The 57,182-nt window shown below is 69.3% G+C and carries 51 protein-coding genes and 4 tRNA genes (1 of these 55 running past the window's edge); 30 read left to right on the plus strand and 25 right to left on the minus strand.

Going from position 1 to position 57,182, the window contains the following annotated elements:
- Positions 1–537 precede the first annotated feature (537 nt).
- Positions 538–981 carry a GntR family transcriptional regulator gene (locus tag ACFU6I_RS15285; protein WP_384365912.1) on the minus strand — a complete coding sequence of 148 codons (444 nt, stop codon included), beginning with the start codon at positions 979–981 and terminating at the stop codon, positions 538–540.
- A gap of 166 nt (positions 982–1,147) precedes the next feature.
- Between ACFU6I_RS15285 and ACFU6I_RS15290 the strand changes: the two genes are divergently transcribed.
- The 6 genes from ACFU6I_RS15290 (at position 1,148) to xerC (ending at position 6,833) form a co-directional block, all read left to right on the plus strand.
- Positions 1,148–1,522, plus strand: a complete 375-nt coding sequence (locus ACFU6I_RS15290; protein ID WP_384365915.1) for a hypothetical protein — start codon at positions 1,148–1,150, stop codon at positions 1,520–1,522.
- A gap of 106 nt (positions 1,523–1,628) precedes the next feature.
- Complete coding sequence (locus ACFU6I_RS15295) at positions 1,629–3,023, plus strand: cell division protein FtsK (protein ID WP_384365918.1); 1,395 nt, start codon at positions 1,629–1,631, stop codon at positions 3,021–3,023.
- A gap of 41 nt (positions 3,024–3,064) precedes the next feature.
- Positions 3,065–3,778, plus strand: coding sequence for a DUF2637 domain-containing protein (locus tag ACFU6I_RS15300; RefSeq protein ID WP_384365921.1), 714 nt, complete (start codon positions 3,065–3,067; stop codon positions 3,776–3,778).
- Between the two features lie 129 nt (positions 3,779–3,907).
- Complete coding sequence (locus ACFU6I_RS15305; RefSeq protein WP_384365924.1) at positions 3,908–5,371, plus strand: replication initiator; 1,464 nt, start codon at positions 3,908–3,910, stop codon at positions 5,369–5,371.
- Positions 5,368–5,550: a helix-turn-helix domain-containing protein gene (locus ACFU6I_RS15310; RefSeq protein WP_384365927.1), complete on the plus strand. Its 183-nt coding sequence runs from the start codon at positions 5,368–5,370 to the stop codon at positions 5,548–5,550. The genes ACFU6I_RS15305 and ACFU6I_RS15310 overlap by 4 nt, the downstream gene beginning before the upstream one ends.
- Positions 5,550–6,833, plus strand: a complete 1,284-nt coding sequence (xerC, locus tag ACFU6I_RS15315; protein ID WP_384365930.1) for a tyrosine recombinase XerC — start codon at positions 5,550–5,552, stop codon at positions 6,831–6,833. The genes ACFU6I_RS15310 and xerC overlap by 1 nt, the downstream gene beginning before the upstream one ends.
- Before the next feature lie 91 nt (positions 6,834–6,924).
- Here the strand turns inward: xerC and ACFU6I_RS15320 are convergent.
- Both ACFU6I_RS15320 and ACFU6I_RS15325 read right to left on the minus strand, forming a co-directional pair.
- Positions 6,925–6,997 (minus strand) — tRNA-Arg (locus ACFU6I_RS15320).
- Positions 6,998–7,202: 205 nt separating this feature from the next.
- Positions 7,203–7,293, minus strand: a tRNA-Ser gene (locus tag ACFU6I_RS15325).
- A gap of 196 nt (positions 7,294–7,489) precedes the next feature.
- On the opposite strand from ACFU6I_RS15325, the gene ACFU6I_RS15330 reads away from it, so the two are divergent.
- Positions 7,490–7,969, plus strand: coding sequence for an SSI family serine proteinase inhibitor (locus tag ACFU6I_RS15330; RefSeq protein WP_384366107.1), 480 nt, complete (start codon positions 7,490–7,492; stop codon positions 7,967–7,969).
- 204 nt (positions 7,970–8,173) lie between these two features.
- Positions 8,174–12,154, plus strand: a complete 3,981-nt coding sequence (locus ACFU6I_RS15335) for a PAS domain-containing protein (RefSeq protein ID WP_384365933.1) — start codon at positions 8,174–8,176, stop codon at positions 12,152–12,154.
- 73 nt (positions 12,155–12,227) lie between these two features.
- Here ACFU6I_RS15335 and ACFU6I_RS15340 read toward each other — a convergent pair whose 3' ends face one another.
- The 8 genes from ACFU6I_RS15340 to ACFU6I_RS15375 form a co-directional block, all read right to left on the minus strand.
- Positions 12,228–13,877 carry a long-chain fatty acid--CoA ligase gene (locus ACFU6I_RS15340; protein ID WP_384365936.1) on the minus strand — a complete coding sequence of 550 codons (1,650 nt, stop codon included), beginning with the start codon at positions 13,875–13,877 and terminating at the stop codon, positions 12,228–12,230.
- A gap of 242 nt (positions 13,878–14,119) precedes the next feature.
- Positions 14,120–14,764, minus strand: a complete 645-nt coding sequence (locus ACFU6I_RS15345; RefSeq protein WP_384365939.1) for a SigE family RNA polymerase sigma factor — start codon at positions 14,762–14,764, stop codon at positions 14,120–14,122.
- A 181-nt stretch (positions 14,765–14,945) separates the two neighbouring features.
- Positions 14,946–16,112, minus strand: coding sequence for a lipid-transfer protein (locus tag ACFU6I_RS15350; protein ID WP_384365942.1), 1,167 nt, complete (start codon positions 16,110–16,112; stop codon positions 14,946–14,948).
- Positions 16,109–16,504, minus strand: coding sequence for a MaoC family dehydratase (locus tag ACFU6I_RS15355; protein WP_384366110.1), 396 nt, complete (start codon positions 16,502–16,504; stop codon positions 16,109–16,111). The genes ACFU6I_RS15350 and ACFU6I_RS15355 overlap by 4 nt, the downstream gene beginning before the upstream one ends.
- A complete protein-coding gene (locus ACFU6I_RS15360; protein ID WP_384365945.1) occupies positions 16,501–17,637 on the minus strand; it encodes an acyl-CoA dehydrogenase family protein in 1,137 nt (378 codons plus the stop codon). Before ACFU6I_RS15360 ends, ACFU6I_RS15355 begins: the two co-directional genes overlap by 4 nt.
- A gap of 1 nt (position 17,638) precedes the next feature.
- Positions 17,639–18,592: a bifunctional MaoC family dehydratase N-terminal/OB-fold nucleic acid binding domain-containing protein gene (locus ACFU6I_RS15365; protein ID WP_384365948.1), complete on the minus strand. Its 954-nt coding sequence runs from the start codon at positions 18,590–18,592 to the stop codon at positions 17,639–17,641.
- On the minus strand, positions 18,589–19,824 hold the full coding sequence (locus ACFU6I_RS15370) for an acyl-CoA dehydrogenase family protein (protein WP_384365952.1): 1,236 nt from the start codon (positions 19,822–19,824) through the stop codon (positions 18,589–18,591). The genes ACFU6I_RS15365 and ACFU6I_RS15370 overlap by 4 nt, the downstream gene beginning before the upstream one ends.
- A gap of 212 nt (positions 19,825–20,036) precedes the next feature.
- Positions 20,037–20,348: a hypothetical protein gene (locus ACFU6I_RS15375; RefSeq protein ID WP_384365955.1), complete on the minus strand. Its 312-nt coding sequence runs from the start codon at positions 20,346–20,348 to the stop codon at positions 20,037–20,039.
- A gap of 365 nt (positions 20,349–20,713) precedes the next feature.
- Here ACFU6I_RS15375 and ACFU6I_RS15380 point away from each other — a divergent pair, with 365 nt between their 5' ends.
- Entirely contained in the window at positions 20,714–21,613 is a 900-nt protein-coding gene (locus tag ACFU6I_RS15380) for a bifunctional DNA primase/polymerase (protein WP_384365958.1), read from the plus strand.
- A 203-nt stretch (positions 21,614–21,816) separates the two neighbouring features.
- On the opposite strand, the gene ACFU6I_RS15385 is transcribed toward ACFU6I_RS15380, so the two are convergent.
- The 3 genes from ACFU6I_RS15385 to ACFU6I_RS15395 form a co-directional block, all read right to left on the minus strand.
- Positions 21,817–22,083 (minus strand): hypothetical protein, encoded by a 267-nt coding sequence (locus ACFU6I_RS15385; RefSeq protein WP_384365961.1) that lies wholly within the window; start codon positions 22,081–22,083, stop codon positions 21,817–21,819.
- A 111-nt stretch (positions 22,084–22,194) separates the two neighbouring features.
- On the minus strand, positions 22,195–22,638 hold the full coding sequence (locus ACFU6I_RS15390; RefSeq protein ID WP_384365964.1) for a hypothetical protein: 444 nt from the start codon (positions 22,636–22,638) through the stop codon (positions 22,195–22,197).
- A 182-nt stretch (positions 22,639–22,820) separates the two neighbouring features.
- On the minus strand, positions 22,821–23,192 hold the full coding sequence (locus ACFU6I_RS15395) for a winged helix-turn-helix transcriptional regulator (RefSeq protein WP_384365967.1): 372 nt from the start codon (positions 23,190–23,192) through the stop codon (positions 22,821–22,823).
- Positions 23,193–23,269: 77 nt separating this feature from the next.
- Between ACFU6I_RS15395 and ACFU6I_RS15400 the strand changes: the two genes are divergently transcribed.
- Positions 23,270–23,680 (plus strand): RidA family protein, encoded by a 411-nt coding sequence (locus ACFU6I_RS15400; protein ID WP_384365970.1) that lies wholly within the window; start codon positions 23,270–23,272, stop codon positions 23,678–23,680.
- A gap of 227 nt (positions 23,681–23,907) precedes the next feature.
- On the opposite strand, the gene ACFU6I_RS15405 is transcribed toward ACFU6I_RS15400, so the two are convergent.
- Positions 23,908–23,992, minus strand: a tRNA-Ser gene (locus tag ACFU6I_RS15405).
- Between the two features lie 620 nt (positions 23,993–24,612).
- Positions 24,613–26,079 carry a S1C family serine protease gene (locus tag ACFU6I_RS15410; protein WP_384365973.1) on the minus strand — a complete coding sequence of 489 codons (1,467 nt, stop codon included), beginning with the start codon at positions 26,077–26,079 and terminating at the stop codon, positions 24,613–24,615.
- A 197-nt stretch (positions 26,080–26,276) separates the two neighbouring features.
- Between ACFU6I_RS15410 and ACFU6I_RS15415 the strand changes: the two genes are divergently transcribed.
- The 3 genes from ACFU6I_RS15415 (at position 26,277) to ACFU6I_RS15425 (ending at position 28,961) form a co-directional block, all read left to right on the plus strand.
- Positions 26,277–27,104 (plus strand): glycerophosphodiester phosphodiesterase, encoded by an 828-nt coding sequence (locus ACFU6I_RS15415; RefSeq protein ID WP_384365976.1) that lies wholly within the window; start codon positions 26,277–26,279, stop codon positions 27,102–27,104.
- Between the two features lie 53 nt (positions 27,105–27,157).
- Complete coding sequence (locus ACFU6I_RS15420; protein WP_384365979.1) at positions 27,158–27,757, plus strand: ATP-binding protein; 600 nt, start codon at positions 27,158–27,160, stop codon at positions 27,755–27,757.
- 238 nt (positions 27,758–27,995) lie between these two features.
- Complete coding sequence (locus tag ACFU6I_RS15425) at positions 27,996–28,961, plus strand: DUF5926 family protein (protein WP_384365982.1); 966 nt, start codon at positions 27,996–27,998, stop codon at positions 28,959–28,961.
- A 1,116-nt stretch (positions 28,962–30,077) separates the two neighbouring features.
- Here ACFU6I_RS15425 and ACFU6I_RS15430 read toward each other — a convergent pair.
- Positions 30,078–30,761, minus strand: coding sequence for a bifunctional DNA primase/polymerase (locus ACFU6I_RS15430; protein WP_384365985.1), 684 nt, complete (start codon positions 30,759–30,761; stop codon positions 30,078–30,080).
- Between the two features lie 475 nt (positions 30,762–31,236).
- On the opposite strand from ACFU6I_RS15430, the gene ACFU6I_RS15435 reads away from it, so the two are divergent.
- On the plus strand, positions 31,237–32,724 hold the full coding sequence (locus ACFU6I_RS15435; protein ID WP_384365988.1) for a PP2C family protein-serine/threonine phosphatase: 1,488 nt from the start codon (positions 31,237–31,239) through the stop codon (positions 32,722–32,724).
- A 123-nt stretch (positions 32,725–32,847) separates the two neighbouring features.
- Positions 32,848–34,320, plus strand: a complete 1,473-nt coding sequence (locus ACFU6I_RS15440; RefSeq protein WP_384365991.1) for an aminopeptidase P family protein — start codon at positions 32,848–32,850, stop codon at positions 34,318–34,320.
- Positions 34,321–34,360: 40 nt separating this feature from the next.
- On the opposite strand, the gene ACFU6I_RS15445 is transcribed toward ACFU6I_RS15440, so the two are convergent.
- Positions 34,361–34,900 carry an ATP-binding protein gene (locus tag ACFU6I_RS15445; RefSeq protein ID WP_384365994.1) on the minus strand — a complete coding sequence of 180 codons (540 nt, stop codon included), beginning with the start codon at positions 34,898–34,900 and terminating at the stop codon, positions 34,361–34,363.
- Positions 34,901–35,127: 227 nt separating this feature from the next.
- Between ACFU6I_RS15445 and ACFU6I_RS15450 the strand changes: the two genes are divergently transcribed.
- The 9 genes from ACFU6I_RS15450 to ACFU6I_RS15490 all read left to right on the plus strand — a co-directional run bounded on the left by ACFU6I_RS15450 (position 35,128) and on the right by ACFU6I_RS15490 (position 45,105).
- The gene (locus ACFU6I_RS15450; RefSeq protein WP_384365997.1) at positions 35,128–35,946 is read left to right on the plus strand and encodes a hypothetical protein; all 819 of its coding nucleotides are present in this window, start codon (positions 35,128–35,130) and stop codon (positions 35,944–35,946) included.
- A gap of 182 nt (positions 35,947–36,128) precedes the next feature.
- Positions 36,129–36,875 (plus strand): YcnI family protein, encoded by a 747-nt coding sequence (locus ACFU6I_RS15455; RefSeq protein WP_384366000.1) that lies wholly within the window; start codon positions 36,129–36,131, stop codon positions 36,873–36,875.
- Positions 36,876–37,015: 140 nt separating this feature from the next.
- The gene (locus ACFU6I_RS15460; RefSeq protein ID WP_384366003.1) at positions 37,016–37,669 is read left to right on the plus strand and encodes an SCO family protein; all 654 of its coding nucleotides are present in this window, start codon (positions 37,016–37,018) and stop codon (positions 37,667–37,669) included.
- Complete coding sequence (locus ACFU6I_RS15465) at positions 37,666–38,115, plus strand: copper chaperone PCu(A)C (protein ID WP_384366006.1); 450 nt, start codon at positions 37,666–37,668, stop codon at positions 38,113–38,115. Before ACFU6I_RS15460 ends, ACFU6I_RS15465 begins: the two co-directional genes overlap by 4 nt.
- A gap of 14 nt (positions 38,116–38,129) precedes the next feature.
- On the plus strand, positions 38,130–40,076 hold the full coding sequence (locus ACFU6I_RS15470; RefSeq protein ID WP_384366009.1) for a copper resistance protein CopC: 1,947 nt from the start codon (positions 38,130–38,132) through the stop codon (positions 40,074–40,076).
- Between the two features lie 8 nt (positions 40,077–40,084).
- Entirely contained in the window at positions 40,085–41,395 is a 1,311-nt protein-coding gene (efeB, locus tag ACFU6I_RS15475; protein ID WP_384366012.1) for an iron uptake transporter deferrochelatase/peroxidase subunit, read from the plus strand.
- A 27-nt stretch (positions 41,396–41,422) separates the two neighbouring features.
- The gene (gene pheA / locus ACFU6I_RS15480; protein ID WP_327245342.1) at positions 41,423–42,358 is read left to right on the plus strand and encodes a prephenate dehydratase; all 936 of its coding nucleotides are present in this window, start codon (positions 41,423–41,425) and stop codon (positions 42,356–42,358) included.
- A 663-nt stretch (positions 42,359–43,021) separates the two neighbouring features.
- A complete protein-coding gene (gene serS / locus ACFU6I_RS15485; RefSeq protein ID WP_266983610.1) occupies positions 43,022–44,311 on the plus strand; it encodes a serine--tRNA ligase in 1,290 nt (429 codons plus the stop codon).
- Positions 44,308–45,105 (plus strand): HAD family hydrolase, encoded by a 798-nt coding sequence (locus tag ACFU6I_RS15490; protein WP_384366015.1) that lies wholly within the window; start codon positions 44,308–44,310, stop codon positions 45,103–45,105. The genes serS and ACFU6I_RS15490 overlap by 4 nt, the downstream gene beginning before the upstream one ends.
- A gap of 112 nt (positions 45,106–45,217) precedes the next feature.
- On the opposite strand, the gene ACFU6I_RS15495 is transcribed toward ACFU6I_RS15490, so the two are convergent.
- The 6 genes from ACFU6I_RS15495 to ACFU6I_RS15520 form a co-directional block, all read right to left on the minus strand.
- Positions 45,218–45,305: transfer RNA gene (locus ACFU6I_RS15495), tRNA-Ser, on the minus strand.
- 323 nt (positions 45,306–45,628) lie between these two features.
- On the minus strand, positions 45,629–46,324 hold the full coding sequence (locus ACFU6I_RS15500; protein ID WP_384366018.1) for a hypothetical protein: 696 nt from the start codon (positions 46,322–46,324) through the stop codon (positions 45,629–45,631).
- Positions 46,325–46,625: 301 nt separating this feature from the next.
- Complete coding sequence (locus ACFU6I_RS15505) at positions 46,626–47,345, minus strand: ABC transporter permease (protein WP_266983614.1); 720 nt, start codon at positions 47,343–47,345, stop codon at positions 46,626–46,628.
- Between the two features lie 30 nt (positions 47,346–47,375).
- On the minus strand, positions 47,376–48,287 hold the full coding sequence (locus ACFU6I_RS15510; protein WP_327245346.1) for an ABC transporter ATP-binding protein: 912 nt from the start codon (positions 48,285–48,287) through the stop codon (positions 47,376–47,378).
- Positions 48,284–49,192, minus strand: a complete 909-nt coding sequence (locus ACFU6I_RS15515) for an ABC transporter permease (RefSeq protein ID WP_384366022.1) — start codon at positions 49,190–49,192, stop codon at positions 48,284–48,286. Before ACFU6I_RS15515 ends, ACFU6I_RS15510 begins: the two co-directional genes overlap by 4 nt.
- Positions 49,182–50,201: an ABC transporter ATP-binding protein gene (locus ACFU6I_RS15520; RefSeq protein WP_384366025.1), complete on the minus strand. Its 1,020-nt coding sequence runs from the start codon at positions 50,199–50,201 to the stop codon at positions 49,182–49,184. The genes ACFU6I_RS15515 and ACFU6I_RS15520 overlap by 11 nt, the downstream gene beginning before the upstream one ends.
- 269 nt (positions 50,202–50,470) lie before the next feature.
- On the opposite strand from ACFU6I_RS15520, the gene ACFU6I_RS15525 reads away from it, so the two are divergent.
- The 6 genes from ACFU6I_RS15525 to ACFU6I_RS15550 all read left to right on the plus strand — a co-directional run bounded on the left by ACFU6I_RS15525 (position 50,471) and on the right by ACFU6I_RS15550 (position 56,901).
- Positions 50,471–51,322: a M24 family metallopeptidase gene (locus tag ACFU6I_RS15525; RefSeq protein WP_384366028.1), complete on the plus strand. Its 852-nt coding sequence runs from the start codon at positions 50,471–50,473 to the stop codon at positions 51,320–51,322.
- Positions 51,319–53,100 (plus strand): SDR family oxidoreductase, encoded by a 1,782-nt coding sequence (locus tag ACFU6I_RS15530; RefSeq protein WP_384366031.1) that lies wholly within the window; start codon positions 51,319–51,321, stop codon positions 53,098–53,100. Before ACFU6I_RS15525 ends, ACFU6I_RS15530 begins: the two co-directional genes overlap by 4 nt.
- Complete coding sequence (locus ACFU6I_RS15535) at positions 53,097–54,077, plus strand: MerR family transcriptional regulator (protein WP_384366034.1); 981 nt, start codon at positions 53,097–53,099, stop codon at positions 54,075–54,077. The genes ACFU6I_RS15530 and ACFU6I_RS15535 overlap by 4 nt, the downstream gene beginning before the upstream one ends.
- A 147-nt stretch (positions 54,078–54,224) precedes the next feature.
- Positions 54,225–54,767: an RNA 2'-phosphotransferase gene (locus ACFU6I_RS15540; protein WP_384366037.1), complete on the plus strand. Its 543-nt coding sequence runs from the start codon at positions 54,225–54,227 to the stop codon at positions 54,765–54,767.
- Between the two features lie 228 nt (positions 54,768–54,995).
- Entirely contained in the window at positions 54,996–55,892 is an 897-nt protein-coding gene (locus tag ACFU6I_RS15545; RefSeq protein ID WP_384366039.1) for an LLM class flavin-dependent oxidoreductase, read from the plus strand.
- A gap of 142 nt (positions 55,893–56,034) precedes the next feature.
- Positions 56,035–56,901, plus strand: coding sequence for a Cof-type HAD-IIB family hydrolase (locus tag ACFU6I_RS15550; RefSeq protein WP_384366042.1), 867 nt, complete (start codon positions 56,035–56,037; stop codon positions 56,899–56,901).
- Positions 56,902–56,931: 30 nt separating this feature from the next.
- Here ACFU6I_RS15550 and ACFU6I_RS15555 read toward each other — a convergent pair whose 3' ends face one another.
- Positions 56,932–57,182, minus strand: partial view of a GAF domain-containing sensor histidine kinase gene (locus ACFU6I_RS15555; protein WP_384366044.1) — the final stretch only. 1,456 nt of this gene lie beyond the right edge of the window; only the last 251 of its 1,707 coding nucleotides appear in the window; its start codon lies off the right edge, out of view; the stop codon is at positions 56,932–56,934.

A 57,182-nucleotide genomic window follows, 5' to 3' on the forward strand; every position in this document is an offset into this window, starting at 1 on the left:
GCCGTAGGCGGGCCGCCTTGATCAAGTAAAGAAACTTTGGACAGCTCGGCTCTCTGGGCCGCCTCTCGCCGACCGCTTCACGGCACTTCGTCACGCTTGGGGCGTTCTGTGTTCCGGATCGCCAGAACTTATCCACAGGCGTTCCGGGTTTTCCTGAACTCGTCGAGGTCGGCATGTCACACGGACGTCCTTGGCCACACCTCTATGAGTGCGCTCCGGCATTGGGCTGGTCCGCGTTTCGAGGGGGTGTCCGCTGTGGCGTGTTGGCTGAGCGAAGAGAGGCGAGGGCGCGTCAGACAGGACGCGTGAGCAAGTCGCATCACCACGGTGCGGGAGGGCGTGAAGCCCTTGACCGTCCTGCGGGACAGGGCGACGCACGAGCTAGTGACTCGTGCTGGTGTGAACAGGTAGATCAGCGCAATGGAGGGCGGGGCCTGGTGGACGAGACAGGGATAGCGGCACTGGACGCTGAGGTGACGCGTCTCGCCGTGGAGGTGGCCGAGGTGGCATCGCTGTTGGAGCAAGTACGAGAAGAGGCTAGGAGCCTTCTTCTTCACCTTCGCCCTTCAGTTGCTGCATCAGCTCCAACATCCCCATCAGCGTCTCGCGCATCTCGCTGATCTGGTCACGCAGGTCAGCAACCTCGGCGGAGAGGGAGGAGACGCGAGACCGCAAGCCGTCGACATCGCCCTGGGTGTCGGACGGTTCTGCGTTCTCGGTCGCGCCCGCGGACTCGGCGCCGGCGGCTGGACGCCGGATGAAACTGCCTCGGCCCTGGACGCTGTAGATCAGGTCTTCGTTCTTCAGCAGCCGGAACGCGTTCTGGATGGTCGCGCTGGCCAACCCGAACTTCTCCTGGAGCTCCCGGGAGGACGGGACCTTGTCCCCAGGACTCAGCTCGCCACTCTGAATCTGGCGGCGGAGGTACTCGGCCACCTGCACATAGGGCGGTCGCGAGTCGTCTTCGAGGGGCAGCGTCATGGCCTCAGAATACGGCGGCTACGCCTGCCTCAGCTATGGAACGTACGGGTAGCAGAGAACATCCAACACGCAGGTGTTGCAGTACACCTAGCTGTCGTGGTTACCTCTTGGTGCGGCCGAAACCCCGGACCGCGAAACACACCGAAGGGCTCTACCTGTCATGCCTATGACCTTCATTCGCGTCGGCCTGCTCGACTCCACGAACTTCATGGTCGGCACTCCGCCGGTACCGAAGTGGAAGGACCAGGAGAACGGCGTGCGCGCCGTAGACCGAGAGACCGGCGAGCCGATGTTCGTGGTGACGCTCTTCCTGATGGAGGACGACCGCGCCGAGGCAATGAAGATCACCGTTCCGGCGGGAGGTCTGCCGAACGGTCTTCACCCCGGCCGCTTCGTGAAGCCGGTGGAGCTGTTCGCGATTCCGTGGGCCCGGATCTTCAACGACTCCCTTCAGGAGGGTGTCGCCTTCCGCTGCGCATCCCTGGAGCTGGTCGCTGGCCCGACGGTCCCGCAGGACGCTGCCGAGTCCGCGGCGGCGTAAGTCCTGCACCCGCGACATCCCAGGGTGGCGGCCCCCTGCCTTTCGTCACCGTGCGGGCAGTGCGCCGCCGCCCTGGCGGCCGACTCCTAGACAGAAGGACGCAGTAATGAACGGAACCAACGAAGCCTTCGGCTGGGTCAGCGGCGCTGTCTGGCTGGGGCTCCTAATGATCGCCCTGTGGGCGGTGGTGTGGGTGGTCCGCTACCTGCGAGCGACGCCCATGGAACGCCGCAGCATCCGTCTGGCTGTACGCATCCGGTGGGGCTGGAAGCGGCTGGCGCCGTTGGTCGGACTGTCCGTCACCGACAAGATGCCAACCGCCGTGGCCTCCCTCACCAGCGGTGACAAGGTCATGAAGCCCCGCGTCCTGGTCCCGACCCTCAAGGTCGTCCCGGATGAGTTCGGGGTCATCGTGCGGGCGAGCTGCCTGCCGCAAGTGGGCCTGAAGGAATTCCAGAAAGCAGCCCCGTATCTGGCCGACGCATGGCGCATGACCCGGGTCTCGGTCCTGCCGGACAATCCGGGTCAGGTCCTCATCCGTGGGGTCCGAGTCGACCCGCTCACAACCTCGACCACGCACACCCCTACGGGGCAACCGCCACAGAAAGTGGCCCTGTGGGATCTGGGGCTGGACGAGTTCGGCATGCTCGTCAGCGTGCCGTTGTCGGAAGTTCCCGGCGTCACGATGGCGGGACTGCCCGGCTTCGGAAAGACGTCTGCGGTGAACCGTCTGATCTGCGACTGGGCCCCCTCACCGACCGTTCAGTTCAACGTGTTCGACGGCAAGGTGTCGCACGCCTACGAGGGCGACTACGCCGATCTCGTGGAGAGGCTGTTCGCCTTCGTCGGTGACGACCTGGAGGCGGCGAACAAGGAGCTGAAGCGTCTGGTCGAGCTTCGCCGTGCCCGCTCGGCATCTCAGAAGCAGATCCGGGGCGTCAAGAACTTCTGGCACGCCGGCCCTACGGAGGACTGGCCGCTGATCGTGACCATCATCGACGAAGCACACACCTACTTCCGCGACTACAAGGGCTCTGACCAGCAGACGAAGCGGCTGGCCGCACTGGCTGCCGAAAATGCCCGCCTGGTGGAAGACCTCACCAAGAAGGGGCGGGCGCTTGGCTTCCTGACCCTGATCATCACGCAGAAGACGACCGGCGACGCGATCCCCACCTTCATCCGCGACGTGTGCCCGGTCGGCCTGTCCTTCGCCCAGAAGACTGCCGACGCCGCCGTTGCCGCGCTCGGGGACGACATCCGTCAGTGGCCCGAAGCCAACCCGGTCACACTCCAGGACGCTGCCTATGTGGGGGTGGCGGTCATGAACGCCCACGGTCGCCCCGGCTTCGTCCGCATTCGCACTCCGTTCGTGGCCGACGAGCACGCCGCCCGCATAGCTGCCGAGACAGCACACCTCACCCGTGACCCCGGACAGCTCCTCGAACGCCTCACCGGTCAGGGCCTCGTGGACCTGGCCAAGGCTCTGCCAGAAGCAGCCTGAGCTGCCTTGTTCCCTGCGACCTCGAAAGGAGGTGAAACCTCATGTCGGAAGACCGGATCACGCAACGCACGGTGACCGTGGTCATGGCTGTCATCGCCCTGCTGGCCTTCGTGTTCTCCTTCGGCAACGTCTGGAGCCTCGCCCTGCGCCTCGGCATTCCCGGCTCCGTCGCCCCGCTCATCGCCCCGATGGTGGACCTGTCGGTGGTCGGCCTTCTAGTCGCCCTGCGGTACCTGTCCCTGCGTGGAGTCCCGGCGAGTGAACTCACGGCGGCCACTCGCCTCATGCACGTCTCCGGCTTCTTCACCCTCGCCCTGAACGTGGCCGAACCCATCATCGCCGGGCACTACGGCCGCGCCTGCGTGGACGCCGTAGCTCCCCTGCTCCTCCTCGGCTGGGGCTCGGTCGGCCCTGCCCTCCTGCGCCACTTCCACGCGGTCGCCATTCTCGCCGCCGCGCCGACCGAATCCCCCGCACTGCTGATCGATACAGCACAGGTCCCGGACCAACCGGTACTGTCCGCGCCCGCCGAAGCTGTCCAACCTGCGGCCCCCGCGGTGGCTCCCGCCCCGCTGCCCGCCACTGACCCGGCCCCGGCCGCTCCGGTGCCCCCGGGCCTCCTGGAAGCCGCGCGCGAGATCGCGGCCGACCACACCGCCACTCACGGCCAGCCCATCACCGCCACGCAACTCAAGGCCCGGCTCGGCGTCGGCCTCCCCCTGGCCAAGGCTGCTCACGCCGCTCTGACGGCCTGACTTCCCGGCACTTCTACTCCGCTTCCCGCCCCTGCCCTACCGGGCCCAGTTCGTCATGCCTCCGGGCAGCAAACCCTCTCCGTTGCTGCCCGGAGGCCTCAGCCCCGCCAGAAGGGATATCTGCACCCCATGGCCCGCGAAATCGGCCTGCACCACGTGATCAGCCCCGCCGTCCGAGACCTTCTCGCCCTCGCGAACGGCAACGGCTTAGACCGTGTCACCGAACAGGTCCGCAACCTGCGCGGCTGCACCAACCCCGTGAACCTGCACGGCTGGACGGCCACCACCGACCCGACCACCAAGCAAGTGGTCCGCTCGTACCGCTCCGAGGACGAACCCACCGGACGCCTGCTGACCACCTGCGGCAACCGCCGCTCCTCCCGCTGCCCTGCCTGCTCTCGGGTGTACGCCGCCGACACCTACCACCTCATCAAGGCCGGACTGTCCGGCGGCAAGAGCGTCGCCGAAACCGTCCGCGACCACCCCCGCGCCTTCGTCACCCTCACCGCCCCGTCCTTCGGTCCCGTGCACAACCGCCCTACGACCAACGCGGGCGAGCCCCGCCCCTGCGCGTGCGGCGTAAGCCACCCACAGGACGCTCCCGAACTCGGTACGCCACTTCGCCCAGCAAGCTACGACTACACCGGCGCTGTCCTGTGGAACGCCCACGCCGGGGCTCTCTGGGCCCGCTTCACCACCTACCTGCGACGCGCCCTCGCCAAGCACCTCGGCATGACACAGAAAGCACTGAACGCTGCTCTCCGGGTCTCCTTCGCCAAAGTCGCCGAGTACCAGCAACGCGGCCTGGTCCACTTCCACGCGGTCGTCCGCTTCGACGGTCCCGACGGCCACACCACCTCGCCCCCAGCCTGGGCCACCTTCGACGCCCTTCAGGAAGCCGTCGGCCTGGCGGTAGAGCGTTCCAGTCTCCTCGTCGAATCGGACGCGGTCGGCGAACGTGTCATCAAGTGGGGTGACCGCTTCAAGGTGGACCAGATCTCCGCCCTGGGCGACGGCGAACTCACCGATGCCAAGGTCGCCGGATACGTCGCGAAGTACGCCACAAAGAACGCCGAGGGCGCGGGCACCGTTGACCGCACCCTGATGTGTCGCCCCTGCGCGGGACGCGGCTACGTACGCGGCCCTGACGGCTTTCGGGACCTCTGCGCCGACTGCGACGGCACCGGCCAGGCCGAGCCCCTCACCAGCCTCCCTGTACAGCAGCACGCCCGGCAGATGATCCGCACGGCTTGGGCGCTGGGACACCTCCCGGAGTTCTCCGACCTCAAGCTCTGGAAGTGGGCCCACATGCTCGGCTTCCGCGGCCACTTCTCCAGCAAATCCCGGGCTTACTCCACCACCCTCGGCGCACTCCGTGACGTACGCCGCGCCTGGCGCCTGGCCCAAGCAGAAGTCGCCCGCGCCCGCGCCGGCCTCCCGGTCAGCGACGAGAACACCACCCTCGTCACGGCCTCCTCGTGGACCTACCTCAGCAGTGGCTACCGGCCCGGTGAAGAACTCCTCGCCGCCCAGGTCCGCCACGACAGAGCCCGCATCGAACGCCTCAAGCAAGAAGGGTTGCTGCCCGCATGACGACGGCCGTGCTCACCGTGGACCAGGTCGCCGAGCGGCTCGGCATCAGCCGCTGGAAGGTCCACGACCTGATCCGCTCCCGCGAACTCACCTCCTTCAAGATCGGCCGCTGCCGTCGTATCAGCGAGGCCGCCGTGGCCGCGTACGTATCCCTCCGCACCGAACAGGAAGCTGCCTGATGGCCAAGCCGAAGAGGAACGCCAACAACGAGGGCACCATCTACCAGCGCAAAGACGGGCGCTGGGAGGGCAGCGCGTACGTACTCACGACTGACGGCACGTACAAGCGGCGCAGCGTCTACGGCAAGACCTGGGACGACGCACACGAGAAGCTGACCAGACTCAAGGCCGACTCACTCAACGGTCTGCCGGTGGCCACCAGCAAAATGACGGTCTCCGAGTACTTGGGGTACTGGCTGTTGAACGTCGCCAGGGGCAAGGTCCGGCGGACGACCTACGTCAACTACGAGTCCCTCGTCCGCAACTACGTCACCCCAGAGTTCGGCAGGAAGAAGCTGGTCCGGCTCACTGCCCGCGACATACGGGCATTCCTCATGAAGACGGCCGCCACCTGTCAGTGCTGTGCCCAGGGCAAGGACAAGAAGCGGCCCGAGCACAAGCGGCGCTGCTGCGCCCTCGGCAAGTGCTGCACGAAGCTCCCGTCCGATCGGACCGTGCGCTTCCTTCTCGTGATCCTGCGTGCCGCTCTCCAGCACGCCGTACGCGAGGACGAGCTGCCGCGCAACGTGGCCCGGAACGTGGAGTTGAGCATGGGCACGAAGCGCGAGATCGAACCCCTCACGGTCAGGGAGGGGCGGCTGCTCCTGGCGGCGGCGCGGGAGAACCGGCTGTGGGCCGCTTACGAGCTGGCGGTTCGGATCGGCCTGCGCCGCGGTGAGCTGCTCGGGCTGCGCTGGTCGGACGTGGACCTCCACGAAGGTGTCCTCACGGTCCGGCAGGCTCTTCAGCGAGTCGGCGGCGAGCTGCTGATCGTCGCGCCGAAGACACAGCGCTCGGCCCGTCGCGTGGCCCTGCCGGCAGAGTGCGTGACGGCTCTCCGCGCTCAGCGCGCCCAGCAGATCGCCGACAGGAAGGCCGCGGGCGACACCTGGAAGGACACCGGCCATGGCCTGGTCTTCACCACCAGGAACGGAACGCCCATCGAGCCGCGCAATCTGAACCGTTCCTTCGAGGCTCTGTGCGTCCGGGCCAGCGTTCGGAAGGTCCGTTTCCACGACCTGCGCCACACCTGCGCGTCGCTCCTTCATGAGCAGGGAGCCGACGCCCGCATGATCATGGAAGTCCTCGGCCACAGCTCGATCCGCGTGACTATGGACATCTACACGTTCGTCCGGCTCGACTCGCAGCGCTCGGCGTTCGATCGTGTTGGGGATGCCCTGAGGGGTGACGGCAGTGACTCGGACGACAACGGCAGCGCGGGCGGTAGCCCTGTAGCCATCTGACCCGCCCCGGCATGCGGTTGCCGTCAACCACTGCCGTCAAGACATAAGCCAGAGGCCCCGTGGATTGCTCCGCGGGGCCTCTGGTCTGCTGTGCACTCGGCAGGATTCGAACCTGCAACCTTCTGATCCGTAGTCAGATGCTCTATCCGTTAAGCTACGAGTGCTTGGCGTTCCGGGCTTTTCTGCCTGGTCGGCGTTACGGGAACAACATTACATGACCTGCGCCGTCACGCGAAATCCATTACCCAAACCGCCTCTGACCTGCGAAAACTCCATGTCGGGTCCTGTCTGCACGCGCCTTCGCGAACGCGGGCCGCACCCGGATACGACTGAAGCCCCGGCCAGTGGCACGGGGCTTCAGTGATCAAGCGGAGGCGGAGGGATTTGAACCCTCGATGGGCTTTAAGACCCAAACCGCATTAGCAGTGCGGCGCCATAGACCGGACTAGGCGACGCCTCCAGCACACCCCGCGCGAACGCGAGTGGTGCGTGCAGATGATGACACAGCTGAGCACTGCCTCACCAATCGCCGCCTACGGTACTAGGCCGTCGGCCGCCAGGGCAAAGCCTTCGGGTTGCGCAACGCCGGAGCATGCGGAGCGTTAGTGATGACGGGGTACCGCCTCTCCGTCTTCCGCACGCCCACAGGAGCCCGCATGCTGCGCCGCCTCGCCCTCACCGCTGTCACGTCCTTCGCCGTGCTGTCCGCCGCCGCACCGGCCGCGACCGCTGCCACCGGCCACCTTCCGCTGCCCCTCCCGCTGCCGGTACCGGCGCTCCAGGGCGACGACGACGCCCGGAAGACCGAGCTGACGGTCACGGTCTCGAATTCCGGGGACCGCGCCGCCGACGGTGTGTACGAACTGAAGTGCTCCCCCGCCGGCGGCAGCCACCCGGTGGCGCAGCACGCGTGCGACCGGCTCACGAAGCTGGGGGAGCCCGCGGGTGACGGCAAGGACCCCTTCCGTCCGGTGCCCACCGGCGCCATGTGCACCCAGCAGTTCGGCGGATCGGCCACGGCCCGGGTCACCGGAACCTGGCACGGGCAGCGTGTCGACGCCGCCTTCGACCGGACCGACGGATGCGAGATCGCACGCTGGAACAACCTGCGGCCGGTGCTCCCGAATGTCCGGTGACCCGACGCGGACGGGGCCGTCACGGGACACGCCAGGGGCAAGGTTCGTACACGGTATGCACAGAACCTTGGTGAGAGCTCCCCCCATCCGCCGCCGGATGCCCCTCCCCTGCCTTTAGACTCCTCCAGTGACAGCCTGCGGCCCGAGGGGCAAGCTTGGGGCCCGCTGTCGGCAAGGTGCGGTAACCAGGGAGGAAGCGTCGTCGTGAGCAGCAGGCCATCCCGAGGCGCTGCTCGCCTCGCAGCCATACTCGACGCCCTCCCCGACGGGCTCCTGCTCGTCAACTGCAACGGCACGGTCGTCAACGCCAACACCATCGCCCTCGAAATGTTCGAGACGCCGGGCACCGCGCTCGTCGGTCGCGGACTCCTCGATCTGCTTCCGGAGTTCGACTCCAAGTTGATCCCGGGGTCGATGCGCAGGCCCGAGGCAGCGGACGCGCGGGGCCGGACGAAGCCGACGCGGATGATCGCGCGGCGGACCGACGGCAACGAGTACCCGGTCGAGGTCACCAGCGCCAGCCTGGAGGACGGGCAGGCCGCGTACAACGACTTCCAGTCCACCTACAACGGCAGCTACACGGGCGACGAGCTGCTGATGCTCGTCGTACGGGATCTGTCGGGCACCGTCGACACCGAGGCCGAGCTGGCCCGTTCGCAGCGGCAGACCGAGATGATCCTGCGTGCCGCGGCCGAGGGGGTCGTCGGCACGGACACCGACGGCCGGGTCGTCCTGGTCAACCCCGCCGCCGCGCAGATCCTCGGCTTCCGTGCCAGCGACCTGGGCGGCCAGGAGCTGCATCCGCTGATCCTGCACTCGCGTGCGGCGGGCGAGCCGTTCCCGTACGAGGAGTCGCCGCTCGCCGACACGCTCAAGTCCGGTCGCAAGCACCGGGTGCGCGGGCAGGTGCTGTGGTCCAAGAGCGGCGCGCAGGTGCCCGTCGATCTGACGACCGCGCCCGTCCGGGACGGGGACCAGCTGGTCGGTGCGGTGATGACGTTCACCGACCGTCGGCCGTACGAGGAACTCACCAACGAGCACACGGCGCGGCTGACCGAACTGACCGAGGGCCACACCGCCGAGGTCACCCGGCTGACCGAGCAGCACACCGCCGAGGTCACCGGGCTGACCGAACGGCATGCCGCCGAGGTGGCCGACCGGACCGAGCGGTCCGCGGCCGAGTCGGAGGAGCTGACCGAGCGGCTCGCACAACTGACCGCCCGGCACGCACAGCTGACCGCCGTCCTCGGCGAGTCGCTGCGCGGGCCACTGGAGGAGCTGCGCGGCGAGCTCTCGACGCTCGCCTCCGACCCGGCGGGCCAGCTGTGGCCCGAGGCCAACCAGATCCTGCACCACCTGGCCGCCGGCTACGCCCGGATGACGACGCTCGTCGACAACGTGCTCGGCTACCAGCGTCTCGACAGCGGGGCGGAGGCGCTGGTCAAACAGAAGGTGCTGCTCGACTCGGTCGTGACGGCCGGGATCGACGCCGCTGTGGAACTGATCGGTCCGGGGCGCGCGCAGTTCGCGGTGCACGCGCCGCCGATCGAGGCCGAGGTGGACGCGGGACGACTGGTGACGGCGCTCGCCCACCTGGTCGCGGACGTCGCCGGGATCGACTCGACCGGCAAGGCGAGGGTGGTGCCGGGCGTCGGCTACGTCGACTCGACGGTGGTCGTGGCGGCGGCGCAGCGCGGTGAGGTCGTACGGATCGAGGTGCGCGGACCGTTTGCCGGGGGCGACCCGGTGCACGAGCCGATCGTGCGCGGGATCGTACGGGCGCACGGTGGCGTGCTGCAGACGCACGAGATGCCGGGGATGAGCGGCAGCGCGTACGTCCTCGAAGTGCCGCTGGGTGCGGGTGAGGGGACCGTACTGCCGCCTCAGACGCCTCCCGTCCCGGCTGCGTCCGAGGAGACCGGACAGCCGCAGGGGACGTCGGGCGGCGGACGGCGCAGGGCGCGCCGCGCATCGACGGACGCCTTCCTGGAGAGCCCGGTGGGCGGCGGGACGGCCGCTGCGGGGGCCGAGTCCGGTGACACCGCTGCGGCGGAGCCGACGGGGCGGCGCAGGGCGCGTCGTGAAGCGGCGGCGCAGGACGAGCGCGGCGGACAGCAGCCTCAGCAGCCGTCCGCCCAGCAGTCGCCTCACGAACTCATCCCGGCCCAGCAGGGCGAGGGATCCGGTCGCAGGCGGGGACGGCCCAGCCCGGCCGAGACGGGCGCGGGTCAGCCCGCGGAGCAGCCGGGGCAGGCGTTGGCGCTGCCCGCGGCCGCGGAGCCGTCCGAGGGGGCGGTGGTGACGGCGGCCGAGGGCGCTCAGGGCATGGGCGGCCGTCCGCAGCGCGGGCAGACCGTGCCGCCGCAGGGCGTACCCGCCGAGGCGCCCGTACCGGTGCCCGCGGGCGGTGGACGGGCACGCCAGGGCAGCGAGAACCAGCTGGCCCTCCCGGCCCTCGCGTCTGCCCCGGGGCCGGACCGGACTCAGCATCAGGCGCAGCAGCAGCCGACCGGGCGACGGGCCCGCCGGGCGCTGGCCGCCGCGCAGGACCGAGCCGCCGCAGCCGAACCGGTGGGGCCGCGTACCGCGTTCGCCCTCCCGCCCGCCGATGCCGACCGGATCCCGCCCACGGCCGGTGAGGCGGACGCCTCGCTGCCCGGACGCCACGACGCCGTGGGAACGCCGCAGGACAACCACCACACGCCGCCGCAGGAACACCCCGCACCGACCGGGCGCCGCCGTGCCCGTCACGCCCCGGAGACGCCCCAGCAGCAGCCCGGACAGCCGGAACCCGCGCAGGAGCCCCTGCAGCCCGGCAGCCGGCCGGAGAACGACACCTCGGGACAGGGCCTGGCCGCGCTGAACACCCCCGGGGACCTGTCCCGGCCCGTAACGGGGTCCACCGCGGGCACCACGGCCAGCACCGCTCCCGCCGGCCCGGCGGAAAGCCGTCCGGACGCCATCGCGCCCGAGCCCGCTCCCATGGCCGAGCCCGCGGCGGACCCGCGGCGACAGCCGCTGCCCGCCGAGGCACCGATGCCCGCGCCGACAGCGGGGTCCGCCGCCGCGCCCGTCTCCACCGACTCGACGCAGGGGCGCGCGTTCAGCGTGCGGACCCTCGGGCAGGGCGTGCCGTTCGCCCAGCACCTCGCACACCAGCAGAACCACACGCTCGGCGGTGCCGGGCGTCGGCGCAAGCTCGCCGCGCCGCCCGAGGACGAGCGCGCCCCGGAGCCCACCCCGCCGCAGCCGGCCACCGCACCGGCCACCGCCCCCCAGCCCGGCAACGCGCCCACCACCAGTGCCTCCGGGCAGTTGCTCTCAGCCCCGGCCGCCGAGGGGCGCGCGTACGCCATAGGGGCACCCGACGAGGGCGCCGAGGGGCCGGAGCCGCTGGACGGCCCGGGCGGCGCGGTCGAGGTCGCCAACCGTCCCTCACCGCAGCCGGTCGACGACGAGCTTCCCCCGGAACCGCTGGACAACCCGCGCCGGCTGCTCGTCTGGCCCGCGCCCGACGTCTCCACCCAGCAGGCGCTGAGCGACCGCGGCTACCGGCCGGTGATCGTGCACTCCCGCGAGGAGGTGGACGCCCAGATCGCGGCGTTCCCCGCCGCCCTCTTCGTGGACCCGCTGACCGGGCCGATCACGCGTACGGCGCTGCAGTCGCTGCGCCAGGCGGCCGTGGCGGCCGAGGTTCCGGTGCTGGTGACGGCCGGTCTGGGACAGGCATCGCGGGAAGCCGCGTACGGCGCCGACCCCGCGGTGCTCCTCAAGGCGCTCGCGCCCCGCGACAGCGAGCAGCACCCGCCACGGGTGCTGCTGATCGAGGAGCACGAGGAAATCGCGGTGGCGCTGACGGCGACGCTGGAACGCCGCGGCATGCAGGTCTCGTGCGCCGCGACCGACAGCGAAGCGGTCTCCCTCGCCACCCGGATGCGGCCGAATCTGGTGGTGATGGACCTGATGCAGGTACGCCGCCGCCGAGCCGGGATCGTCGACTGGCTGCGCGCGAACGGCCAGCTCAACCGGACCCCGCTGGTCGTCTACACCTCGGCCGACATCAACCGGACGGAGCTGCCGAGGCTCAGCTCCGGCGAGACCGTGCTCTTCCTGGCGGAACGCTCGACGAGCGAAGAGGTCCAGTCCCGCATCGTCGACCTGCTGGCGAAGATCGGCACGAACTGAGGCAGTCGTCGTCACGACGACGGACAGGGGCGGTACGGGACTTCCCGTACCGCCCTCGCCGTCACCGCACCGATCAGAGCTGCGTGACGTCCAGCTCGCCCGCCGCGTACTGCCTGCGGATCACCTTCTTGTCGAACTTGCCGACGCTGGTCTTCGGCACCGCCGGAATGATCGACCAGCGCTCCGGCAGCTGCCACTTGGCTATGCCGGACTCGGCGAGGAACGCCTTAAGCGCCTCGTATTCCGCGATCGCGCCGTCCTTGAGCACGACGGTCGCCAGCGGACGCTCGCCCCACTTCTCGTCCGGGACCGCGACGACGGCGGCCTCGGCCACATCCGGGTGCGCCATCAGGGCATTCTCCAGCTCGACGCTGGAGATCCACTCGCCGCCGGACTTGATGACGTCCTTGGCGCGGTCGGTGAGGGTGAGGAAGCCGTCCTCGCTGATGACGCCGACGTCACCGGTCTTCAGCCAGCCGTCCTCGCTGAACTTGTCCTCGGGGCGCAGCGCCTCGCCGTCCGCGCCGCCGTAGTACGCACCGGCGATCCAGGGACCGCGGACCTCCAGCTCACCGGCCGACGCACCGTCCCAGGGCAGATGCTCGCCGCCGGGGCCGACCAGTCGCGCCTCGACTCCGGCCGGGAATCGTCCCTGGGTGATGCGGTACGGCCACTCCTGTTCCACGGTCAGCCCTGCGGGCGGGTTGGCCATCGTGCCGAGCGGCGACGTCTCGGTCATGCCCCAGGCGTGGCAGAGACGGACGCCCAGCTTGTCGTACGCCTCCATGAGGGAGGGCGGACAGGCGGCGCCGCCGATGGTGACGCGGGCCATCGAGGTCAGATCGCGCGGGTTGGCGGTGACCTCGGCGAGCAGACCCTGCCAGATGGTCGGAACGGCGGCGGCGTGACTCGGCTTCTCGCGCTCGATCATGTCCGCGAGCGGGGCGGGCTGCAGGAACCGGTCCGGCATCAGCATGTTGACGCCGGACATGAACGTCGCGTGCGGCAGGCCCCACGCGTTGACGTGGAACTGGGGGACGACCACCAGCGTGGTGTCCTTGTCCGTCAGCCCCATCGACTCCGACATGTTGACCTGCATGGAGTGAAGGTAGACGGAGCGGTGGGAGTAGACGACGCCCTTGGGGTCGCCGGTGGTGCCGGAGGTGTAGCACATGGCTGCGGCCTGGCGTTCGTCCAGCTCCGGCCAGTCGTAGCTGGTCGGGCGGCCGGTGATCAGCTCCTCGTAGTCGTGCACCCGCGGCGCGGCACCGTCGAGCACGGAACGGTCACCGGGCCCGGCGACGACCACATGCTCGATCGACGGCAGGTGCGGGAGGAGCGGCGCGAGGAGCGGCAGCAGCGAGCCGTTGACGATGACGACCTTGTCGTCGGCGTGCTTGACGATCCAGATCAGCTGCTCGGCGGGGAGCCGCAGGTTGAGCGTGTGGAGCACGGCACCCATGGAGGGGATCGCCAGGTACGCCTCGACATGCTCGGCGTTGTTCCACATGAGGGTCGCGACCCTCTGGTCGCCGACGACACCGAGCTCGTCGCGCAGGGCGTGGGCGAGCTGCGTGGCACGGCGTCCCACCTCGGCGAAGCTTCGCCGCTGCGGCTCGGGCTCGCCGGTCCAGGTCGTGACCTGCGACTTCCCGTGGATCGTCATCCCGTGCGTCAGGATGCGGGTGACAGTCAGCGGTACGTCCTGCATGGTGCTCAGCACGGCGTCCTCCCGGTGGGCGCTACGCGGCAGTAAGGTTCCGCTGATTCTGCGCACATACCAAGCGGTATGTCACTACTCCCGGGCAAACGAATCGGTGCCTGTCGACTTCCTCTGCACGCATCGGCGGAGCGCCCGGGGCACGAAAACCCGGCATTGAGGTCCGGAATCCGCCGGTGACCTCGATGTCTTCCATGCACTCGTCAACTTGGACGGCCTGGTCGCAGGCGGGCGGGCTCGCGGGGTCAGCGTACGGAGGTCAGCTCCGGGTCTTCGCGCAGCTTGCCGAGCGCCCGTGACACCGCGCTCTTGACCGTGCCGATGGACACCCCGAGCACCTCGGCCGTCTGCGCCTCGCTGAGATCCTCGTAGTAGCGCAGGACGACCATCGCCCGCTGCCGGTCCGGGAGCTTCAGCACGGCTCGCCACATCGCATCGCGCAACGACTGCTGCTCGGCAGGATCGGGCGCCGGAGCTGCCTCCTGCTCGGGCAGCTCGTCGCAGGCGAATTCGTCCACCTTCCGCTTGCGCCACTGCGAGGTGCGGGTGTTCACCAGGGCCCGGCGGACATAGCCGTCGAGCGCCCGGTGATCCTCGATCCGTTCCCACGCGACGTACGTCTTGGTGAGCGCGGTCTGCAGCAGATCCTCGGCATCGCTCGGATTCGCGGTCAGCGAGCGCGCGGTACGCAGCAGCACGGGCCCCCGCGCCCGTACGAACGACGAGAACGACGGGTAGGGAGCGTAGGGCGCCCGCCCCACATACGAACCGTGCGATCCCGGTGAACCGTGCGACGCATGCTGTGTGTGCGACGCCGGCGAGGTGAGCGGCGCGTGTCCGGTGGCGGCAGTGGCTCCCCTGGAGGCGCCCGTGCAGACTGGCGTGGTCATAGGTCCACGCTAGGAGCGGGTGCTACCCGGGGGATCGGCCACAGGTCCCGAAGCCACGTCCGCCTCAGGTTGTAGGGGTGGGGCCGGCCCCACCTCCTGGAGGAGTAGAGCCCGTCACCGGGACTCAGGGTCGCCACCTGAGACAGCAACCTGAGACAACGGGCCCGCTCCTGCCCCACGGTCAGTCGCCGGTGCCCAGAATCAGTCCGGAGGTAGGCACCCCCGTGCCCGCTGTGACCAGGGTTCTGGCCGCCCCGGATATCTGGTTCACCGATGTGCCCCGGATCTGCCGGACCGCCTCCGCGATGCCGTTCATCCCGTGCAGATACGCCTCCCCCAGCTGACCTCCATGCGTGTTCAGGGGCAGCGCGTCGTCCGCCACGAAGTCGGCGGCCTCGCCCGGCCCGCAGAAGCCGAACTCCTCCAGTTGCATCAGCACGAAGGGGGTGAAGTGGTCGTAGAGAATGCCCACGTCGATGTCGGAAGGGGCGAGTCCGGAGGTACGCCAGAGCTGCCTGGCGACAACGTCCATCTCCGGCAGCCCGGTCAGCCCGTCACGGTAGAAGCTGGTCATCTGCTCCTGCGCCCGCCCTGCGCCCTGTGCGGCGGCAACGATCACCGCAGGCGGCTGCGGAAGGTCCCTGGCCCGCTCGGCGCTGGTCACGACGATCGCCTGTCCGCCGTCGGTCTCCTGGCAGCAGTCGAGCAGCCGCAGCGGTTCGACGATCCAGCGCGACGCGGCGTGGTCGGCGAGGGTGATCGGCTTCTCGTAGAAGTACGCCGCCGGGTTGCGCGCCGCATGGCGCCGGTCGGTGACCGCCACATGGCCGAAGGCCTCCGGGGTCAGGTTGTAGGTGTGCAGATAACGCTGGGCGGCCATGGCCACCCAGGAGGCGGGAGTGAGGAGCCCGAAGGGGAGGTTCCAGCCGAGCGCCGTTCCCTCGGCGGTGGGTTCCCGGTGCTGCACCCCGGATCCGAAGCGCCGCCCCGAACGTTCGTTGAAGGCGCGGTAGCAGACCACGACATCGGCAACCCCGCTCGCCACGGCGAGCGCCGCCTGCTGCACGGTCGCGCAGGCCGCACCGCCGCCGTAGTGGATGCGGGAGAAGAACGACAGCTCTCCGATGCCGGCCGCCTGGGCGACCGTGATCTCGGGGCTGGTGTCCATGGTGAAGGTGACCAGACCGTCGACATCGGCAGGTGTCAACCCGGCGTCGTCGAGGGCGGTTCGCACCGCCTCGACGGCCAGTTTGAGTTCACTGCGCCCGGAATCCTTCGAGAACTCGGTCGCCCCGATCCCGACGACTGCCGCCCGGCCGCCGAGCGAGTCGGCCCTGCGCACGCTCATGCCGATCCCTCCGGGACGCTGACGGTCACCGTGCCGGTGACATGCCTGCCGAGACCGTTGGCGCCGACGACCCTCACCTCGGCCGTCCCTGTTTCGCCGATGGCCGTGATGGTGCCGCTCAACACCATGGTGTCTCCTGGGTAGTTGGGAGCCCCCAGCCTGATGGCGACCTTGCGGAGCACCGCAGACGGCCCGAAGTGGTCGGTGACGTACCGCCCCACCAGGCCATTGGTCGTCAGGATGTTCATGAAGATGTCCGGGGAACCCTTCCGCTGCGCGAGCTCCACGTCATGGTGCACGTCCTGGTAGTCGCGGGAGGCTACGGCGCCCGCGACGATCAGGGTGCGGGTCACCGCGATCTCCAGCGGTGCCAGCTCCTCACCGACCTTCACCACGATCCCTCCTTCACCAACAACTCACCCAGTTCCCCGAGCACTTCACTGCCACATCCCAGATAGGAGTCGAGGTGACGCCCCCAGAGGAAGTGACGGTGGACCGGGTGGTCGAGATCGGCGCCCGTACCGCCGTGCAGATGCTGTCCGGCGTGTACGACTCTCCTGCCGGCCTCCGAGGCCCACCAGGCCGCAGTCAGCGCCTGGGCGCCGTAGGCCAGACCCTGGTCGTGGCGCCATGCCGCCTCGTACGCCGTGACCCGTATCGCCTCGGTGTCCATATGGGCGTCGGCTGCGCGCAGCAGCACCCCCTGGTTGGTGGAGAGCGGGCGCCCGAACTGCTCCCGGGTGGTGGTGTGGGCGACCGCTCGGGCCAGCGACCCGGCGCACACCCCGGCCTGCAATCCCGCGAACGCCGTCCGGCTCGCGGCCAGCACCGCCCCGTACATCCCTGCTCCCGCTGCCTCTCCCCTCTCCGCTTCCGCTTCCGGTTCCCGACCCGTTCCCGCTTCTGCTTCCGGGTCCGGGCTCGGCTCGGGGCTCAGCTCCGGCCCCGGCCCGCCGAGCCGCTCGCCGGGAGCCCCGTCCAGGACGAGCCGCGCCGCCGACCACGGCGCCGTCGTCTCAACCGGCAGGACCGCCACGCCCGGATCGGCGGTCCGCACGACCCACAGCACCCGGTCCGCATCCGCCACGAGCACCAGGGTCGCGTCCCGCAGCCAGGGCACATAGGGCACGACGCCGCTCAGCCGCCCTTCCCCGTCGGTCCGTAGACCGGAGCGTGCCGGAAACGCCCCGGTGGCCACGGCCGTGCCGTCCCGCAGGGGTGGCAGCAGTCGCTCCCGCTGTTCGCCCGTACCGTGGTCGGCGACGGCGAGCAGCCCGTACACACAGCTCGCCGCGAACGGCACCTGCGCGGTCGTCCTGCCCTGTTCCTCCAACAGCAGCACCAGACCCAGCAGCCCGATCTCCTCGACGGCGGCCGTGAGCCCGGCTGTGCACAGCTCCTTCCACAGCTCGGCATCCGTCCCCGACCCTGCGGCGGCCAGTCGCTCGTGCGTGGCCAGGTCACCGAAGATCTGCGCAGCGAGCCCCTGTGCCGCGCCCTGCTCCTCCGTGGGCGTGAAGTCCATGTCAGCCCTCGCTCCCACGGAAGACCGGCAGCTCCAACTCGGGGTCCGTACGAAGGAATTCCAGCTTCACCGACATCCCCGTCCGCACCTTGTCGCAGGGCACACCGACCACGTTGCTGACCATCCGCACGCCCTCCACCAGCTCGATCAGCGCCACCGCGTACGGCCCGGCTACGTCGGAGGCGCTGAAGGCGGGGAAGGGCGGGTGATGCATCACGACGTGACTGAAGACCGTGCCCTCACCGCTCGCCTCGACCGTGTCCCACTCCTGGCAGCCGCACGCATTGCATCCCGGGAGCCAGGGAAAACGCAGGGTCTCGCACTCCCGGCACCGCTGGATGAGAAGTCTGTGCTCGGCGACGCCCTGCCAGAAACCGGCGTTGTCCCGGTTGATCACCGGTCTCGGCCGCAGACTCCGGCCGCCCTGCCTCAGCCCTCGCCCTCCACCCCGCTGCCCCTCTTCACCCCCTGCGGGCGCGTACTTCAGGATCCGGAAGCGATGCGTACCGGCCGGTTCACCGGCCGCTCGGACGTCCATCCGCGTCGTGATGAAATAGCCCGTCCCCAGCTTGGTCGTCTTCCGCGCCGACACCGACTCGATCACCGCATCGAAAGTGATCCGGTCCCCGGGCCGCAGCGGACGCAGGTACTCCTGCTCACAGTCGGTCGCGACCACCGAGGTGTATCCGGCACCGTCGAGCAGGCCGAACAGCTCGTCGTACGCCCCGGACCGGTCGGTGTGCCCCGACAGACCGCCCATCGTCCACGCCTGCAGCATCGTCGGCGGCGCAATCGCCCCCGGCCCCACGTACGCGGGATTCCCGTCCCCCATCGCCTCGCACCAATGCCTGATCATCGGCTCGTTGACCAGGTCCTTGCCGACACCGGCCGTGGCGGACGCGCGCCCTTCGTACGCCCTGAGCCTCCCGTACAGCTGGTCCGCTGTGTCCGTCACCGCTTCCCCCTCCTCATGCCGAGCCGCATCGTCGCGACGATCTCCCGCTGCACCTCGCTCACCCCGCCCCCGAAGGTGTTGATCTGCGCCGCCCTGTTCATCCGCTCCAGCTCCCCGTCCCCGAAGGAGCCGGGCGATCCGCCCCTGACCATCCCGGCCTCGCCCGTGATTTCCTGGCACATTCGATACACCTCGACGGCCGATTCGGTTCCCACGAATTTCACGCCGCTCGCGTCCCCGGGGGCCACCGAGCCCGCCCCGACGTCCCCCACCAGACGCCAGTTGAGCAGGCGGGTTGCCGCCAGTCGGGCATACGCCTCGGCCAGCCGGGACCGCACCCACGGCTCGTCAACCGGACGCCGCCCCGTCACCGGATCGGGGGTCCGGGCGAAGGCAAGCGCCGCCTCGTAGAAATCCTCGGCCTGCATCCCGATCGCCGCGAGCGCCACCCGCTCGTGGTTCAGCTGGTTGGTGATCAGGCCCCAGCCACCGTTCTCCTCACCGACCAGGTTCGTGGCGGGGACCCGAATCCCGTCGTAATAGGTGGCCGTCGTGGTCAGTCCGCCCACGGTCTCGATCGGGGTCCAGGCAAAGCCCGGCGCGTCCGTCGGAACCAGGACGATCGAGATGCCCCTGTGCTTGGGCGCGTCCGGATCCGTACGGCAGGCGAGCCAGATCCAGTCCGCGTTCTGCGCATTGCTGGTGAAGATCTTCTGCCCGTCGATCACCCAGTGGTCGCCGTCCCGCACCGCCCTCGTCCGCAGCGCGGCGAGGTCCGTGCCCGCCTCGGGCTCGCTGTAGCCGATCGCGAAAACGAGGTCCCCGCTCAGGATCCGCGGGAGGAAATACTCCTTCTGCGCCTCGGTCCCGTACCTCATCAGCGTCGGGCCGACGGTGTTGAGCGTGACCATGGACACGGGTGCGCCCGCCCGGTACGCCTCGTCGAAGAAGACGAACTGCTCGTCGGGTCCTCGGCCCTGCCCTCCGTACTCGACGGGCCAGCCGAGCCCGAGCATCCCGTCGGCACCGATGCGCCGCAACAGCCGGCGCTGTTCGACCGGGTCCTCGGGCGCCGCCGGGAGCCTGGACTCCCCGTCCGCCCCAGGAGTTCCGTCCGCCCCTGGGGCCCCGTCGGCCCGAGCGGTCGGATCCGCCCCGGAGATCACATCGCGGAAATACGTGCGGAGTTCGGCGCGCAGCTGCTGCTGACGTTCCGTCGGGGCGAGGTGCACGGCGGCGGCCTCCCGGACACGGGGGTACGGATCAGGGTTTCTGACTGTCCGTCAGATACCTGATCGCTGTCAAGGCAGGCGGCGACCGAACACTCCCGCCCCACCCTCCGGAACGCGTACGGCCTGCGCAAGTAAACCGAAGTGTCCTTGCACAGGCCGCTGTTCACCCCGTCGCACACCGGCCCCCCGACCGGCCCGCGGTGGCCCCCGGCTCACCAGAGTTTGGTGAAGTTCACCGTAACGCTCCTGGTGGACTGATCGATCACGGTGAAGGCCGACCCGTTCACCTGCGCCGAGTTGCTCCGGTTCGACGCCCCGGAGCCGGTGGCCTGCTGCTGCGACGTGGACGAATTGCCGAAGTTGTCCCCACCGACTCCGCTGCCGCTGATCGTCGCAACACCCGCGTTCGACCCATCGGTCGCGAACGAGCCGTTGTCGGCCTGGGCCACGCCGCCGAAGAGAGCGGCGGCGAGAGGCAGTGCGGCAACAGCGGCGAGGGCACGAGCGGTACGGATGCTTGCCATGTCAATTCCTCCAGGAACCGGAAGTGCAGCTTGTTCCAAGGCGGTTGGCCGACAGCCTCGGTTTTGGTCACGACGTCGCGAGACCAAAGTTGCCCACCGAGTACCCGACGAACCACTCATGATCCGCTATTCCCCCGCAAGCATGAGGAAGCCGCGATAAACCTCCCGCACACCCTCAAAGCCCCGGTTCACACCCCCACACCTGGACCGCACCACGCGATCCCGCGCACCCCCGGAGGCAAAGCGTTCCGGCACACTTTCCGCCGATCCGCCCCATCGACCCCCAGCACTCCAAGCCCACCCATCGACACGCCGCCCCACCCCATCCCTCTTCCCTTTCTCGAACACCTGTACGAAAATGAAGTATGGCCATCACCGACCGGCAGACCGCCACCCTGGCCCTCGCCCACGCACTCTCCGCCGCCGAGCACGGGCTCCCCGTCATCCCGCTGTCCGCCACCAAGCTCCCCGCCCTGCGCTCCCCCCACCGCGGCGACGACCGGTCGGTCGGCTGCCGGGGAGCCTGCGGCCTTCCCGGACACGGGGTCCACGACGCCACCACAAACCCCGCCGCCGTACGAGCCCTGTTCGCCGCCGCTCCGTGGGCCACCGGATACGGCATCGCCTGCGGCCGGGCCCCGCACCACCTCATCGGCATCGATCTCGACATCGACGCCTCTGGCCGCAACGACTCCGCGGCGGCCCTCCAGCAGCTGGCCCTGCACCATCTGTTCACCATCCCGCCGACCGTCACGGTCATCACACCGAGCGGCGGACGGCACATCTGGCTCACCGGTCCGCCCGGGGTGCCCGTACCGAACTCCGCCAGCCGCCTCGCCCCCGGCATCGACATCCGCGGCGCCGGCGGCTACCTGGTCGGCCCCGGCTCGGTCACCACCGGCGGCACCTACCGACTCGCCCCTGGCGCCGCCGATCTCTCCCCGGCCTCCTGCCCCCGCGCACTCCTGCGGCTGCTCACACCCCCGGCGCGCCCTCACCACCCCTCACCACGCCCCCACCACGGCCGGGGCCTGGTCCAGTTCGTCCTCGCGGCACACGAAGGACAGCGCAACACCCGCCTCTTCTGGGCGGCTTGCCGTGCGTACGAACACGGCTTCGGCGACGCCCTCGCGGATGCCCTCACCAGGGCCGCCATCCATACCGGCCTCACCGAGCACGAAGCCCGCGCCACCATCGCCTCGGCCGCTCGCCTCACCTCCGGCCGCCCCGCCGGCCCGGACGGCAGCCCCGACCGGTCGCCCTGACCGGGCGTGCCGGGCAGGCACACGGAAGGCGCGCCCGCTCGGACGGAGATCGCACAGCAACTCGGTGACGCGCCCGGGGAACAGGACCTTCACCACCGGGTGCCTTGCGTACGGGACGGGCCGGAGAGCCACAGGGCGGGGCCGTCGCTCTCGCGGCAGCGCAGTCGTCCTCCGACCACGTTGGCCGGTCGGGCGCCGATTCCTCACTCCTGGGTCAGGATGCAGAGCGAACGGCTGTCGCCCGGGTCACCGACGTACGTCCAGCGCCTCAGCTTTCTGCCGTCGCGCAGGGCTCGGTAAGCAGAGCTCACGTCATCGGCTTCGAACGGGACCGTGACACTGCTCTGCCCCTTCCAGCCCTCGTCGGCCCACGTGCCTGATCCCGACCCGGGTTCGTTCTTCGGCCCGTGGGCATCGATGTCGTCATCGCCGCAGACGTCGGCAGAGGTGAACGTGCCGTCCGGCTTCAACTTTCGAGAGGGTGCTGGGAGAAACCCTGTCGCACGCGGCTGACCTGGCCGTTCCCCGCCCTCCGGCATGTCACCGGCTCCGACGGTCCACACCTGGTCCACCGGGTCGGCTCAGTCGCCGGAGTAGCCCCAGAAGTAGATCTCCCGTGGCTCCCCCTGCTCGTCATGGAGCACGGCGCACCGCCCGTACCAACGCCAGTGGTCGAACTCCTCGAACCGCGGAACGTCGGCACGGGTGGGCTTCCGCGTGCCCAGGACACGCAGCGCCTCCTCCTCGGTCACCTGCTTCATCGTGCAGTAGTCCGGCTCCTCGTCCGGTCCGATGATCCGGAAGATGTCGAGGATCGAATGAGTTCCGGTTTCCTGGACGATCTCGTCGGCCCAGAGCTCCTCGACGGTCGCCGGCCATGGCAGACGTTGCTCGGCGGGTCGCCAGTCGGCGCCCGAGACCCAGTAGTAGTTCCGCTCCTCGAAGACCTTCCGCCGCAGCCCCTCGAACGCCCCGACGAGATCTTCCTGATACGGCACGGAGTAGTCCCATCCCGACGCGCCCATATGTCGTCCCCTCCCCACACAGCCCTGCCAGAACGGCCGGACGCTAACAGCGGCCACTGACACCACCGCCCGCATCGGGGCTTCGGACGGCTCACCCCTTCGGCTTCGGCTGCTTGGGCCGTTGGCAGCGGGACGCCTTGCCATGCCTCGCCCTTCCGCAGCCGGCCGGGACGGAGGAAGACTCAGCGGCCTGCTTCTTCCCTCGTGTCGAAGGCTTCACGGGCGCGTGCGACAGCGGGCATGTTCTCCGAGGCCCACATCAGCAACACGTCGATGGGAGGCCGCAGGGTCTTGCCGAGTGGCGTGATCCGATACCTGACCGCCACCGGGCGGGTGGAGACGACCTCGCGCTCGATCACGCCGTTTCGCTCGAGTCGCCGAAGTGTCGCGGTCAGCGACTTCTGCGTGACCTGCGGGATGGCTCGGCGCAACTCGTTGAATCGGCACGGGCGCTCGCACAGTTCGTTGAGAACGCTGAGCGACCACTTGTCGAGGACCTGGTCGAGCAGTTCGCGATGCGGAGGTCCGATGAGGAATTCGTCCTCGGTATCCATGGAGAAACCTGGTCTCGTTGAAGTGTCCTTCTTCCACTAAGTAGCTTACGGATACCTAGCTCAGAGGGAGAACACTGATGACTGTCCAGCACTTCACGCCGGAAGGCATGCTGCAACCGACTCCGTATCACCACGTGGCCGTCGGCACCGGCGCGACACACATTCACGTCAGCGGGCAGGTCGCACGCCGGGCCGATGGGACTCCGGTCGCACCCGGCGACCTGGCCGGGCAGGTCGCCCAGGCACTGCGCAACACCTCCGTCGGGCTCGCGGGCGCGGGCGCGTCGTTCGCAGACGTGCTGCGCCTGACGTTCTACGTGACCCGATGGAGCCCGGAGAAAATCGGCGACTTCATGGCCGGTGTGGAGGCCGTCGCCGACGAGATCGGGCTCCAGCTCCCCATGCCACCGGCCTCCCTGATCGGTGTCGAGTACCTCTTCGAGCCGGATGTGCTCGTAGAAGTCGAAGCAACTGCGCTGCTCGGCTGACTTGAGGCATGGCTTCCAGCCCCGTCTCCGTGCGATCGCCACCCCGACCACACCCGACCGACGCGGACGATACCCAGCACCACCCCTGCCCGCGATGCGCGGCCCAGCCCGGATCACCGTGCCCCTCACGCTCCGGCGCCGTCACCGGGTGGGACAACCCTCAACGCGAAAGGGGTACCCCGAGGTCGGGGTACCCCTTCTGACCAACTACTTCGCCGGCCTGCACGCGGTGGGTGTGGGATTTGAACCCACGGTGACTCGCGCCACGACGGTTTTCAAGACCGTTCCCTTAGGCCGCTCGGGCAACCCACCTTCGCCCCGCCTTGCCTGCTGCGGAGCGGGCTACAGCCTACCGGCTGGGTGCATCCGGTGTGACTGGCCGGTCCCATGAGCGGCCGCACCCGACCAGTTGATCACGCGTCCACCGCCAGGGCACCGCCGCCCCCGTCGTATGTCCCCCACAACCGGGTGCGCCGCGGTGGTGCACGTAACCCCGCTCACTTGTACACGAATCCCGTCGTCCTGCCGCCGACCGTGTCGCCGGTGACGTCGGGCGCCACAAGTGCGGCGACATATTCGGGCGTTGTGGCTCACTGCGACAGAGAGCCACAACGCCGGTGTCGGTGGTCCTCCAGGAGCGGATGGTCACGTACCGGACTCCCGCCAACCCGAAATCAGCATCACAGGCGCCGAGTCGGCCGTCCTGGCGGGACCCGGGTGAATGCACTCATCACGCTCATGGAAGCACCGCGCAGCAACGGACGCGGGTACAGCGGCATCCGCAGCATCAACAGGAGCTGAACGACTGCTGCGCCCCGCGGACGAGTGACCGCAACCGCCCGGGCGCTGCGCCGTGGGACGCACGAGGGGCTGCCGAATCGCTCGGCAGCCCCCCCACCTGCGCCTTTCCCGGCTGTGAGCAGCCGGTCCGGTCAGTTGTCGCCCTTGCGCTGCCCCAGGGTGACTTCGGCGGTCGACACCTTGCCGTCTCGCTTGTACGTCAGCGTCACCTTGTCGCCCGGCTTGTGGGTCCAGATCTCGCCGATCAGGGTCGGGCCGCTGTCGATCACCGAGTCGTTGAACTTCGTGATGACATCGCCCGCCTTGAGGCCTGCCTTGGCCGCCGGGCCGTCCGGCGAGACGGCCGGGGTGCCGCCCGAGCCCTGGTCCGAGATGGCGGCTCCGCCGGTCCTCTCGTCCATCGAGACCGTGGCACCGATCACCGGGTAGACCGGCTGACCGGTCTTGATCAGCTGCTGGGCGACGTTCTTCGCCTGGTTGATCGGGATCGCGAAGCCGAGGCCGATGGAGCCCGCCTGCGACTGGGCGCTGCTGCCGGTGGACTGGATCGCCGAGTTGATGCCGATGACCGCGCCGCGCGCATCGAGCAGCGGACCGCCGGAGTTGCCCGGGTTGATCGAGGCGTCGGTCTGCAGTGCGCTCATGTACGAGTTGCTGCCGCCGGAACCGTCACCGGAGGCCACCGGGCGATTCTTGGCGCTGATGATGCCCGTCGTAACCGTGTTGGACAGACCGAATGGCGCACCGATCGCGATCGTCGAATCACCGACCGCGACCTGGTCCGAGTTTCCGAGGGCGAGCGGTGCAAGACCCGACGGTGCGTTCTTCAGCTTCAGCACCGCGACGTCGTAACCCTGCGCGCGGCCGACCACCTCGGCGTCGTACTTCTTGCCGTTGGAGAACGTCGCCGTGAGCTGGCCACTGTTCGCCGCGGAGGCCACCACGTGGTTGTTCGTGAGGATGTGGCCCTCCTTGTCGTACACGAATCCGGTGCCCGTGCCGCCCTCGCCGTCGCCGCTCTGCGCGTTGATGGTGACCACGCTCGGCAGCGCCGCGGCCGCGACGCCCGCGACCGTACCGGGATCGCGCTTGAGTACCTGAGGGTTGGACGCCGCGACCGTGGTCGAGCCGGAGGAGCTGTCGTTCCGGTCGGCCGCCCAGAAGCCGAGGGCGCCGCCGATGCCGCCCGCCACGAGCGCCGCCACGGCCACCGCCGCCACCAGGCCTCCACCTCGCCGCTTACCCGAGGCTTCGGGCGTCTGCGGCTGGCCGGGGGCGCCCCACACGGGACCACCGCCACCACCCGCGCCCTGGGCGTACACGGGAACAGCTGGCGGGGGCGGCGGCCAGGCACCCCCGGGCTGGGACTGCGGCGGCTGCGGCGGCGGCCAGTCATTCGCGCGCTGCGGCTGCTGGGACGGCTGCTCCGGCTGCTGGAATTGCTGCGTTGCCGTCGCTTCCGACGATTCCGGGCTCGGGGGCGCCGGCGGGGAGGCAGGCGTGCCCTCGGGAGCAGCGGCCGGCACGGGAGGTGCGGACGGAACGGACGGAACGGCCTGAGCCGCGGTGCCCTCGTTGCCCTCGTTCTCTGTGCTCACAGCTCTTTACTCCTCGGTTCCTCATCAGTTTCGGCAAGAGATCCGCTGTGCACGTGTCTGGAGCCAGCTTTTCCCATGACCCGTCAGGCCACTGTAAGCAGGACCTGTGTGTCCGCACACCAATCTTTATATCCGGCAAAACGGTCTCTCGCTGCCAGGTGCACGCGCCCGTCGCCCCACGGTGACACCATGACGCCGTGACCCACGCACGGCAGCACACCCCGCACCACCCCATCCAGGTCATCGCACACCGCGGAGCGTCCGACGACGCACCCGAGCACACCCTGGCGGCATACCGGAAGGCGATCGAGGACGGCGCCGACGCCCTGGAGTGCGATGTACGTCTCACCGCCGACGGCCAGCTCGTCTGCGTCCACGACCGCCGGGTGAACCGCACGTCCAACGGGCGGGGTGCCGTCTCCGCCCTGGAGCTCTCCGCACTCGCCGCACTCGACTTCGGCTCCTGGAAGGACCGCGAGGAGTCTCCGGACTGGGACCCGGTGCCGGGCGAGCTCACCTCCGTACTCACTCTGGAGCGACTGCTCCAACTGGTCGTCGAGACGCGAGCTGCCGGGCGACCCCTGCAACTGGCCATCGAAACCAAGCACCCCACGCGCTGGGCCGGCCAGGTGGAAGAGCGGCTGCTGCACCTCCTGAAGCGGTACGAGCTCGACACGCCACCAGCAGACGGCCCTTCACCGGTACGGATCATGAGTTTCTCGGCGCGCTCCCTGCACCGCATCCAGGCCGCCTCACCCACCCTGCCCACCGTCTATCTGATGCAGTTCGTCTCGCCGCGGCTGCGCGACGGGCGACTGCCCGCCGGTGCCCGGATCGCCGGTCCGGGTCTGCGGATCGTACGCAGTAACCCCGGCTACATCGAGCGACTGCACCGCGCGGGCCACCGCGTGCACGTCTGGACGGTCAATGAACCGGAGGACGTCGAGCTCTGCGCCCGCCTGGGCGTCGAGGCAATCATCACGAATCGCCCAAAACAGGTCCTGTCGCAACTGGGTCACCTTTAACATCAGTTACAGGGAGTACACCGGCGCATTCGGTCTGTATCCGATCGTTACGAGTGCGTCACTCGCAGACCATTGGCCGGTTTCCGGCCCAGCCCAGGAGGGCATTCACTCCGTGGCGTGGGGCAAAGGAGGTCTCGGGGGTGGCGTTGGTGGTGGCACAGGAAGTGCCCACGTCGTCGAGCATGGCCGTACCCCATGGCCCTGCGGGCGTGGGCCAGGCGCGGCACCGGATGCGCGAGCAATTGCGCAGCTACGGGGTGTCGGATTCGGTCGTCGACGATGCTGTATTGATCCTTTCCGAACTTCTCAGCAATGCCTGTCGACACGGCAGGCCGCTGGGGCGACACACAGATGTGGGTGACGGTGACGTCCGCGCCGCATGGCGCGTCGACAGAACAGGCGGACTGACCGTCGAAGTGACCGACGGAGGCGGTCCCACCAGACCGATTCCGGCCACTCCTTCGGTGACGGCGCGCGGCGGACGCGGGCTCAACATCATCAGCGCGCTCGCCGAGGAGTGGGGCGTACGCGACGGCTCGTCCGGCGAGGTCACCGTGTGGGTGGTGGTCAGCGAGGGCCATGGGACCGGGAACGGACACGTGCAGGGGCTCGACGGGCTGGACTTCGCAGACGCCTTCGACGACGTGGGCTGACGCCGACACACCGGTTGCGCACCGCCCGGGCACAGGGCAGATCCGCCATCCGGCGGACAGGACCCCCGTACGGACCGGTGGGCGGACCGCGCAGTCACTGCACGCGTGCCGACCGGCGCCCCGGCCGACGTTCCGGCGTATGTACACGCAGGCACCCGGGCGTCTGTGCCCCGTACCCGACACGGGCCGCTAGGCTCGCGGCCCAGACCGCACTGTCGCAATCGGGAGAAAGCCCACCATGGCCAAGAAGCGCCCTCAGACCAAGGCCGGGAAGCAGCAACTCAAGGACGCCGAGATCCCGGTGGTCGGGGCTCGCGAGCCCTGCCCGTGCGGTTCGGGCCGCCGCTACAAGGCGTGTCACGGCCGCGCCGCCGCCCAGGCCGTGACCGAGCTGGTCCACCGCCCCTTCGAGGGCCTGGCGGGCGAGTGCGACTGGGTCGCCCTGCGCGAGCTGGTGCCCGCAGCCACGGTCGAGTTGACACTCAAGGGCGGGCTGCCCGAGGGTGTGCCGTCCGTGACGCTCGCGACCGTGCTGCCGATGGCCTGGCCGGCACTGCGCCGCGACGACGGTTCCGTCCTTGTGGCCCTGCAGAACGACACCTCCTCCGGCGACCTCAGCCGAGACCTCGCGGACACCCTGCAGCGTGCACTGGCCGCCGAGCCCGGCTCGCCCGTCGCCGCCCGCCGCGTACCGGCCGACGGTCCGCGCCTGCAGGACCTGCTCGACCCGGAAGCGGCGTTCGAGCCGGTCGTCCACTCCGGCTTCGAGTTCTGGGTCCCGGACGCGGAGAACGCCACGCCCGAGGTGTCCGCTTCCCTGGAACGCGCGAACGAAGCGGCGATCCCGACCGTTCTGCTCTCCGGGGTGGACGCCGCCTACTGGTGCGAGACCCCGGAGAAGAACCACCTGCGCTGGGTCATGCCGCACCCCGAGGAGCAGCTGCTCGACGCACTCGCCCGGCTGCACGCCGCCGGCACCTCCTCGCTCGGCGAAGGGACCCGACTGGTCGGCTCCTTCCGCGCGCACGGGCTGATGGTTCCGGTCTGGGACCTGCCGAGCGCGATGGGGGCGGAGGAGTGCGAGAAGCCCGCAGCCGAGCTCATGGAGCGGCTGACAGGGGCGCTCGCCTCGGACGCCCCGCTCACCGCCGAGGAGCGCCGGGCCCGTGGCGGGCTCACCAACCGCCAGGTGACGCTCAGCTGACCGTGCGGACGTGACGCCCCCTGCGGGCCATCCGGTGACGCGCATCACACTTGTCGTATCCGCAGGTAAATCACTGTCCGAATATGCGAGATCGAATTTGCGAACGGCAGATCTCTTGTTACGGTTCTAGAAGCCCGGTCGCTGGTGCATCCCCCGTCGCCAGCGACCGGGCATTCTCATGCCCGGACCCGGCGCGCGGCGCGGCTCACGGAGCGGACGGCGACCGGCGCACAGCAGCCGCGGAGGGGCGTCAACCCGCCGCAGGAGACGCCGGATCGGAACCGGTCCTCAGCAGGAGCGGAGCCGCCGCCACCGCATCCTTTCCGGCGTACTCGGCCACTGCCGCGCAGTCGTCGGGGCCTCCGCGCGACAAGCGGCGAGGCGTTTCGCAGACCCCTGGCTCCTCCTGTGCGTCCACTGTGCAGCGCACTTCGACGGTCCGGCCGCCGGTCCCCATCAGGGTGAGTACGGAAGTGAGTTCGCCACCCGTCGTATTGCGGTAGGAGCCGCGCGCCCCCAGGTGTCCCGACCGTCGGTCATGACGCAGGTCTGCGCCTCGACACCCTCGGGGGAAATCAGCTCGGGGCCGCAGCGGGCAACGGTCCGCGGAGTGGAACCGGCTGCGCCGGGGCCGGTGGCAACGCCGAATCCGGCAACCTCACCGACCTCACGGGGGCGTCCAGTATCGGACAGAAGTCCGACACCGGAACTCCTCTCCGAAGACCCCCTTGAGGAAGTACCCAAAGCACCCTCCGAACCTTTTTCGGAAGGTGCATCAGAAAGCCCGTCGACATCAGACTTTGCATGGGCAGACTTTGCATGGCCGGGCACGGAATCGGGGCTTTCCGTGAGTTGGGCGGAAGCGACGAGCGGGAGCACGACGGCGGACACCACCACACCCGCCATAACGATCATGCGGAAATTCATGGTGATCCCACTTGCAGGCCGACGGGAATGCCTGACGCCGCGGCGAAGGTATCGGCGTCGTGGGTGTCCCCGGGTGGAGCACGCCCGCGGACCGCAGAATCCGGATCGGCTCACACCCGATCGAGTGAGCCGATCCGCACCGGGCCGTCCACCGAACCACTCGTACGCCGGACCCGACAGCCGCGCCTGTCAGTAAGCGAGTCGGCTGCCGCCGTCGGGAGCGCTGTTGCTCGCTTCGACCAGCGCGTCCAGGACGGCTTCGACGTCCGGCAGCCAGGGCGTCGCCGAACCGGGCAGCGGAGCCCGCTCCCAGCGCACCTGTCCCGCACCCACCCCCGACGGGGGAAGGACGAGATAGCCGCCCTCGCCGTGGAAGCGCAGCGAACTGGGCACCCAGTCCTTGGCATGCAACAGCTCACCGAGTCGCTCGAGGGTGTACGGGGCGACCAGCAGCGACCACCGCGTCGGCGTCGCCACCACCGGGCCCAGCCGCATGCCCATGCGATCGAGCTCGGCCAGCGCCCGGGCACCGGCCACGGCCGGCAGGCTCAGCGCGCACGGGGCACGGCCACCGGTGGCCAGCACGATCGGCGCGGTCGGGCGGTTGTTCCACCACCAGCGCACCATGCGCTCGTCGGTGGTCGCCGCGAGGAGACCGGGATCGAAGGGGTGTGCGCCGGGTACGGCGCACTCGGGATCGGGGCAGGCGCAGCCGCGGCCACGGTCACCGCGGCCACCGGCTGCGTCCAGTCCCACTCCGGGGAGCACGGGCCACTGCCATGCAGTGGCGCAGGTCAGGGCCGCGTCGAGCTGAGCGGGCCTTGCCTTGCGCCGGAGCCGGAGCCTGCGTCGCCTTCCGAGGATCTCGCGCATGAGCGCTCGTTCCTTTCCGTTGAACGCCGAGGGCCACATCACACCACGTGCGCGTCACGTCACGTGTGCATTACTTCACCGTGCGTACATGCTCTCTATGTCTGCGGTACGGGGTCACCCGTCGATACCGAGCGTGAGCCGGGTCGAACTGAGCCAGGTCCAGCCAAAAGCATGGCGAGGGGCAGCGCGCATCGCGCCTGCCGTCCCATGGTGCACAACCTCGCCACTCGGGGGTGGGGCGCGGTCGTCGTAGTGAGGACGCCCGGGCTCTCCGCCAGGTTCCGGAGCGACCGGAACTGCCCCTGGTTCCTCACCGATTACGTACCCCGCAGGCCCGGAATGACGCTCCCGCCGGGACTTCACCCCGCGGGAACCCCCTGTCGAGCCGGACCCAGTCGACCGCAATTAGCCGCCATAGGGTGCATTTTTTGGCCAACTTGGTGGCCTCACGGACACCACAAATGCCGTAGGGACAATGCTGGACATCGGCTCACTTGTGCGTGTACATGTGGATGCAGTGATAGCGGCGCAGAATGACATGGGGGTTTGCGATGCTATTCGACGAAACGCACTGGTCGGAAAGCCGGTTGCCATGAGCGCCCCTCACCTACCGAAAGTGGCTGGAATCGATCCCATGGTTCCTGTTTCAGCGCACACTGCCGGGCCCCTGGCCAATGTGGCCACCGCACCGGGAGCCTTCATCCAGGACCGTCTGGCCGGTTGGGTGTCCGACCTCACGACGCTCCATGAACTCACCGAGCGACTGGCCAGAACCAGCACCCTCGACGACGCACTGCACGAACTGCTGGATGCCGGCGCGGCTCTCGTCGGCGCCCGCCGCGGACTGATCGTGTTCGAACCCTCCGACCGTCGCGGCCCGGTCTCCACCATCGGTCTCGGCCTCGCCCATGCCGAGCTCGGGCACATCGAGACAGTGCCTCGCAGTGCCACCTCGTACGGACGGATCCTGGACGGTCTTCCGGCCGCCGAAGCCCCGCTGACCAGCCCTGACCTCCTCGGCGACGCAAGCGTGGACCCCCGCCACCGCGAAGTCGCCGCCCGGCTCGGATACGCCGCCAGCTATGCCCTGCCGATCACCACCGACGCGACCGGGCGACTCGGCGCAGCCGTCTGGCTGTACGACGAGCCCGCCGAGCCGCTGGAGCGTCAACGTCATCTCGTCGGCCTGTACGCCGGGTACGCGAGTGAGCATCTGGCCCGGTTGCTGGAGCTGGAACGGGCCAGGGCCGACGTCGCCACCATCACGGAGGAGCTGCTGCCCAGCCGACTGCCCCGGGTCACCGGCGTACAGCTGGCCGCCCGCCATCGCACGGCACCCCGCGGCGGCGGGGACTGGTACGACGCCCTGGCGCTGCCCGAGGGCGCACTCGGTCTCGCCGTCGGTTCGGTGGGCGGTTCCGGGCCGAGCGCCCTGGCCGCCATGGGACGGCTGCGGGCGGGTCTGCGGGCGTACGCGGTGATGGAGGGCGAGGATCCGGTCGCCGTCCTGTCCGATCTGGAACTGCTGCTGCGGCTGACCGAACCCGCCCGGTCCGCGACCGCGCTCTTCGCCTACTGCGAACCCGCCCGCCACAAGATCCTGCTGGCCGGCGCAGGACACACCCCGCCGCTGGTGATCGGCGACCGGCGCACGGAGTTCGTCGAGACCTCGTTGTCCGCGCCGCTGGGGATGCTTGCCTGCTGGGAAGCGCCGAGCGTGGAAATCGCCCCGGCGCCCGGCGAGACCGTACTGCTCTACACCGACGGGCTGTTGCGCCGTACCGGCGACTCGATGGACCGGGCGTTCGCACGGCTCCACTCGGCAGCCGCGAACGTGCCGAGGGCGCTGCGCCACGACGCCGGGTTCGTCGCCGACCATGTCCTGCGGACCGTCCTTCCGGACGGGCTCGACCAGACCGGCGGCACGGAGGACGTCGTGATCCTCGCCGCACGCTTCGACTGAACCGGTTCCCGGCTGAGTGATGTCTTCCGGCTTCCGTGTGTAAGAGGTCTTACGGCCCAGGGCCCCCTTCCGTACGCCCGTACGATGGATGAGATCCAGTGTCGTATCAAGGAGAGTCAAGCCGTGTCTGAGGAGCTCATCCCGGAGAACCCGGAGAACCCGGAGACCGAAGAAGCCGAGACGGTCAAGCAGCGGAAGAACGGCCTGTACCCGGGCGTATCCGATGAGCTCGCCGCCGGAATGAAGTCGGGTTGGGCCGACACCGAGCTGCACGGCCTCGAGCCGATCGCGCAGGCCGGTCACACCGCCGACCGCCGCGCCGCACTGTCCGCCCGCTTCCCCGGCGAGCGTCTGGTCATTCCCGCGGGCAAGCTGAAGACCCGCGCCAACGACACCGAGTACGCCTTCCGCGCGTCCACCGAGTACGCGTACCTCACCGGCAACCAGACCCAGGACGGTGTGCTCGTCCTGGAGCCGAAGGCCGACGGCCACGAGGCGACGATCTACCTGCTGCCCCGCTCCGACCGGGAGAACGGCGAGTTCTGGCTCGACGGCCAGGGCGAGCTGTGGGTCGGCCGCCGCCACTCCCTCACCGAGGCGGAGCACCTGCTGGGAATCCCGGCGAAGGACGTGCGCGAGCTCCCGGCCGCGCTGGCCGAGACCACCGGCCCGGTCCGCAACCTCCGCGGCCACGACGCGGGCATCGACGCCGCGCTCACCGACAAGGTCACCGCGGAGCGCGACGAGGAACTGAAGATCTATCTCTCCGAGGCGCGACTGATCAAGGACGCCTTCGAGACGGCAGAGCTGCAGAAGGCCTGCGACGCCACGGCGCGCGGCTTCGAGGACGTCGTGAAGGTCCTCGACAAGGCCGAGGCCACCAGCGAGCGCTACATCGAGGGAACGTTCTTCCTGCGCGCCCGCGTCGAGGGCAACGACATCGGTTACGGCTCGATCTGCGCGGCCGGCCCGCACGCCACCACCCTGCACTGGGTGCGCAACGACGGCCCCGTGCGCTCCGGCGAGCTGCTGCTCCTCGACGCCGGTGTCGAGACGAACGACCTCTACACCGCCGACGTGACCCGGACCCTTCCCATCAACGGCACGTTCACGCCGCTGCAGCGGAAGATCTACGACGCGGTGTACGAGGCCCAGGAGGCGGGCATCGCCGCCGTCAAGCCGGGCGCGGCCTTCCGCGACTTCCACGACGCCGCGCAGCGCGTGCTCGCCGAGAAGCTCGTCGCCTGGGGCCTGCTGGGCGACCTTTCCGTGGAGAAGGTCCTGGAGCTGGGTCTCCAGCGCCGCTGGACCCTGCACGGCACGGGCCACATGCTCGGCATGGACGTCCACGACTGCGCCACCGCGCGCACGGAGACGTACGTCAACGGAACGCTCGAGGCCGGCATGTGCCTCACCGTCGAACCGGGCCTGTACTTCCAGGCCGACGACCTCACCGTGCCGGAGGAGTACCGCGGCATCGGCGTCCGGATCGAGGACGACATCCTCGTTACCGAGGACGGCAACCGGAACCTCTCCGACAAGCTGCCGCGCCAGGCCGACGAGATCGAGGCCTGGATGGCCCAGCTCAAGGGCTGACCCCCGGGAACCCGCACCCGAGAGCCGGAGGGCGCCCTGCTCAGGACACCATGAGCAGGGCGCCCTCCCGCCATTTCAGAACCTTGTCGAAGCTCACCACCGCGCCACGACCCGGGCGGTTGCCGAAGTGAACATGGTCGGCGAGCTGCTCGATCAGACAGAGCCCCCGGCCGTCCTCGGCGTCGACGGGCGGCAGGAACTGCTGCTGATGTTGATCCGACTGCGGCTGGTCAGCAGTCCGAAGCGCGCACCGCGCGGGGAAACCCGGCCCCGAATCGGCGACTTCGATACGGCATTTCTCGCCGTCCAGATACGCGGTGACCCGGTACTGCCCGGAAGCCGAACCGGACTGCTCGTCCCAGGCGTCCCATGTGTCCCACGGGGCCCCGGGGGCGCCGACGTCTCTCCGGTCCCCGCCGTGCTCGACGGCGTTCGCACATGCTTCGCTGAGCGCGACCGACAGATCGAAGGAGATGTCCGGATCCACGCCGGCGGTCTCCATGGTGCCGAGCAGGAAACGACGGGCGAGCGGAACGCTCGCAGCTTCGCGCCGCAAATGGAGTGACCACCAGATGCTCATGCTCCAGCCTCCTGGCTGCGGCTCGACATACCGATACGTATTGCCGCACCGGGCGGTTCGTAAGCACAGACCTGATGTGAAACAGCTCATTCGGCGGATACCCGCACCTGGTGCACCCGTGTATGCCAGGCCCGACAGCAGGCACGCCTCGCACTCAATCGGGCGGAAGGCGACCTTCCGGACCTGCCGTACCGATTCCCGGGACGCAGTGCGATGATGGGCCGGCCATGTCTACGCCTGTCGCACGCGCCGGAGCCGGTCTGCGGCTCCTGAGGGCCGCGGTGTTCACCGCGGTCTGTGTCGCGTTGTCCGCGGCAGGGCACGCACTGGCCTCCTGCGCGAGCGTCCCCTGGTGGACGCTGCTCGCAGGCTTCCTCGGAGTCTTCGCGCTGGTCGTGACGCTCGCCGGACGCGAGCGCTCCCTGCCGTCCATCGCCGCCGCCCTGGCCGGTGGACAGCTCGCCCTGCACACCCTGTTCGGTCTGGGCACGCACAGCACGTCCGGTACGCCGACACCGGCAGCAACGGGCGACGGCTCCCTGATCCGGTTCGCCGCAAGCCTGGTGTGCGGCGCCGGACCGGCACAGCTGAACGCCGCCGATGCCCACCGCATCGTCAGCGAAGCGGGCATCGATCCGGCGACGGTGACAGGCATGGACCATCAGTCGATGGCCGCCGGAACCGACCCGACCACCCTCGCCGGGCTGCTCACGGGTCTGCTTCCCAGCCTGCCCATGGTGCTCGGCCATCTGCTGGCCGCGCTCGCCACGGGCTGGCTGCTGCGGCGCGGCGAGATCGCCTTGTTCAAGCTGACCAGGCTTTCCGCGCACGGCGCCCAGCAGCTCGCGGCCGAGGCCCGGTTGCGCGCGCTGCGGGCCGCGCTCGTTCTCGTACGAACGCTGCGGGCCGGTCTCCCGATTGAGGCGGCGACCGGGCCGCGCACCCCCCGTACGGCAGCCGACGCACCGGCTCCGGTCACCGGCGATCCACTGCAGCACCAGGTGATCAGGCGCGGGCCTCCGTCCGTATTCGCCCTCGCAGCCTGACGCGACACCCTCCGCTCGTAGCACGCACGACCCGTTCCGCGGTCATCACCCGGCCCACGCCCGGTGGCGCCCGCCCGGCACCGTGCACGCACGCCGCACGTGAGGAAGAGGTGTCGCGACGCCGTCGCGCACCTGCGCGGCGGACCACCTTTCCTTCCTGCTTCTGTGGAGTGATTCCTGCCATGAACGTTTCCCGCATCGCCCTGGTCGGCGGCGTCGCCGCGTCCACCGTGCTGATGCTCGCCGGTACCGCCTCCGCGCACGTCAGCGTGCAACCGCAGGGCGAGGCAGCCAAGGGCGGCTACGCCACGATCAACTTCAAGGTCCCCAACGAGCAGGACGACGCCTCGACGACCAAGCTCGAGGTCAACTTCCCGACCGATCACCCACTGGCCTCCGTGATGCCGCAGCCGGTGCCCGGCTGGAAGATCGACGTCACCAGGAGCAAGCTGGCGAAGCCGCTGGACATGCACGGCCAGAAGATCAACGAGGCCGTCTCCAAGGTCACCTGGACCGCCGAGGGCAGCAAGAACAGCCTCGGCATCCGCCCGGGCGAATTCCAGCAGTTCCCGCTCTCCGTCGGCCAGCTCCCCGAGGACGCCGACCAGCTGGTCTTCAAGGCCATCCAGACGTACGACAACAAGGACGTCGTCCGCTGGATCGAGGAGCAGAAGGAGGGCGCCGCGGAGCCCGAGAGCCCGGCTCCCGTCCTCAAGCTGACCGCCGCGACCACCGACGAGCACGGCAGCACCGCCGACGACAAGAGCGGTGCGGCGACCGCCGACGAGGCGAAGGACAAGCGCACGGAGGCTGCTTCCGCCTCGTCCTCCAGTGACACCACCGCGCGTGTCCTCGGGGTGGTCGGCATCGTCATCGGCATCGCGGGGGTGGCCTTCGGCGTCCTCGCAGGCCGCCGCCGCACCGCCTGAGACCCCCGGCCCCCTCTTTCGGATCGAGCCGCCCTCCGGGCCGGACCGCAGACGCGCGGTCCCGGCCCCAGGGGCCGGCCTGATCCGGAAGAGGGCCCGGAGACCCACCGTTTCACCGACCCACCAGGAATCAGCGATCCATGCGTAAGAAAACTGTGCTGGTCGCGGCGTTCGTCGCCGCGGCCGCACTCACCCTGTCGGCCTGCGGCAGCAGCGACGACAAGGCCGGGAAACCCATCGCCGATGTCTCCGCCGAGGCGAAGACCAAGGCCGCGACGGTACTCGACCAGCCGTTCACCAAGCCCAACCTCGTCCTGACCGACACCCACGGCAAGAAGTACGACCTGCGTGAGCAGACCAAGGGCAGGCCGACGCTCATCTACTTCGGCTACACCAACTGCCCCGATGTCTGCCCGCTGATCATGAGCAACATCGCCATCGCCAAGAAGTCCCTGCCCAAGGCCGACCAGGACAAGCTCCGGGTCGTCTTCGTCACCACCGACCCCGAGCGGGACACCCCGTCCTCGCTGGGCAGCTGGCTCAAGGCCCAGGACGCCTCCTTCATCGGCCTCACCGGCGACTTCCCGACCATCCAGGCGGGCGCACGCCAGATCGGCATCGGCATAGACCCGCCGAAGAAGGAGAAGGACGGCACGGTCGTCTCGATGCACGGGTCGCAGGTCATCGCGTTCTCCCCGAAGACCGACAAGGGGTACGTGCTGTACAGCGAGGACACCTCGCCCGACGACTACACCAAGGACCTCCCCAAGATCATCAAGGGGGAGGCTCCGTGAACCGCCGCACCACCCTCACCGGCGCCCTCGCCCTCACCACCGGGCTGGCGCTTGCAGGATGCTCGGCCTCGGACAGCAAGCCAGAGCTGAAGGTGACCGGCGCGTTCATGCCGCAGCCCGTCAGCGACATGGCGGCGGGCTTCCTCGTCGTGCGGAACACCGGCGGCAGCTCCGACCGGCTCACGTCGGTCACCAGCCCGCTCTCGGACCACGTCACGATCCACGAGACGAGGAACCAGACGATGCGCATGGTGACGTCCTTCGAGGTGCCCGCCGACGGCGAGCTGGATCTGGAGCGCGGCGGGAGCCACATCATGTTCACCGCGCTCAAGGAGCGGCCCAAGCAGGGCGAGACGGTGACCATGGAGCTGCACTTCGAGAAGGCCGATCCCATCAGGGTCGACCTTCCCGTGAAGGAGACCACCTACAACCCGAAGAAGCAGTGAGGTACTGACACCCCATGACAGCCACCGCCCCGCACTTCGGGCCGTCCCCGTCCGTGCCCCCGATGCGCCGGCCACTCGCCGCGGCCGCACTCCTCGCCGCGCTCGTCACCATGGTGGCGGGCCTGCTGCTGGGCGGCGCGGCACCCGCATCCGCACATGCCGCACTCACCGGGAGCGATCCGCAGGACGGGGCGGTGGTCGCCACCGCCCCCAAGGAAGTCACACTCACCTTCTCCGAGCAGGTCGCCATGGGCGACGGTTCCATCCGGGTCCTGGACCCCGGCGGCAAGCGCGCCGACACCGGTACGGCACCGCGTGATCTGCAGAGCGGCTCCACCGTGAAGTACGGCGTCACGCTCCACTCCGGGCTGCCCGACGGTACGTACACCGTGGCCTGGCAGGCAGTCTCCGCGGACAGTCACCCGATCTCCGGTGCCTTCACCTTCTCCATCGGGGCCCCCTCGAAGACCACCGTCGCCCTCCCGTCGGACGAGGCCGGCGGTGGCCTGGTCGGCGCGCTCTACGGCATCGCGCGGTACGCCGCGTACGCCGGGTTCATCGTCCTGGCCGGTGGCGCGGCCTTCGTCCTGGCCTGCTGGCAGCGCGGGGCGGGCGCACGCCCGCTGCAGCGTCTGGTCGTGCGCGGCTGGCTGACCCTCACCGCGGCCACCCTGGCCATGCTGTTGCTTCGGAGCCCGTACACAGGCTCCGGGAAGCTCGCGGACGCCTTCGACCTGGACGGCCTGAAGGCCGTGCTCGAAACCAAACCCGGGGCCGCGCTGGTCTCACGGCTGCTGCTGCTCGGAGCCGCCGCGCTCTTCATCGCCGTCCTGTTCGGGGCGTACGCGAAGCGCGAGGACGAGCGGGAGAAAAAGGACCTCACGTTCGGACTGGCCATCGGCGGCACGGTCATCGCCGCCGGGATCGCCGCGACATGGGCGCTCGCCGAGCACGCCTCGACCGGGATCCAGCCCGGCATCGCCATGCCCGTCGACGTGCTGCATCTGCTCGCTGTCGCCGCCTGGCTGGGCGGACTCGCAGCGCTCCTGGTCGCGCTGTACCGGACACCGGACATCGGAGCCACGGCGGTACGGCGCTTCTCCCGTATCGCGTTCGGCAGCGTGCTCGTGCTCACCGCGACCGGGCTCTACCAGTCCTGGCGCCAGGTGGGCTCCTGGTCCGCGCTCACGGGCACCGGGTACGGACAGTTGCTGCTCGTGAAGGTGGGACTCGTCGCCGTACTGGTCGGCGTCGCATGGATCTCGCGGCGATGGACGGCTCGGCTGACCGAGGTCCCGACCGGGGCCGGGACCGCAGTGGACCCCCAGATGGACGCGGCTGCCTCCGCCGAGGTGGAGGGCGAACCCGCGGACGAGTCCGAGGACCCGTCACGAGCCGCCCAGCTCGCCCGGCAGAAAGCCGCTGTGGCCACCGCCACGAAGAAGCGGATCCGCGATGCCGACCCCGAGCGGTCCGGACTCCGCCGCTCCGTGCTGGCGGAAGTGGGCGTCGCGGTGGCGCTTCTGGCAGTGACGACCGTACTGACCTCGACCGAACCGGGACGCACCGAGGAGGAAGCGGCCCGCGCCTCTACCGGCGCATCCGCGCCCGCGACCGAAGGACCCGTCACGCTGAGCCTGCCGTTCGACACCGGAGGCCGGAACGGCAAGGGCACAGTCCGGATGGACATCGACCCCGGCCGCACCGGCGCCAACGAGCTCCACCTCTGGATCGACGGACCCGACGGACAGCCCATGGACGTACCCGAGGTGAAACTTGCCTTCACCCTGAAGTCCAAGGACATCGGGCCACTCCCCGTCCTCCCCGACCGGCTCACCGAGGGGCACTGGACGGCGAGCGGCATCCAGATCCCGATGGCGGGCGACTGGAAGGTCGCGGTGACGGTCCGTACGTCGGACATCGATCAGACCACCATCGGCAAGAACATGAAGATCGGCTGAGCGGGATCGTGAGCACAGACAGCAAGAAGATCGGAAACGACGGGGAGAGCTCCACCGGCGAGCTCTCCCGGCGGCGGTTGCTCGGCAGCGTAGGTGCAGCCGGTGCGACCGGACTGGTGCTGGGCTCGACGGGTGGTGCGATCGGCTATGCCACGGCACGCCCCGACGAGCCGACAGCACTGACGACGGTCGGCTCGACCGAGGAAATGTTCCACGGGAAACATCAACCGGGGATCACCACTCCGCTTCAAGCACGTGGCCATCTCATCGCCTTCGACCTGGCACCCGGCACCGGGCGGAAGGAAGCCGCCGCCCTGATGCGCCGCTGGTCGGCCGTGGCCCAGCGCCTGATGGCCGGCGAACCCACCAATGGGGGCAGCGCGGACGGCACGACACACGACACCGGGATCGCGCTGGACGCCGGACCGTCCTCGCTGACCGTCACCTTCGGCTTCGGGCGCACCTTCTTCGAACGCACGGGCCTGGTGGCTCATCGACCGCCGGGGCTGGACCCACTGCCGCCGTTCTCCTCCGACCGGCTCGACTCCAAGCGCTCGGACGGGGACCTGTGGGTGCAGATCGGTGCCGACGATGCTCTCGTCGCCTTCCACGCACTGCGCGCCATCCAGAAGGAGGCCGCCACGACGGCCGGGATCCGCTGGCAGATGAACGGATTCAACCGCACCCCCGGCGCCACGGCCGCGCCGGCAACCGCCCGCAACCTGATGGGACAGATCGACGGCACCGGGAACCCGAAACCCTCGGAGAGCGACTTCGACCGGCGCATCTTCGTACCGTCTCAGCCGAAGACGGGCGACGAAGCGAAGTACGCCTGGCTGGCCGGTGGCTCCTACGCGGTCGTACGGCGGATCCGGATGCTGCTCGACGACTGGGAGAAACTCCCGGTGGCGCAGCAGGAGCGGGTCATAGGGCGGCGCAAGTCGGATGGCGCGCCGCTGAGCGGTGGCACCGAGACCACCCCGATGGAGCTCGACAAGGCGGGCCCCGACGGCAAGCTGCTGATCCCGGACAACGCCCACGCCCGGATCTCCTCCCCCGAGCGGAACAGTGGGGCTGCGATGCTGCGGCGCCCCTTCTCGTACCACGACGGCATCGCGGCCGACGGCACTCCCGACGCCGGGCTGCTGTTCATCTGCTGGCAGGCGGATCCGCTGAAGGGATTCGTGCCGGTGCAGCGCAAGCTCGACCGGGGCGACGCGCTGTCGCCGTTCGTCCGGCACGAGGCGAGCGGCCTCTTCGCAGTGCCGGGCGGTGCGGCGAAAGGGGAATACGTGGGGCAGCGGCTCCTGGAGTCCTGAGCGGGCAAGGCGCATTAGGGTGACGGTATGTCCGCCACGCGCTACGCCTATCTCGGTCCCGAAGGCACCTTCACCGAGGTCGCCCTCCGTACGCTCCCGGAAGCCGCCACGCGTGAGCTTGTCCCGATGGTCTCCGTACCGGCGGCTCTGGACGCGGTACGGAGCGGGGCTGCCGCGGCAGCACTCGTACCGATCGAGAACTCCGTCGAGGGCGGCATCACCGCGACCCTCGACGAGCTGACGACCGGCGAACCGCTGATGATCTACCGCGAGGTGCTGCTCTCCATCACCTTTGCCCTGCTCGTGCGGCCCGGCACCAAGCTGTCCGACGTCAAGACGGTCACCGCGCACCCGGCCGCGCAGCCGCAGGTACGCAACTGGATGGCAGCCCATCTGCCGGAGGCCGTGTGGGAGTCGGCCGCGTCCAACGCGGATGGTGCGCGCCTGGTGCAGGAGGGGCGGTACGACGCCGCCTTCGCCGGCGAGTTCGCGGCGGCCACCTACGGTCTCGAACCGCTGGTGACGGAGATCCACGACGCGGAGAACGCACAGACGCGCTTCGTGCTGGTGGGGCGCCCTGCCCGGCCCGCGGCGCCGACCGGTGCGGACAAGACGTCGGTGGTCATCTGGCTGGGCGACGACCACCCGGGCGCACTGCTTGAACTCCTCCAGGAATTCATGGTGCGCGGGGTGAACCTGATGCTGATCCAGTCGCGGCCGACCGGCGCGGGCATCGGGAACTACTGCTTTGCGGTCGACGCCGAAGGCCACATCGCGGACCGCCGCGTGGGAGAGGCGCTGATGGGGCTGAAGCGGATCTGCCCGAAGGTGCGGTTCCTCGGCTCTTATCCGCGTGCAGGGGTGGCGCCCGAGGACGTGCGACCGCTGCGCGACGGGACGTCGGACAGGGAGTTCACTGACGCGTCGGACTGGCTGGCCCGGGTCCAGGACGGCCGCGCCTGACCGGGAACCGGACGATCGGGCCGATGGCCTTGCGTAACGGTCGGGGCTGACGACCTGTCCCGACGCCTGGGCCGACAGCCGGGTCGGCGTCCCTGGAACCGCTGCGTGCGCACATCGCCGGTACTACCTGCCGATTTTCACAATCCACAAGAGTTATCCACAGGGTTGGTTCTCGGCCTGGGGACAAGTCGACACCACAACACGGCATGGTCGACAAATCGCCCCACTCGCCCACACCCGCCCACAGAACCGCAGGTCGCCCGTGTCGCCTCAATTCCATTGATCAACTCCTTAGGGTGAGGAATTCCCACCCGAATGAGTGTGTGAAGTGAGTTTGAACGAGGAATCCATGACCCCTCATGCGGCTTTCGGAATGATCTCCTCCTGTGTCCACAGACCTCCCCCACAGCCTGTGGATAACCTTGATGGACCCCCCTCCCCTGTGGACAAGCATCCCCAACTCCCCCTGCGCGCACGGCTGGCACGTCAAGGGCGAAAGCCCTTTCTGCCCCATTTAGGGGAATAGAAGCCCCCTATTGACGGCCGGCGTCGATCACTGGCGATGATTTTCCTCCCTTTTATCAATTCCGGCAATTCGGGCAAAGTGACACGCTTGGCAATATCGGTTCGAGCTACGGAAGCGCACACCGGTAGCCTGGAGGGGTGATTGACCTTCGCCTGCTCCGTGAGGACCCCGACCGTGTTCGCGCCTCCCAGCGCGCCCGTGGAGAGGACGTCGCGCTCGTCGATGCCCTTCTCTCCGCCGACGAGCGGCGCAGGTCGTCCGGTGTCCGCTTCGACGAACTCCGTTCCGAGCAGAAATCGCTCGGAAAGCTCATCCCCAAGGCTTCTCCCGAGGAGCGCACCGAGCTGCTCAAGAGGGCCGAGCAGCTGAAGGCCGATGTCAAGGCGGCCGACGCTGCGCAGGACGAGGCCGACGCGGAGGCCAAGAGCCTGCTGCTGCAGCTCGGCAACATCGTCCACGAGGACGTGCCGGTCGGCGGCGAGGAGGACTTCGTCGTCCTGGAGACGCACGGCACCATCCGCGACTTCGGTGCCGAGGGCTTCGAACCCAAGGACCACCTGGAACTCGGCGAGGCGCTCGGCGCGATCGACATGGAGCGCGGCGCCAAGGTGTCCGGCTCACGTTTCTACTATCTGACGGGTGTCGGCGCGCTGCTGGAGCTCGCTCTCGTCAACGCCGCGATCGCGCAGGCCACCGAGGCCGGGTTCGTCCCCATGCTGACCCCCGCCCTGGTCCGGCCGCGCGCCATGGAGGGCACCGGCTTCCTCGGCCAGGCCGCGGAGAACGTGTACCACCTGGAGAAGGACGACTACTACCTGGTCGGCACCTCCGAGGTCCCGCTCGCCGCGTACCACATGGACGAGATCATCGACGCGGACAAACTGCCGCTCCGCTACGCGGGCTTCTCGCCGTGCTTCCGCCGCGAGGCCGGTACGTACGGCAAGGACACCCGAGGCATCTTCCGCGTCCACCAGTTCGACAAGGTCGAGATGTTCTCGTACGTCGACCCGGCGGACGCCGAGGCGGAGCACCGGCGTCTCCTGGACTGGGAGAAGCAGTGGCTGACCGGTCTCGAGCTGCCGTTCCAGGTGATCGACGTGGCCACCGGCGACCTGGGGGCCTCGGCCTCCCGGAAGTTCGACTGCGAGGCGTGGATCCCGACCCAGGGCAAGTACCGGGAGCTGACGTCCGCATCGAACTGCGACGGTTTCCAGGCGCGCCGCCTCTCCGTCCGGATGCGCGACACCCGCGACGGCAAGAAGGTCCTCCAGCCGCTCGCCACGCTGAACGGCACGCTCTGCGCCGTACCTCGCACGATCGTGGCGATCCTGGAGAACCACCAGTTGGCCGACGGTTCGGTACGCGTGCCCGAGGTGCTCCGTCCCTACCTGGGCGGGCGCGAGGTCCTGGAACCGGTTGCCAGGTGACATTTCCGTACAAGCTCGTTGCCACCGACCTCGACGGGACGCTGCTGCGTAACGACGACACGGTCTCCGAGCGCACCCGCGCGGCACTGGCCGCCGCCACCGCGGCCGGCGCCGCGCACATCATCGTCACCGGGCGGGCTGTCCCGTGGACCCGGCACATCCTGGACGACCTGGGCTACCAGGGGATCGCGGTCTGCGGGCAGGGCGCGCAGGTCTACCACGCGGGCGAGCACAAGCTGCTGACGTCGCTGACGCTGGACCGCCAGCTCGCCGGCCTCGCCCTCTCCAAGATCGAGGCGGAGGTCGGGCCGCTGGCGCTGGCGGCGAGCCGCGACGGGCTCGACGGTGAGGTACTGGTCGGTCCCGGCTACCGCGTACAGGAAGGGCCCCTGCCTGCCGTCTTCGTGAAGGACACGATCGAGATGTGGTCCGCGCCCCTGAACAAGGTCTACATCCAGCACCCGGAACTCGACGACGACGCACTGGCGAACGCAGCGCGTGGGGCCGTCGGCAACCTGGTGAACGTGGTCATGGCAGGTCCGGGCGTGGTGGAGATCCTGCCGCTGGGGCTGACCAAGGCGACCGGGCTCTCGCTGGCGGCGCGCCGGTTGGGTGTGAAGGCGGCGGACACGCTCGCCTTCGGTGACATGCCGAATGACATCCCGATGTTCGCGTGGGCGCAGCACGGGGTGGCGATGGCCAACGCGCATGACGACCTGAAGGCCGTCGCGCACGAGATCACCGCCTCGAATGAGGACGACGGCATCGCTGTGGTGCTGGAGCAGCTGCTCTAGGAAGCTCCGCGGTCCGCGCGAACACGGGGGAATCACGGGCCGGGTGCAGGCATGCGCCCGGCCCGTGAGCCTGTACGGCCTCGGCACGGGGTTGTCCGTGCCGATATCTGTGCGGAGGATGCGCGGATCGAACGCGCGCGGGGTCAACAGCCCCGACCACGGCTTAGCAAGCCGCTGCCTTACCACTCGGCCAATCCTCCGGGTGGGCGGCCGCGCGATGCGCGCAAGAAAAGCCGCCCCGGGCGTCCTGCTGGGAGCGGCTCAGCGGAGTGAAGTGATGGTTACTCCGGCGCCTGCTCCGGGCCGCCCTGGTGGGAACTCGACGGACTCGTACTCTCGGTCATCGTCGCGCTCCTCTCCCGGTCCTGTGGCATGCCTTCCTCGTGCCTCAACCACTGTGCCTGGCGGGGGTCCTTGTCCGCCACTCATTATTCGAGCGGCGACGACCGAGGGGGAGTGCTCACTGTCCGCCCCCGGCCCTCGCACGCCTGGCCGTGGGCGGACAGCCGGTGCCGGATGGGGATCAGCGGCGTCTACGGTGACGTCGCAGATCCTGGAGCTGACGGACGAAGTCGTCCATCCGCGCATCGATACGGACGATGTCCTCGGACATGTCCCCGAGCCGGACACTCATCGCGCCAACGACCCGATTCGTGGTTTCCAGCCTGCGGTCGAGGCTGTCGAGCCGGTGCGACATCCGGTTGAGTACCGGCCCGAGCTCCTGGAGCGCCGAGCCGACTCCGGCCAGGCAGCTCTCGACACGGGTGACCCGGCGGTCGAGCGAGGCGAGCCCTGTCCGCAGATCCTCCTCCGCACCCAGGAGGTAGGTGCGGACGCATCGAGCGATGTCGCTGTCGCGAAGAAGCATGGCGACGTTGAGCACGGTCCGACGGGTGAACAGCCGCAGTTGAGTAGCAGCCTGTGGATAACTTTCCACCCCCTCGCCCTCCCATAGCGACTCCATGTCGCCATGGAAATCCCGCAGCTCAGTGCCACGCAGCACCCGCATGCCGTTCTCGGTGAACTCCTTGTGGTGGCGATCGGTCGGCCTTCTGAGCGAGGCTGTGGATACTTCGAAGTAACGAGCCACATCCTCTGTGCGGACGTGAATTCCGTCAGGGAGCATGACAAGGCTCTTGACCTTGTCGAGGACGTCGACGCGCCCCATCTGCTCGAAGCGCAGCGCACGCGATTCGAGCAGGGCGACTTCCGTGGGCATGGGCATGCCTTCCGTTCGAGAAACCGGCAATGGACGGCCCTGTCCCCGGGCTTCAGGGGCGGAGGACGCTCACGGTTGCCACTCACCCGATGACCGACCCGGCCCGCGCCCTCTCGCCGGAGCCGGAGTCGGCAATCCCCAATTTCACGAACGCTACGACGCCACGGATTCTCATTGCCTCCACGCCCTCTGAACAACGAACCGATAACCGTACAGTTACGCGCACGACTGTCCGTTCATACGTCAACCCCCGCCCGAGGGGCAGGGGTTGACGGACGAACGGGGCAGCAGAGCCCTCGGCTCACTCCTCGCCGGCGAGCTTCAGCGTGCGCAGCTTCTGGCCCGCGTACCACGTGGCGAGCACCGTGACAGCCGCCAGCAGAACCGTCGCAAGCGGCAGCCCGACCTCCGAGGTGATCGCGCCCTCTCCGCCGACCTTCTCGGCAAGCGCGAGCGACCACTGCTGCACGCTGAGCGTGCGCGCCCCGGGCACGAAGCTGCCGAAGAGCGCCTCCCACACCAGCGCGTATACCAGGCCGAAGACCACCGCATGCCTGCTGACCGTGCCGAGCAGCAGAAACAGCGCGCTGTACGCGATGGAGGCGACCAGCGCCGCGATCGTGTACGCCACCGCGATCTGCTGGCCGTTGCCATTGAGGATCATGCCCGCGACGAATGTCGGCAGGGCGGAGAAGACCATGGTCACCGCGATCGCCACGATCAGCTTGGTGAAGATGATCGTCGGCCGTTTCACCGGCTTGGCCAGCAGATAGACGATCGATCCGTCGTCGATCTCGGGGCCGATGGCCCCCGTACCGGCGATCACACCGATCAGCGGCACCATCGTGGCGATGGCGAAACCGCCCAGCACATTGGCGGCGACCTGGTCATCGGCCCCGGCGAACGCCCGTACCGCGACGGCGATGACGATCAGCAGCGCGGGCAGGACGAAGAGGATCGCGGCCCTGCGCCGGCCGAGCAGGGCCCGGTAGGTGAGCCGGGCGACTGTGGGGTTGTACATGACGCTTCACAGCTCCTTTCAGGCCGCTACTCAGGCCGCTACGAGATAGGAAAAGACCGATTCGAGGGACTCGTCGGACGGCGAGACGGTCAGCAGACGGATGCCGTGTTCACGCGCGACCTTCGGCAGCAGCGTGGTGAACCGTCCGAAGTCGACTGCCTGGATACGCAGCGCCTGCTCGCTCAGGTCCACTTCGATCCCGGCCGTCGACGGGTCGGCGATGAGCGCGGCGGCGAGGGCGCGGTCGTCGCTGGACCGTACGAGATAGCGGTGCGGACGGTCCGTCATCAGGCGACGGATCTTCCGGAAGTCACCGGACGCGGCATGCCGTCCGGCCACGATCACCTCGATGTGGGAGGCGAGTTGTTCGACCTCTTCGAGGATGTGCGAGGAGAACAGGACCGTACGGCCCTCGGCGCCCATCCGCCGCAGCAGCTCCATCAGCTGCATCCGCTGGCGCGGGTCCATCCCGTTGAACGGCTCGTCGAGGAGCAGCACGGACGGCTCGTGGACCAGCGCGGACGCCATCTTCACGCGCTGCCGCATGCCCTTGCTGTACGTGGCGATCTTGCGATCCTGCGCGTACTCCATCTCCACCGTGGCCAGCGCCTTCTGCGCGGCAGCCTCGTCGAGTCCCTGCAGTTCCGCGTTGGCGACGACGAATTCGCGGCCGGTGAGGAAGTCGTACATCGCCTCCCGCTCCGGGACGATGCCGATCTGCCGGTACACCTCCTCGTTGCGCCAGATCAGCGCGCCGTCGAGGGTGACCTTGCCGGTCGACGGTGCGAGGAACCCGGCCATCATGTTGATCAGCGTGGACTTCCCCGCACCGTTGGGGCCGAGCAGTCCGGTCACGCCGGGTCCCACGGTCATGCTCACGTCGTTGACGGCGACCACATTGCCGAACCAGCGCGAGGTGTGGTCGATCTCGATGGTGGTCACAGCCCGACCCTCCGGTAGCGGCGCATCAGTACGGCGTACGAGCCGGCGACGAGCGCGAGAACAACGATCAGATACACCACACCTGCCCCGGCGCCCGGTCCTTCCCCTCCGGGGAAGTGGGAAGTGGCACCGAGGAACGCGGTCTGGACGCCGCCGATCAGCGTGATGGGGGAGAAGAGCCCCAGCCACTGCACGGCGCTCGCCGATCCCGTCTGCCAGGCGATGGCCTGGACCGTGGAGACCGCTCCGTACGAGATGGTCAGGACGGCAATCACCGCGGCGACGCCGAAGCCGCGACGCGGAGTCAGTGCGGCCATGACCAGGCCGAGCCCGGCGAAGAGCACGGAGAGCACCGCCACCGACACCAGCCCCTGCCCGAACCACTTGGTCTGGTCGGCGAAGTCGAACTTCGCCAGCAGAGCGCCCACGTACATCACCAGCAGCGGCGTCACGGTGAGGATGAACAGGGCCGATGCCATGGCGGTGTACTTGGCGACGACGTAGTCGACCCGCTCGATGGGCCGTGAGAAATACAGGGGAACGCTCTTGAAGCGGAGATCCCGGGAGACGGACTGCGGTGCCTGCGAGGCGATGAAGAGGCCGATGACGGCCTGCAGATAGATCGCGAAGTCCGTGTACTTCATCACGAGCTTGGTCGCGTTGGGCGTGGCCATCGCGACGGCCACGGTGATCAGCGCGACCAGGCACATCACCCCGAAGAGCAGCATCGGGAGCACCTTGGACTTCGCGGAACGCCCCAGTCCGAAGGAACCCCGCAGCGACTGCGAGTAGAGGGAGCGGCGGGCATAGCCGCGGCCCAGGCGCGGGCCGTCGTAGGAGCGGTACCCGATGTTGTGGATCCGGGTGGCCCCGCCCCCGGTCACGGCCCCGGTCTCAGTGCTCATCGTGACCGCTCCCCTTCTGCTGTGCGGCTCCGGTCAGGACCGTCTCCGCGGTCTCCGCGGCGCCTTCTGTACGGAAGACCTCGGCGATGTGGTGGCGCCGCTGTTCCATGCGTACGAGACCGAGTCCGAGTCCGGCGACACTGTCGCGGACGATGTCGTACGTCTCCTCGCCGGTGGCCTCGATCAGCAGGATGTGACCGGCGCCGGGCAGGCCGTCGGCCTCGATTCCGTCGCGGCCCAGCAGCGCGACACCGGCTGCCGTGAGCGCCCGGCGCAGTGCGCCCGTGCCGTCGGGGTGGGTGTCGCTGTCGGTGACCTCGACCGCGAGGGTCGTGGTGATCTGGGTGAAGTCGCTGGTGGAGCTGGAGCGCAGCAGCGCGCCGCCGTCGATGACGACGACATGGTCGCAGGTGCGCTCCAGTTCGCCCAGAAGGTGGGAGGTCACCAGGACCGAGATGCCGAACTCGGTGTGGACCCGGCGGATCAGGCCGAGCATCTCGTCGCGGCCGACCGGGTCCAGGCCGTTGGTCGGCTCGTCGAGGAGAACCAGCTGCGGGTCGTGGACCAGCGCCTGGGCCAGCTTCACGCGCTGCTTCATGCCGGTCGAGTAGCCACCGATGGGGCGGTAGCGCTCCTCGTACAGCCCGACGTGGCGCAGCGTGTCGGCGGTGCGCTCACGCGCCGCCGTCGGCGGCAGTCCGGACATCCGCGCCATGTGGACGACGAACTCGGTGGCCGAGACGTCCGGCGGCAGGCAGTCGTGCTCGGGCATGTAGCCGACCCGTTCCCGGATGGCCGCGCCACTGGTGGCGACGTCCAGCCCGAGCACGGCGGCCCGGCCCTCGGTGGCGGGGGACAGACCCAGCAGGATCTTGATCAGTGTGGACTTGCCGGCTCCATTGGCGCCCACCAGGCCGGTCACACCGGGCCCGATGTCCAGGGAGAGCCGGTCAAGCGCGGTCACCCGAGGGAACCGCTTGCTCAGGCTTTCGGTCGCGATCACAGTCACGTCCTCAACGGTAGTGGCGCGGGCCACACCGGTCGTCAGACCAGGCGGTTGGATCGGCGTCAACCTCCAGTCGTACGGCCCCGTAGGGGGACCCCACGAAGGAGGACGACGAAGGTAAGGGTGCTGGCCTGGGGCAGGGTCGGCGCGGAGTGCTCGGGGAGTTGTCCACAGGTCTCTGCGGACCCCTTGACGTAGCCGCTGGACATTGTCACATTCATCAGTGTCACGTTACGAGCACGTACCGCACACGGCATGGGACGGACGGTGGCATGGCCTCACCGGTGAAGGACGGACTGCCCCAGGAGCTCCAGGGGTTCAGAGAGGTGCAACGCCTCGCGTACGCCTGCGCGGAGGCGGTCGCCGCACGGCTCGAACCGGGGGTGACGGAGCGCGAGGCTGCCCGGATGCAGCGGGAGTGGCTGCGCGAGCGGGGGGTCCGTGACTGGTTCCATCTCCCGTTCGCCTGGTTCGGGGACCGCACGGCTTTCGCCGGTTTCAAGGTGCCGCTGCAGTTCTTCCCGACCAACCGGAAGCTGGAGCCCGGGATGCCGTTCATCCTCGACATGGCTCCGGTGTACAAGGGGTTCACGGCGGACATCGGATATTCCGGCTGTCTCGGGCTCAACCCGTTGCACGACAAGCTCCTTGCCGATCTCGAGGTCCACCGCGCGCTGATCCTGGACGAGGTGCGCGAGCGGCGGTCGCTGCGCGAGATCTATGAGGACGTCGAGCGCCTGATGATCAGGCAGGGGTACGCCAACAGGCACCGCGCCTATCCCTTCGGCGTCATCGCCCACAAGGTGGACCGCGTCGCTGAGCGCCGCTGGTCACCGCGGCTGTTCGGGTTCGGTACGCAGTCGCTCAAGGGCCTCGTCAGCGATGCGGTGCACGGGCACAGGGACGGCTGGTCTCCGCTGTGGAGTCCGTACCGCTTCTCCGACCACCCGCCGCAGCCGGGGCTGTGGGCGGTCGAACCCCATCTCGGATTCCGGGGTACGGGCGCGAAGTTCGAGGAGATCCTGGTCGTCACCGATTCCAAGGACCCTGAGCAGAGTGCCTTCTGGCTGGACGACGATCTGCCGCATGTGCGGGGCTGGGCCGAGGAGAGGGTGGCGGCGTGAGTCTGCAGGATGTTCCGGGGTTCCGCGAACGCCGGGTGCGTACGGGCGGGATCGAGCTGTGCGTCGCCGAACTGGGCGACGAGACACATCCGACGGTCGTGCTGGTGCACGGCTATCCGGACAGCAAGGAAGTCTGGACGCAGGTCGCGGTGCAGTTGGCCGAGCAGTGGCATGTCGTCCTGTACGACGTGCGCGGCCACGGCCGGTCGACGGCTCCGGAGCCGCTGCGTGGCGGGTTCACCCTGGAGAAGCTCACCGACGACTTCCTGGCCGTCGTCGATGCGGTGAGCCCGGACCGGCCGGTGCACCTGGTCGGGCACGACTGGGGTTCGGTCCAGTCGTGGGAGTTCGTGACGGTCATGCGCACCGAGGGCCGGATCGCCTCCTTCACATCGATGTCGGGTCCCTCCCTGGACCACTTCGGTCACTGGATCAAGCAGCGGATGACGCGGCCCACCCCGCGCCGGGTCGGTCAACTGCTCGGCCAGGGAGCCAAGTCCTGGTACGTGTACATGCTGCACACGCCGGTGCTGCCGGAGCTCGCCTGGCGCGGTCCGCTCGGCAAGCAGTGGCCGCGGATGCTCCAGCGGATGGAGAAGGTGCCCGCGGGCGACTACCCGACGCCGTCCCTGCCGAACGACGCCGCGCACGGTGCGTGGCTCTACCGGGACAACGTCCGCGCCCGGCTGCGCAGACCGCGCGCCGACGCGTACGCGCACGTGCCGGTCCAGCTGATCACGCCGACGGGTGACATCTTCCTTTCGGAGAAGCTGTACGACCAACTGGAGCGGTGGGTACCGCACTTGGTACGGCACTCCCTGCCGGCCAAGCACTGGGTGCCGCGCACCCGCCCGGACCAGCTTGTCTCCTGGATCAGCGAGTTCGTCGCCGCCAACGAGTCGGCGCTGGAAGACGGACGGCCGGTTCCGGACACCGCACCGACCGGGGCGTACGCCGACCGGTTCGGCGGTCAGCTGGTCCTGGTGACGGGCGCGGCGGGCGGTATCGGGCGGGCCACCGCGTTCGCGTTCGCGGAGGCGGGTGCCCGGGTGGTGGCCGTGGACCGTGACGCGGAAGGGGCGGCCAGAACGGCGGAGATGGCCCGCCTGATCGGCTCTCCCGCCGCCTGGGGCGAGGCGGTGGACGTCAGCGACGAGCAGGCGATGGAGAAGCTCGCCGCGAAGGTCGCCGCCGAGTACGGCATCGTCGACGTCCTGGTCAACAACGCCGGGATCGGGCTGTCCGGCTCCTTCCTGGAGACCACGAGCGAAGACTGGAAGAACGTCCTGGACGTCAATCTGTGGGGTGTCATCCACGGTTGCCGGATCTTCGGCGGGCAGATGGCCGAGCGCGGCCAGGGCGGCCATATCGTCAACACCGCCTCCGCCGCCGCGTATCAGCCGTCCCGGGCGCTGCCCGCGTACAGCACCTCCAAGGCGGCCGTGCTGATGCTCAGCGAGTGCCTGCGGGCCGAACTGGCCGAGCGGTCGATCGGTGTCAGCGCCATCTGCCCCGGCATCGTCAACACCAATATCACGGCGACCGCGCACTTCGCCGGGGCCGACGCCGATGAGGAGACGCGGCTGCGGAAGCGGACCAGCCGGCTGTACGGGCTCCGCAACTACCCGCCGGAGAAGGTCGCCGACGCGATCCTCGAGGCCGTGGCGAACAACCGGGCCGTGGTGCCGGTGACACCGGAGGCACGGGCCTCCCGCTTCCTGTCCCGGCTCAGTCCCGGCGCGCTGCGCGGGATCGCCCGGCTGAAGCCGCCGCTGTGAGCGGGGCCGAGCCGTCCGCGGCAACGACGCGTTCCGCTGCCGAGTACCGGATCGAGGACCTGGCGCATGCGAGCGGTGCCACGGTCCGCACGATCCGGGCCTATCAGGACCGGGGTCTGCTGCCGACGCCGGAGCGGCGCGGCCGGGCCAATGTGTACCGGGACACGCATCTCGCCCGGCTCCGGCAGATCGCCGACCTGCTGGACCGCGGTTACACGCTGGCCAGTATCAAGGAACTGCTGGAGGCGTGGGACGCGGGACGCGGGCTGGGCGGAGTGCTCGGGCTCGTCGCCGAGGTGCACGGCCCGTGGACGGACGAGCAGGCCGACCGGATCACCCGGGACGAGCTGTATGCGAAGTTCGGCGGCGTGCAGGACGACCAGGCGGTGGCCGAGGCGGTCGAGCTCGGCGTGCTGGAGCGCATTCCGGGCAGGGACGACGAGTTTCTGGTCCCGAGCCCACAAGAGCTCGCGGTAGCAGTCGAGTTGCATGCCGCAGGAGTACCGCTCATCGCAATCTCCGGCCATCTGCGGGAACTTCGCGGTCAGGTCGAGCACATCGCCTCCCGCTTCCTGGAGTTCACCACCGAGCACGTGTTCGCGCGCTACCTCGGCCATCGTCCGCCGACGGACGCGGACGCGGACGCGGCCGAGGCCGCCTCGCTGGTACGTCGGCTCCGCCCGCTCGCCCAGCAGACAGTGGACGCCGAACTGGCCCGGGCCATGCGGATGTTCGCCACACGTCATCTGCAGCACCACCTCGGCGCGGACATACCGCTCACCACAGAACCCTCGACGAGCAAGCCGCGTTCTGTGCCACTGCCGCCGGAAACAATGCAGGCCGTACAGCGCCTGGTTGGTCCGCGGGACGTCGCCGCCTTTGTCGCCGCCGCCACTGAACGTGAGGTACATGCAAGAACATTGGACGCACTTGCCACATCACACAACGAATCAAAGCAAATTGATCAAAACGGTTGATTTCGGCGTCACTTGTCCACAGAATCGCCAATTCACCTGTGGATAACCACAGTTGGTTGTGGATCAAACCTGTGGACGAAAATCGTTGGTGCGAATCGTGAGCAAATTCCGATGCGCCGACGAGATCGTCACGGGCACTCTGTCCGGATGGATGAGAGACGTACCGTCAAGGTGTCCAAGTACCTCGCAAAGCATCTGCGGCACCAACCCGAGCGGATCGGGATCCGTCTCGACCCGAGCGGCTGGGTGACGATCGACGAGCTCCTCCGGGCGGCGGCCAGGCACGGCTTCCCCATCACCCGTGCCGAGCTCGACCATGTCGTTGCCGCCAATGACAAACAGCGCTACGCGATCGAAGGCGACCGCATTCGGGCGAGCCAGGGCCACACCGTCCCGGTGGATCTCGGTCTGCCTCCGTCCCAGCCGCCCGCGTACCTCTACCACGGCACCGTGGGCGGCGCCCTCGACGCGATCCGTACTGAGGGCCTCCGCCCCATGAACCGGCTCCACGTCCACCTCTCGGCCGACCGTGAGACGGCTGCCCGAGTCGGCGCCCGACGCGGCAGGCCCGTGATCCTCTCGGTGGACGCGGGCGCGATGCACCGCGCCGGCCACCTCTTCTACGTCAGCGCGAACGGGGTCTGGCTCACCGACTCCGTGCCACCGGAGTTCCTCCGCTTCCCCGGCTGAACCCGACCTGCCCGCCCCCGGCCGTCGTCTGCCCGTCCCACCTGTCCTCCCGGCGGGCCCGGATCCGCGTCGGCTCCCCGTCCCGACCGCACAGGGCCTTCGTCGAACCGATGGGCCCCGGCCATGACGGTTCAGTTCGTCCCGCGCGGCACACGGTCGCCGTGGCTCGGCCGCAGCGTCTGCTGACGCGTCTCTGCTCGGCAGCTCTCCCGCCGTATGGTCGTATGTATGCGTCTGAGCACTGTAATTCTGCCGATTCACCGCTGGAGCGAGGGCCGGAAGGTCTGGCAGCGAGCCGAGGAACTGGGATTCCACGCGGCGTACACCTATGACCATCTGGCCTGGCGGAGCTTCCGCGACGGGCCGTGGTTCGGCGCGGTGCCGACCCTGACCGCCGCGGCGGCCGCCACCGAGCGGCTGCGCCTGGGCACCCTCGTCACCTCCCCCAACTTCCGGCACCCGGTCACCCTGGCCAAGGACCTCATCACGCTGGACGACGTCTCCGACGGACGGATCACCCTCGGTATCGGCGCGGGCGGCAACGGTTTCGATGCCACCACGCTGCGCAGGAGTGACGAGGAACCATGGACGCCGCGCGAGCGGGCCGACCACTTCGCCGAGTTCGTACCGCTCCTCGACCGGCTTCTGCGGGAGCCGTCCGTCACCTATGAGGGCGATCTGTACGTGGCGAACGAGGCCCGGAACGTACCCGGCTGTGTGCAGCTGCCCCGGCTGCCGTTCGCGGTGGCCGCGACCGGTCCGCGCGGGCTGAAGCTCGCCGCGCAGTACGGTCAGGCCTGGGTCACCACAGGCGACCCCAAGCTGTTCGAGACGGGTACCCCGGAGCAGTCCGTGGCAGCCATCCGCGGGCAGGTCAGCAAGCTCGGCACGGCCTGCGAGGCCATCGGCCGGGATGTCGCCGAGCTGGACAAGATCCTGCTCACCGGCTTCACCCCGGACCGCCCTCTGAAGTCCTTCGACGCGTTCGTGGACTTCGCGGGCACCCATTTCGAGCTGGGCTTCACGGAGATCGTCATCCACTGGCCGATCGCGGACTCCGACTTCGCTGCGGATGAGAAGGTCTTCGAGCGGATCGCCACCGAAGGGCTGTCCCAGCTCGGCTGACCCCCGCACCCACGCACACCACCGGCCACCCCTCTCACCCCCCTGGCATATGCATCAGGCATGTTCTCCTGCTCAGGGGGGCGCAGCCTCACATGCGCGCCCCTCCGCACACCCGTGCACGCCCGTACGGGAGAATGGCGGGGTGACCTCAGCTATCGACTCGCCTCTGCCTGCCGCGCCCCGGCTGATCGCCACCGACCTGGACGGCACCCTGCTGCGCGACGACAAAACCGTCTCGGACCGCACGGTCGCGGCGCTGGCCGCGGCCGAGGAGGCGGGGATCGAGGTCTTCTTCGTCACCGGCCGCCCGGCCCGCTGGATGGACGTCGTCAGCGACCACGTCCACGGCCACGGCCTGGCGATCTGCGCGAACGGCGCCGCGATCGCCGACCTGCACGCGGGCGGCAGACTGATCAAGGTCCGCCCGCTGGAACGCGCCGCCGCCCTCGAAGTCGTCCACGCCCTGCGCGCGGCCGCTCCGGGCACCTCGTTCGCTGTCGAGCTGTCCACCGGCATCCACTACGAACCGGCCTACCCGCCGTTCCATCTCGACCCGGGCGCCACCGTCGCCCCTGCCGAGAAGCTCCTCCACGAAGAGACGCCGGGCGCCGGAGCCCCTGTACTGAAGCTCCTCGCACACCACGCCGAGCTGGCCCCGGACGACTTCCTCGCCATCGCGCACACGGCAGCCGGTGACCGGGCGTCCCTCACCCGCTCCAGCCCGACAGCTCTGCTGGAGATCAGCGGTCTCGGCGTCTCCAAGGCCAGCACCCTCGCGCTGTGCTGCGCCGAGCGCGGCATCTCGCCCGCCGAGGTCGTCGCCTTCGGGGACATGCCGAACGACGTGGAGATGCTGAGCTGGGCGGGCACCTCGTACGCGATGGGCAACGCCCACCCGGCCGCGGTGGCCGCCGCCTCCGGGCGGACCGTCACCAACGAGGAGGACGGCGTCGCGATCGTCATCGAGCGGCTCGTGGCCGAGCGCCGGAGGCACCGCAGCCAGAGCTGAAGGGCCCGGGCCCGAACCCCGACGAAGGCCTCAGAGGGGTGCCTCCCACACCACGGTCGTGCCGCCCCCGCCCTCCCCGAGGCCCGGCCCGAACCAGCTCGACCCGCCCAGCGACTCCGCCCTGCGCGCCAGGTTCCGCAACCCGCTGCGTCGCCCGCCCTCCGGAATGCCCACCCCGTCGTCGGCGACCGACAGCCGCACCGCGTCGCGTCCGTCGGGCAGCGTGACGGTCGCATCGACAACCACGTCGATCAAGGACGCCTCGGCATGCCGGAAGGCGT

It is taken from the genome of Streptomyces sp. NPDC057486 (assembly GCF_042802415.1).
Taxonomy (GTDB): domain Bacteria; phylum Actinomycetota; class Actinomycetes; order Streptomycetales; family Streptomycetaceae; genus Streptomyces; species Streptomyces yanii.

What these genes read in the sequence shown, in the direction of transcription:
- ACFU6I_RS15285 (WP_384365912.1), bottom strand. Translation starts at nt 981, where the DNA reads ATGACGCTGCCCCTCGAAGACGACTCGCGACCGCCCTATGTGCAGGTG.
- ACFU6I_RS15290 (WP_384365915.1), top strand. Translation starts at nt 1,148, where the DNA reads ATGACCTTCATTCGCGTCGGCCTGCTCGACTCCACGAACTTCATGGTC.
- ACFU6I_RS15295 (WP_384365918.1), top strand. Translation starts at nt 1,629, where the DNA reads ATGAACGGAACCAACGAAGCCTTCGGCTGGGTCAGCGGCGCTGTCTGG.
- ACFU6I_RS15300 (WP_384365921.1), top strand. Translation starts at nt 3,065, where the DNA reads ATGTCGGAAGACCGGATCACGCAACGCACGGTGACCGTGGTCATGGCT.
- ACFU6I_RS15305 (WP_384365924.1), top strand. Translation starts at nt 3,908, where the DNA reads ATGGCCCGCGAAATCGGCCTGCACCACGTGATCAGCCCCGCCGTCCGA.
- ACFU6I_RS15310 (WP_384365927.1), top strand. Translation starts at nt 5,368, where the DNA reads ATGACGACGGCCGTGCTCACCGTGGACCAGGTCGCCGAGCGGCTCGGC.
- xerC (WP_384365930.1), top strand. Translation starts at nt 5,550, where the DNA reads ATGGCCAAGCCGAAGAGGAACGCCAACAACGAGGGCACCATCTACCAG.
- ACFU6I_RS15330 (WP_384366107.1), top strand. Translation starts at nt 7,490, where the DNA reads ATGCTGCGCCGCCTCGCCCTCACCGCTGTCACGTCCTTCGCCGTGCTG.
- ACFU6I_RS15345 (WP_384365939.1), bottom strand. Translation starts at nt 14,764, where the DNA reads ATGACCACGCCAGTCTGCACGGGCGCCTCCAGGGGAGCCACTGCCGCC.
- ACFU6I_RS15350 (WP_384365942.1), bottom strand. Translation starts at nt 16,112, where the DNA reads ATGAGCGTGCGCAGGGCCGACTCGCTCGGCGGCCGGGCGGCAGTCGTC.
- ACFU6I_RS15360 (WP_384365945.1), bottom strand. Translation starts at nt 17,637, where the DNA reads ATGGACTTCACGCCCACGGAGGAGCAGGGCGCGGCACAGGGGCTCGCT.
- ACFU6I_RS15375 (WP_384365955.1), bottom strand. Translation starts at nt 20,348, where the DNA reads ATGGCAAGCATCCGTACCGCTCGTGCCCTCGCCGCTGTTGCCGCACTG.
- ACFU6I_RS15380 (WP_384365958.1), top strand. Translation starts at nt 20,714, where the DNA reads ATGGCCATCACCGACCGGCAGACCGCCACCCTGGCCCTCGCCCACGCA.
- ACFU6I_RS15390 (WP_384365964.1), bottom strand. Translation starts at nt 22,638, where the DNA reads ATGGGCGCGTCGGGATGGGACTACTCCGTGCCGTATCAGGAAGATCTC.
- ACFU6I_RS15395 (WP_384365967.1), bottom strand. Translation starts at nt 23,192, where the DNA reads ATGGATACCGAGGACGAATTCCTCATCGGACCTCCGCATCGCGAACTG.
- ACFU6I_RS15400 (WP_384365970.1), top strand. Translation starts at nt 23,270, where the DNA reads ATGACTGTCCAGCACTTCACGCCGGAAGGCATGCTGCAACCGACTCCG.
- ACFU6I_RS15425 (WP_384365982.1), top strand. Translation starts at nt 27,996, where the DNA reads ATGGCCAAGAAGCGCCCTCAGACCAAGGCCGGGAAGCAGCAACTCAAG.
- ACFU6I_RS15430 (WP_384365985.1), bottom strand. Translation starts at nt 30,761, where the DNA reads ATGCGCGAGATCCTCGGAAGGCGACGCAGGCTCCGGCTCCGGCGCAAG.
- ACFU6I_RS15435 (WP_384365988.1), top strand. Translation starts at nt 31,237, where the DNA reads ATGCTGGACATCGGCTCACTTGTGCGTGTACATGTGGATGCAGTGATA.
- ACFU6I_RS15445 (WP_384365994.1), bottom strand. Translation starts at nt 34,900, where the DNA reads ATGAGCATCTGGTGGTCACTCCATTTGCGGCGCGAAGCTGCGAGCGTT.
- ACFU6I_RS15450 (WP_384365997.1), top strand. Translation starts at nt 35,128, where the DNA reads ATGTCTACGCCTGTCGCACGCGCCGGAGCCGGTCTGCGGCTCCTGAGG.
- ACFU6I_RS15455 (WP_384366000.1), top strand. Translation starts at nt 36,129, where the DNA reads ATGAACGTTTCCCGCATCGCCCTGGTCGGCGGCGTCGCCGCGTCCACC.
- ACFU6I_RS15460 (WP_384366003.1), top strand. Translation starts at nt 37,016, where the DNA reads ATGCGTAAGAAAACTGTGCTGGTCGCGGCGTTCGTCGCCGCGGCCGCA.
- ACFU6I_RS15470 (WP_384366009.1), top strand. Translation starts at nt 38,130, where the DNA reads ATGACAGCCACCGCCCCGCACTTCGGGCCGTCCCCGTCCGTGCCCCCG.
- pheA (WP_327245342.1), top strand. Translation starts at nt 41,423, where the DNA reads ATGTCCGCCACGCGCTACGCCTATCTCGGTCCCGAAGGCACCTTCACC.
- ACFU6I_RS15500 (WP_384366018.1), bottom strand. Translation starts at nt 46,324, where the DNA reads ATGCCCACGGAAGTCGCCCTGCTCGAATCGCGTGCGCTGCGCTTCGAG.
- ACFU6I_RS15505 (WP_266983614.1), bottom strand. Translation starts at nt 47,345, where the DNA reads ATGTACAACCCCACAGTCGCCCGGCTCACCTACCGGGCCCTGCTCGGC.
- ACFU6I_RS15515 (WP_384366022.1), bottom strand. Translation starts at nt 49,192, where the DNA reads ATGAGCACTGAGACCGGGGCCGTGACCGGGGGCGGGGCCACCCGGATC.
- ACFU6I_RS15525 (WP_384366028.1), top strand. Translation starts at nt 50,471, where the DNA reads ATGGCCTCACCGGTGAAGGACGGACTGCCCCAGGAGCTCCAGGGGTTC.
- ACFU6I_RS15540 (WP_384366037.1), top strand. Translation starts at nt 54,225, where the DNA reads ATGGATGAGAGACGTACCGTCAAGGTGTCCAAGTACCTCGCAAAGCAT.
- ACFU6I_RS15545 (WP_384366039.1), top strand. Translation starts at nt 54,996, where the DNA reads ATGCGTCTGAGCACTGTAATTCTGCCGATTCACCGCTGGAGCGAGGGC.